General features: G+C 67.7%; 56 protein-coding genes (2 of these 56 cut by a window edge). 36 read left to right on the top strand and 20 right to left on the bottom strand.

Annotated elements, in window-relative coordinates; translation table 11 throughout:
- Positions 1 to 260, top strand: partial view of a hypothetical protein gene (locus tag CFB50_RS16460; RefSeq protein WP_089446550.1) — the 3' portion only. 28 nt of this gene lie to the left of the window's left edge; the window shows 260 of its 288 coding nt (coding positions 29-288); its start codon lies beyond the left edge, outside the window; the stop codon is at positions 258 to 260.
- Positions 261 to 515: 255 nt separating this feature from the next.
- Here CFB50_RS16460 and CFB50_RS16465 read toward each other — a convergent pair whose 3' ends face one another.
- Positions 516 to 1,139, bottom strand: coding sequence for an RBBP9/YdeN family alpha/beta hydrolase (locus CFB50_RS16465; RefSeq protein WP_089446551.1), 624 nt, complete (start codon positions 1,137 to 1,139; stop codon positions 516 to 518).
- Positions 1,140 to 1,488: 349 nt separating this feature from the next.
- Here CFB50_RS16465 and CFB50_RS16470 point away from each other — a divergent pair, with 349 nt between their 5' ends.
- From CFB50_RS16470 to CFB50_RS16485, 4 genes are read left to right on the top strand one after another with little or no spacing between them, the layout of a single operon-like run.
- The gene (locus tag CFB50_RS16470) at positions 1,489 to 2,430 is read left to right on the top strand and encodes a 2-hydroxyacid dehydrogenase (RefSeq protein WP_089446552.1); all 942 of its coding nucleotides are present in this window, start codon (positions 1,489 to 1,491) and stop codon (positions 2,428 to 2,430) included.
- Positions 2,431 to 2,456: 26 nt separating this feature from the next.
- Positions 2,457 to 3,389 carry a hydroxymethylglutaryl-CoA lyase gene (locus CFB50_RS16475; protein ID WP_046544281.1) on the top strand — a complete coding sequence of 311 codons (933 nt, stop codon included), beginning with the start codon at positions 2,457 to 2,459 and terminating at the stop codon, positions 3,387 to 3,389.
- Positions 3,390 to 3,415: 26 nt separating this feature from the next.
- Positions 3,416 to 3,922 carry a YbaK/EbsC family protein gene (locus tag CFB50_RS16480; protein WP_089446553.1) on the top strand — a complete coding sequence of 169 codons (507 nt, stop codon included), beginning with the start codon at positions 3,416 to 3,418 and terminating at the stop codon, positions 3,920 to 3,922.
- Positions 3,919 to 4,131: a DUF1289 domain-containing protein gene (locus CFB50_RS16485; protein ID WP_089446554.1), complete on the top strand. Its 213-nt coding sequence runs from the start codon at positions 3,919 to 3,921 to the stop codon at positions 4,129 to 4,131. The genes CFB50_RS16480 and CFB50_RS16485 overlap by 4 nt, the downstream gene beginning before the upstream one ends.
- A 266-nt stretch (positions 4,132 to 4,397) precedes the next feature.
- Here CFB50_RS16485 and CFB50_RS16490 read toward each other — a convergent pair whose 3' ends face one another.
- Complete coding sequence (locus tag CFB50_RS16490; RefSeq protein WP_089426477.1) at positions 4,398 to 5,300, bottom strand: DMT family transporter; 903 nt, start codon at positions 5,298 to 5,300, stop codon at positions 4,398 to 4,400.
- Between the two features lie 112 nt (positions 5,301 to 5,412).
- On the opposite strand from CFB50_RS16490, the gene CFB50_RS16495 reads away from it, so the two are divergent.
- Positions 5,413 to 5,904, top strand: coding sequence for an Lrp/AsnC family transcriptional regulator (locus CFB50_RS16495; RefSeq protein WP_011353413.1), 492 nt, complete (start codon positions 5,413 to 5,415; stop codon positions 5,902 to 5,904).
- Between the two features lie 55 nt (positions 5,905 to 5,959).
- Here the strand turns inward: CFB50_RS16495 and CFB50_RS16500 are convergent, their stop codons facing one another.
- Positions 5,960 to 6,856, bottom strand: a complete 897-nt coding sequence (locus CFB50_RS16500) for an alpha/beta fold hydrolase (RefSeq protein WP_089446555.1) — start codon at positions 6,854 to 6,856, stop codon at positions 5,960 to 5,962.
- Between the two features lie 266 nt (positions 6,857 to 7,122).
- Between CFB50_RS16500 and CFB50_RS16505 the strand changes: the two genes are divergently transcribed.
- Positions 7,123 to 8,082, top strand: coding sequence for an NAD(P)H-dependent flavin oxidoreductase (locus tag CFB50_RS16505; protein WP_047852303.1), 960 nt, complete (start codon positions 7,123 to 7,125; stop codon positions 8,080 to 8,082).
- A gap of 115 nt (positions 8,083 to 8,197) precedes the next feature.
- Here the strand turns inward: CFB50_RS16505 and CFB50_RS16510 are convergent, their stop codons facing one another.
- From CFB50_RS16510 to CFB50_RS16520, 3 genes are all read right to left on the bottom strand, one after another.
- Positions 8,198 to 9,160 (bottom strand): LysR family transcriptional regulator, encoded by a 963-nt coding sequence (locus tag CFB50_RS16510; RefSeq protein WP_039346485.1) that lies wholly within the window; start codon positions 9,158 to 9,160, stop codon positions 8,198 to 8,200.
- A 179-nt stretch (positions 9,161 to 9,339) separates the two neighbouring features.
- Complete coding sequence (locus tag CFB50_RS16515; RefSeq protein WP_089446556.1) at positions 9,340 to 10,416, bottom strand: porin; 1,077 nt, start codon at positions 10,414 to 10,416, stop codon at positions 9,340 to 9,342.
- Positions 10,417 to 10,761: 345 nt separating this feature from the next.
- On the bottom strand, positions 10,762 to 11,244 hold the full coding sequence (locus CFB50_RS16520; RefSeq protein WP_089446557.1) for a peptide-binding protein: 483 nt from the start codon (positions 11,242 to 11,244) through the stop codon (positions 10,762 to 10,764).
- A gap of 346 nt (positions 11,245 to 11,590) precedes the next feature.
- Between CFB50_RS16520 and CFB50_RS16525 the strand changes: the two genes are divergently transcribed.
- The 7 genes from CFB50_RS16525 (at position 11,591) to CFB50_RS16555 (ending at position 19,870) form a co-directional block, all read left to right on the top strand.
- On the top strand, positions 11,591 to 12,622 hold the full coding sequence (locus CFB50_RS16525) for a bile acid:sodium symporter family protein (RefSeq protein WP_089446558.1): 1,032 nt from the start codon (positions 11,591 to 11,593) through the stop codon (positions 12,620 to 12,622).
- 268 nt (positions 12,623 to 12,890) lie between these two features.
- Positions 12,891 to 14,729: an EAL domain-containing protein gene (locus tag CFB50_RS16530; protein WP_089446711.1), complete on the top strand. Its 1,839-nt coding sequence runs from the start codon at positions 12,891 to 12,893 to the stop codon at positions 14,727 to 14,729.
- A gap of 363 nt (positions 14,730 to 15,092) precedes the next feature.
- Positions 15,093 to 16,115: a LacI family DNA-binding transcriptional regulator gene (locus CFB50_RS16535; RefSeq protein ID WP_046544274.1), complete on the top strand. Its 1,023-nt coding sequence runs from the start codon at positions 15,093 to 15,095 to the stop codon at positions 16,113 to 16,115.
- Positions 16,112 to 17,392, top strand: coding sequence for an AGE family epimerase/isomerase (locus CFB50_RS16540; protein WP_089446559.1), 1,281 nt, complete (start codon positions 16,112 to 16,114; stop codon positions 17,390 to 17,392). The genes CFB50_RS16535 and CFB50_RS16540 overlap by 4 nt, the downstream gene beginning before the upstream one ends.
- On the top strand, positions 17,389 to 18,297 hold the full coding sequence (locus CFB50_RS16545) for a carbohydrate kinase family protein (protein ID WP_089446560.1): 909 nt from the start codon (positions 17,389 to 17,391) through the stop codon (positions 18,295 to 18,297). The genes CFB50_RS16540 and CFB50_RS16545 overlap by 4 nt, the downstream gene beginning before the upstream one ends.
- 101 nt (positions 18,298 to 18,398) lie before the next feature.
- Entirely contained in the window at positions 18,399 to 18,620 is a 222-nt protein-coding gene (locus CFB50_RS16550; protein ID WP_069249042.1) for a hypothetical protein, read from the top strand.
- A 155-nt stretch (positions 18,621 to 18,775) separates the two neighbouring features.
- Positions 18,776 to 19,870, top strand: coding sequence for an IS5 family transposase (locus CFB50_RS16555; RefSeq protein WP_089446561.1), 1,095 nt, complete (start codon positions 18,776 to 18,778; stop codon positions 19,868 to 19,870).
- A gap of 157 nt (positions 19,871 to 20,027) precedes the next feature.
- On the opposite strand, the gene CFB50_RS16560 is transcribed toward CFB50_RS16555, so the two are convergent.
- Entirely contained in the window at positions 20,028 to 20,222 is a 195-nt protein-coding gene (locus CFB50_RS16560; protein ID WP_039355363.1) for a DUF2905 domain-containing protein, read from the bottom strand.
- An 11-nt stretch (positions 20,223 to 20,233) separates the two neighbouring features.
- Positions 20,234 to 21,427: a class I SAM-dependent methyltransferase gene (locus CFB50_RS16565; protein ID WP_089446712.1), complete on the bottom strand. Its 1,194-nt coding sequence runs from the start codon at positions 21,425 to 21,427 to the stop codon at positions 20,234 to 20,236.
- Positions 21,428 to 21,440: 13 nt separating this feature from the next.
- On the opposite strand from CFB50_RS16565, the gene CFB50_RS16570 reads away from it, so the two are divergent.
- The 9 genes from CFB50_RS16570 to CFB50_RS16610 all read left to right on the top strand — a co-directional run bounded on the left by CFB50_RS16570 (position 21,441) and on the right by CFB50_RS16610 (position 28,579).
- The gene (locus tag CFB50_RS16570; protein ID WP_089446562.1) at positions 21,441 to 22,184 is read left to right on the top strand and encodes an SDR family oxidoreductase; all 744 of its coding nucleotides are present in this window, start codon (positions 21,441 to 21,443) and stop codon (positions 22,182 to 22,184) included.
- Between the two features lie 79 nt (positions 22,185 to 22,263).
- On the top strand, positions 22,264 to 22,668 hold the full coding sequence (locus CFB50_RS16575) for a dihydroneopterin aldolase (RefSeq protein WP_043186999.1): 405 nt from the start codon (positions 22,264 to 22,266) through the stop codon (positions 22,666 to 22,668).
- On the top strand, positions 22,665 to 23,660 hold the full coding sequence (gene ttcA / locus CFB50_RS16580) for a tRNA 2-thiocytidine(32) synthetase TtcA (protein ID WP_069249044.1): 996 nt from the start codon (positions 22,665 to 22,667) through the stop codon (positions 23,658 to 23,660). Before CFB50_RS16575 ends, ttcA begins: the two co-directional genes overlap by 4 nt.
- Before the next feature lie 134 nt (positions 23,661 to 23,794).
- Positions 23,795 to 25,156 carry a bifunctional UDP-N-acetylglucosamine diphosphorylase/glucosamine-1-phosphate N-acetyltransferase GlmU gene (gene glmU, locus CFB50_RS16585; protein ID WP_089446563.1) on the top strand — a complete coding sequence of 454 codons (1,362 nt, stop codon included), beginning with the start codon at positions 23,795 to 23,797 and terminating at the stop codon, positions 25,154 to 25,156.
- A gap of 50 nt (positions 25,157 to 25,206) precedes the next feature.
- Positions 25,207 to 27,024, top strand: coding sequence for a glutamine--fructose-6-phosphate transaminase (isomerizing) (gene glmS, locus CFB50_RS16590; protein ID WP_089446564.1), 1,818 nt, complete (start codon positions 25,207 to 25,209; stop codon positions 27,022 to 27,024).
- A gap of 129 nt (positions 27,025 to 27,153) precedes the next feature.
- The gene (locus CFB50_RS16595) at positions 27,154 to 27,519 is read left to right on the top strand and encodes a type II toxin-antitoxin system RelE/ParE family toxin (protein WP_089446565.1); all 366 of its coding nucleotides are present in this window, start codon (positions 27,154 to 27,156) and stop codon (positions 27,517 to 27,519) included.
- Entirely contained in the window at positions 27,512 to 27,832 is a 321-nt protein-coding gene (locus tag CFB50_RS16600; protein WP_089446566.1) for a helix-turn-helix domain-containing protein, read from the top strand. The genes CFB50_RS16595 and CFB50_RS16600 overlap by 8 nt, the downstream gene beginning before the upstream one ends.
- Positions 27,833 to 27,899: 67 nt before the next feature.
- Positions 27,900 to 28,361, top strand: a complete 462-nt coding sequence (locus CFB50_RS16605; protein ID WP_089446567.1) for a hypothetical protein — start codon at positions 27,900 to 27,902, stop codon at positions 28,359 to 28,361.
- Positions 28,361 to 28,579 carry a hypothetical protein gene (locus CFB50_RS16610; RefSeq protein WP_011353435.1) on the top strand — a complete coding sequence of 73 codons (219 nt, stop codon included), beginning with the start codon at positions 28,361 to 28,363 and terminating at the stop codon, positions 28,577 to 28,579. The genes CFB50_RS16605 and CFB50_RS16610 overlap by 1 nt, the downstream gene beginning before the upstream one ends.
- Positions 28,580 to 28,697: 118 nt before the next feature.
- On the opposite strand, the gene CFB50_RS16615 is transcribed toward CFB50_RS16610, so the two are convergent.
- A complete protein-coding gene (locus tag CFB50_RS16615; RefSeq protein ID WP_089446568.1) occupies positions 28,698 to 29,534 on the bottom strand; it encodes an FTR1 family iron permease in 837 nt (278 codons plus the stop codon).
- A 12-nt stretch (positions 29,535 to 29,546) separates the two neighbouring features.
- Positions 29,547 to 29,879 carry a cupredoxin domain-containing protein gene (locus tag CFB50_RS16620; protein WP_069249049.1) on the bottom strand — a complete coding sequence of 111 codons (333 nt, stop codon included), beginning with the start codon at positions 29,877 to 29,879 and terminating at the stop codon, positions 29,547 to 29,549.
- Positions 29,880 to 30,228: 349 nt separating this feature from the next.
- Between CFB50_RS16620 and CFB50_RS16625 the strand changes: the two genes are divergently transcribed.
- Positions 30,229 to 30,429 carry a heavy-metal-associated domain-containing protein gene (locus tag CFB50_RS16625; protein ID WP_089446569.1) on the top strand — a complete coding sequence of 67 codons (201 nt, stop codon included), beginning with the start codon at positions 30,229 to 30,231 and terminating at the stop codon, positions 30,427 to 30,429.
- 64 nt (positions 30,430 to 30,493) lie between these two features.
- On the opposite strand, the gene CFB50_RS16630 is transcribed toward CFB50_RS16625, so the two are convergent.
- Complete coding sequence (locus CFB50_RS16630) at positions 30,494 to 31,984, bottom strand: aldehyde dehydrogenase (RefSeq protein ID WP_089446570.1); 1,491 nt, start codon at positions 31,982 to 31,984, stop codon at positions 30,494 to 30,496.
- A gap of 96 nt (positions 31,985 to 32,080) precedes the next feature.
- The gene (locus CFB50_RS16635) at positions 32,081 to 32,632 is read right to left on the bottom strand and encodes a cupin domain-containing protein (RefSeq protein ID WP_069249383.1); all 552 of its coding nucleotides are present in this window, start codon (positions 32,630 to 32,632) and stop codon (positions 32,081 to 32,083) included.
- A gap of 455 nt (positions 32,633 to 33,087) precedes the next feature.
- Between CFB50_RS16635 and CFB50_RS40010 the strand changes: the two genes are divergently transcribed.
- The 11 genes from CFB50_RS40010 to CFB50_RS16690 all read left to right on the top strand — a co-directional run bounded on the left by CFB50_RS40010 (position 33,088) and on the right by CFB50_RS16690 (position 45,985).
- Entirely contained in the window at positions 33,088 to 33,273 is a 186-nt protein-coding gene (locus tag CFB50_RS40010) for a hypothetical protein (protein WP_039355339.1), read from the top strand.
- 283 nt (positions 33,274 to 33,556) lie between these two features.
- Entirely contained in the window at positions 33,557 to 34,345 is a 789-nt protein-coding gene (locus CFB50_RS16645; protein WP_089446571.1) for a gamma-glutamyl-gamma-aminobutyrate hydrolase family protein, read from the top strand.
- Positions 34,346 to 34,374: 29 nt separating this feature from the next.
- Positions 34,375 to 35,712: a glutamine synthetase family protein gene (locus CFB50_RS16650; protein ID WP_069249052.1), complete on the top strand. Its 1,338-nt coding sequence runs from the start codon at positions 34,375 to 34,377 to the stop codon at positions 35,710 to 35,712.
- 37 nt (positions 35,713 to 35,749) lie between these two features.
- On the top strand, positions 35,750 to 37,192 hold the full coding sequence (locus CFB50_RS16655) for an aspartate aminotransferase family protein (protein ID WP_089446572.1): 1,443 nt from the start codon (positions 35,750 to 35,752) through the stop codon (positions 37,190 to 37,192).
- A 61-nt stretch (positions 37,193 to 37,253) separates the two neighbouring features.
- The gene (locus tag CFB50_RS16660) at positions 37,254 to 38,372 is read left to right on the top strand and encodes a polyamine ABC transporter substrate-binding protein (RefSeq protein ID WP_089446573.1); all 1,119 of its coding nucleotides are present in this window, start codon (positions 37,254 to 37,256) and stop codon (positions 38,370 to 38,372) included.
- A 188-nt stretch (positions 38,373 to 38,560) separates the two neighbouring features.
- Entirely contained in the window at positions 38,561 to 39,715 is a 1,155-nt protein-coding gene (locus CFB50_RS16665; protein ID WP_089446574.1) for an ABC transporter ATP-binding protein, read from the top strand.
- A gap of 10 nt (positions 39,716 to 39,725) precedes the next feature.
- Positions 39,726 to 40,712 (top strand): ABC transporter permease subunit, encoded by a 987-nt coding sequence (locus CFB50_RS16670; protein WP_089446575.1) that lies wholly within the window; start codon positions 39,726 to 39,728, stop codon positions 40,710 to 40,712.
- Positions 40,709 to 41,548 (top strand): ABC transporter permease subunit, encoded by an 840-nt coding sequence (locus CFB50_RS16675; RefSeq protein ID WP_089446576.1) that lies wholly within the window; start codon positions 40,709 to 40,711, stop codon positions 41,546 to 41,548. Before CFB50_RS16670 ends, CFB50_RS16675 begins: the two co-directional genes overlap by 4 nt.
- A 116-nt stretch (positions 41,549 to 41,664) precedes the next feature.
- On the top strand, positions 41,665 to 43,242 hold the full coding sequence (locus CFB50_RS16680; protein ID WP_089446577.1) for a DUF3138 family protein: 1,578 nt from the start codon (positions 41,665 to 41,667) through the stop codon (positions 43,240 to 43,242).
- Positions 43,243 to 43,353: 111 nt separating this feature from the next.
- Positions 43,354 to 44,658 (top strand): NAD(P)/FAD-dependent oxidoreductase, encoded by a 1,305-nt coding sequence (locus tag CFB50_RS16685; RefSeq protein ID WP_089446578.1) that lies wholly within the window; start codon positions 43,354 to 43,356, stop codon positions 44,656 to 44,658.
- A gap of 25 nt (positions 44,659 to 44,683) precedes the next feature.
- Positions 44,684 to 45,985, top strand: coding sequence for an NAD(P)/FAD-dependent oxidoreductase (locus CFB50_RS16690; RefSeq protein WP_069249058.1), 1,302 nt, complete (start codon positions 44,684 to 44,686; stop codon positions 45,983 to 45,985).
- Positions 45,986 to 46,061: 76 nt separating this feature from the next.
- Here CFB50_RS16690 and gor read toward each other — a convergent pair whose 3' ends face one another.
- From gor to CFB50_RS16725, 6 genes are all read right to left on the bottom strand, one after another.
- The gene (gor, locus tag CFB50_RS16695) at positions 46,062 to 47,420 is read right to left on the bottom strand and encodes a glutathione-disulfide reductase (protein WP_089446579.1); all 1,359 of its coding nucleotides are present in this window, start codon (positions 47,418 to 47,420) and stop codon (positions 46,062 to 46,064) included.
- A 244-nt stretch (positions 47,421 to 47,664) separates the two neighbouring features.
- On the bottom strand, positions 47,665 to 47,895 hold the full coding sequence (locus CFB50_RS16700; protein ID WP_069249385.1) for a hypothetical protein: 231 nt from the start codon (positions 47,893 to 47,895) through the stop codon (positions 47,665 to 47,667).
- 375 nt (positions 47,896 to 48,270) lie between these two features.
- Positions 48,271 to 49,392 carry a porin gene (locus CFB50_RS16705; protein ID WP_039369128.1) on the bottom strand — a complete coding sequence of 374 codons (1,122 nt, stop codon included), beginning with the start codon at positions 49,390 to 49,392 and terminating at the stop codon, positions 48,271 to 48,273.
- 419 nt (positions 49,393 to 49,811) lie between these two features.
- Positions 49,812 to 50,558, bottom strand: a complete 747-nt coding sequence (locus CFB50_RS16715) for a YoaK family protein (protein ID WP_089446581.1) — start codon at positions 50,556 to 50,558, stop codon at positions 49,812 to 49,814.
- A gap of 57 nt (positions 50,559 to 50,615) precedes the next feature.
- Positions 50,616 to 51,143, bottom strand: a complete 528-nt coding sequence (locus tag CFB50_RS16720) for a chromate transporter (RefSeq protein ID WP_043184629.1) — start codon at positions 51,141 to 51,143, stop codon at positions 50,616 to 50,618.
- Entirely contained in the window at positions 51,140 to 51,778 is a 639-nt protein-coding gene (locus CFB50_RS16725) for a chromate transporter (protein WP_089446582.1), read from the bottom strand. The genes CFB50_RS16720 and CFB50_RS16725 overlap by 4 nt, the downstream gene beginning before the upstream one ends.
- Before the next feature lie 96 nt (positions 51,779 to 51,874).
- On the opposite strand from CFB50_RS16725, the gene CFB50_RS16730 reads away from it, so the two are divergent.
- Positions 51,875 to 52,759, top strand: a complete 885-nt coding sequence (locus tag CFB50_RS16730) for a transcriptional regulator GcvA (protein WP_089446583.1) — start codon at positions 51,875 to 51,877, stop codon at positions 52,757 to 52,759.
- 75 nt (positions 52,760 to 52,834) lie between these two features.
- Here CFB50_RS16730 and CFB50_RS16735 read toward each other — a convergent pair whose 3' ends face one another.
- Both CFB50_RS16735 and flgL read right to left on the bottom strand, forming a co-directional pair.
- Positions 52,835 to 54,142 carry a solute carrier family 23 protein gene (locus CFB50_RS16735; RefSeq protein WP_046544247.1) on the bottom strand — a complete coding sequence of 436 codons (1,308 nt, stop codon included), beginning with the start codon at positions 54,140 to 54,142 and terminating at the stop codon, positions 52,835 to 52,837.
- 289 nt (positions 54,143 to 54,431) lie between these two features.
- On the bottom strand, positions 54,432 to 55,101 hold the 3' portion of the coding sequence (flgL, locus tag CFB50_RS16740; protein ID WP_089446584.1) for a flagellar hook-associated protein FlgL. Its footprint extends 572 nt past the window's final position; only the last 670 of its 1,242 coding nucleotides appear in the window; its start codon lies beyond the right edge, outside the window; it ends in the stop codon at positions 54,432 to 54,434.

A 55,101-nucleotide genomic window follows, 5' to 3' on the forward strand; every position in this document is an offset into this window, starting at 1 on the left:
TGTGTGCCGCCGTTTTCGTCGCCGCCTGCAGCGACGACGCGCCGCACGACGCCAACGCGACCGACGCCGCGCAGCAGGCCGGCGGCGCATCGAGCGGCGCCGCCAGCGCGTTCAACAGCGACGCGAGCGCGAATACCGCCGCGTCCGATGCCGCGCCGCTCGCGCCGCCCGTCGTGCACTACCCGCCCGATGACGACGACGATGCGAAGCCCGCCGCGAATGCAGCCGCCTCCAGCGCGGCCGCGTCGTCGCCGGGCTGATCCCGTCACCACGTGATATGAGTCGGACCCGCTCGGGGAGAGCGGTGGGCATTCGTTGGGAGGCGTCGCTGACATGACGTCACGGTCGGCGGTGGCGCAAACGGCATGGCGTCGCGCCACCTCGCGGGCCACGCCGAGCCCGGCCGGCCGAGCGATTCGGACCCGGCCGGCGTCAGGCCCGTGCGTGCGTCGCAAGCGCAACGGCGCGCGATGCCGCGACAGCCGCCGCGCGGCATGCGCCGCGCCGCCCGCCCGTCAGACCGCGTGCGCGAGCGCGCGATCGACGAGCGCGGCCTCGAAGCCGTCGTCCGCATCGCGAAAGCGCAGCGGTGCCGCGCAGTGGACGAGCGTGTCGATGAAGTATTTCGCGCGCGGCCACGGCCCGAAGCCGGCCGCGGTGTTGATGTGCCCCGCGTCGCCGAGGTTCACGAACGCGCTGCCCAGATGCTGCGCGAGCGTGCGCGCGTCGCCGAGCGGCATCCACGGATCGGTTTCGCTGCCGATCACGATCGACGGCACGGGGAGCCGGCGCGCGTCGAACGGCCCGGCAAACGTGAATTTCTTCGGACTGGCGGGCGCGACGAGCAGCACGCCCGCGACGTCGCCCGTATGCGGCCACTGCGCGAGCGCATGGGCGGCCGCGAGGCAGCCGAAGCTGTGCGCGGCCAGCACGAACGGGCCGCGTTCGCGGTCGAGCAATGCGCGCACCGATTGCGCCCAGCGCGCGAGATCGGGCGCGTCCCAGTCGTCCTGTTCGACGCGCAGCGAGCGCGGGAACTGCCGTTCGAGCCAGGTCTGCCAGTGAGCGCCTTCGCTGCCGTGCAAGCCCGGAACGGTGACGAGCCGCGGCGGCCACGCCGATTTGCTGCATGCGCGCATGATTGCCCTCGCTTGCTTGAAGACGGGATTCGATTGTGGCGCGGCGTGTGCGGCGGCCGAACCAATATTTTGTGCTTTGCTTTTGCGGGGGCGGGCCATCCGGGGGCCGGCCATCCGGGGGCCGGCCATCCGGGCGTCCGCCCGCCCCGCGCACCGGCGCGCGATGCGCCACGAGACCGTAGAATGTGGGCTTCCCGTCAGCTTCACACGGAACCGGGGCCAGGCGCCGACGCGCCGGGCGCCCGGTCGTCAGGAGACGCCCGATGTCCGCTACGCCCGCCGGCGCGCTGCGCCCGGCCCCGCTCGCCGTTCCCGTGACGCGCCTCGCCGGCGCGCACGCCGTCATCCAATGAAGATCCTGTTCCATTCCCCACACCACGAAGCAGACGCGTGGCGCGACGAGATCGCGCATGCGCTGCCGGAAGCCGAACTGCGCGCGTGGCAGCCGGGCGACACGGCCGCCGCCGACTACGCGCTCGTCTGGCGCGCGCCGCGTGAATTCTTCGCCCCGCGAGACGGCCTGCGCGCGATCTTCAACCTCGGCGCCGGCGTCGACGCGCTGCTCGCGCTCGAGCACGCGCATCCGGGCACGCTGCCGCCGCACGTGCCGCTCGTGCGGCTCGAAGATTCGGGCATGGCGCAACAGATGGTCGAATACGTGACGCACGCGGTGCTGCGCTACCTGCGCCGCTTCGACGAATACGAAGTGCTGCAGCGCGAGCGCCGCTGGCAACCGCTCGAACCGCATGCGCGCGCCAGCTTCACCGTCGCCGTGCTCGGCCTCGGCGTGCTCGGCGCGCAGGTCGCGCGCGCGCTCGCTGCGCTCGGCCTGCCCGTGCGCGGCTACAGCCGCAGCGCGAAGCAGCTCGACGGTGTGACGACCTTCGCCGGCGACGGTGCATTCGATGCGTGCATCGACGGCGCGAAGGTGCTCGTCAACCTGCTGCCGAGCACGCCCGACACCGACGGCATCCTGTCGTCGCGCACGTTCGCACGGCTCGCGCCCGGCGCGTATGTCGTCAACGTCGCACGCGGCGCGCATCTCGTCGAAGCCGACCTGCTCGACGCGCTCGCGAGCGGCCAGATCGCCGCCGCGACGCTCGACGTATTCCACCGCGAGCCGCTGCCGGAAGACCATCCGTTCTGGCACGCGCCGCGCATCACGATCACGCCGCACAGCTCGGCCGAGACGCTGCGCGACGAAGCCATCGCCCAGATCGCCGGCAAGATCCGCGCACTGGAGCGCGGCGAGCGCGTCGGCGGCATCGTCGACTACGCACGCGGCTACTGAACCTACAAGCACACCAGGAGACAACCATGACGTTCCCCACCGCCGTCAAGATCGTCGAAGTCGGCCCGCGCGACGGGCTGCAGAACGAGAAGACCTTCGTGCCGACCGACGTGAAGATCGCGCTCGTCGACCGGCTGTCGCACGCCGGCTTCCGCAACGTCGAGGCCGCGTCGTTCGTGTCGCCGAAATGGGTACCGCAGATGGCCGACGGCGCCGACGTGATGGCCGGTATCGAGCGCCGCGCGGGCACCGTGTACTCGGTGCTCACGCCGAACCTGAAGGGCTTCGAGAATGCGGTCGCGGCGCGCGCGGACGAAGTCGTGATCTTCGGCGCGGCGAGCGAGGCGTTTTCGCAGCGGAACATCAACTGCAGCATCGCCGAAAGCATCGCGCGCTTCGAGCCCGTCGCGAAGGCCGCGAAAGATGCGGGCCTGCGGCTGCGCGGCAGCGTGTCGTGCACGCTCGGCTGCCCGTACCAGGGCGAGGTGCCGGTCGCGTCGGTTGTCGACGTCGTCGAACGCTTCGCGGCGCTCGGCTGCGACGAGATCGACATCGCCGACACGATCGGCGTCGGCACGCCGAAGCGCACGCGCGAAGTGCTCGCGGCCGTCACGCGCGTGTTCCCGCGCGAACGCCTGTCCGGCCACTTCCACGACACCTACGGCCAGGCGCTCGCGAACATCTACGCGGCGCTGTTCGAAGGGATCGAGATCTTCCACGCGTCGGTCGCGGGCCTCGGCGGCTGCCCGTACGCGAAGGGCGCAACCGGCAACGTCGCGACCGAGGACGTGCTGTACCTGATGCAGGGCCTCGGCATCGACACCGGCATCGATCTCGCGCAGGTCGTCGCCGCCGGCGACTTCATCTCGAACGCGATCGGCCGCGCGAACGTGTCGCGCGCCGGTCGCGCACTGCTCGCCAAGGCGCAGAGCGCGGCCGACGCCGCGAACTGCGTATGACCCCGGTATTCGATGGATTCCTCAACATGACGACACCTGCTTCGTTCGATTCCCTCCCCGATTCCGCGCGACGCGTCGCGCTGCTGCTGCGCGAGCGCGGCCATGCGAAAGGCATCGTGATGCTCGCCGAAACCGGCAAGACGTCGGCCGAAGCCGCGGCCGGGCTCGGCTGCTCGGTCGCGCAGATCGCGAAGTCGATCCTGTTTCGCCGCCAGTCGGACGGCGCGCCCGTGCTCGTGGTCGCGAGCGGCGTGAATCGCGTCGACGAGAAGAAGGTCGCCGCGCAAGTCGGCGCGGTCGGCCGCGCGGACGCGAAGTTCGTGCGCGACAACACCGGCTATGCGATCGGCGGCGTCTGCCCGATCGGCCATCTCGTCGAACCCGTCACGCTGATCGACGCCGACCTGCTCGAGCTCGACAGCCTGTGGGCGGCCGCCGGCCATCCGCACGCGGTGTTCAACCTGTCGCCGAACGAACTCGTGTCGCTGACGGGCGCGCCGGTCACGGACGTCGCGTTGCGGGAGCCCGCATGAGCGACGTGCCGGTGACGATGCCGGTCGGCACGGTCGCGTCGCCGTGCACCGACGTATGCCGGATCGATCCGCGCACCGACTGGTGCGCGGGCTGCCTGCGCACGCGCGACGAGATCAAGGGATGGCGCGCATCGGACGACGACGCGAGGCGCGCGTTGCTCGCGCGGCTCGATGCGCGGCGGCGTCTGCTGGCGAGAAGCGGCGCATAAAAAAAAGCCGTTCAGCCTGACAGGCGAACGGCATGAGATCGGAATCCTGTGAACGTGATCAACGTCACAGCCCGCATCATACGAGCGACGCGGCCGCATCGCATCGGGTGTTTCCCTACAACTTCTTACAGCGTCTTGCACGCGTATGCACGCACGACTTTTGCTCGCCCTATACGCACCCGCTGCCCGCAATACGCGTTCCTGAAATCAGCATTCGATGAGCCGCTGCGCTGCCCCGCAGCGGCTCGCCGAATCGCACGACCGTTTCAGTGGCCGACGGCCGCGCGACGGGCCGGCACGATGCGCCAGCCGAGATTCACGCCGGCCGCCGCGAGCAGGATCAGCAGCGCGCCGACCACCTGCGTCCACGCGAGCGTCTGCCCGAACGCGACGTGATCGACGACGATCGCGACGACCGGATAGACGAACGACAGCGCGCCGGTCATCGCGGTCGGCAGCTTCTGGATCGCGCCGTACAGCAGCACATACATCAGACCTGTGTTCACGACGCCGAGTACGACGAGGTCGAGCCACTGCCCGGCCGTCGCTGGCAACGTGCCGAAGTGCGCAAACGGCGCGAGCAGCAGGACCCCGAGGCCGGCCTGCAGCAGCGCAAGCAGGTGCGGGGGCGTGCCCTTCAGGTGCTTCGTGACGATCGACGAGATCGCGTACAGAAAGGCCGCACCGAGCGACAGCGCGACGCCTTCCAGGTATTCGCCCGGCACCGCGAGCACGGCCGGCTCGACGCGCACCACGGCGACGAGCCCGACGAATGCGAGCGCGAGCCACGCGACGGTCGACGCGGTGATCCGCTCGCGGAACACGATCGCGCCGAGCGCGACGAGCATGAACGGCTGTGTGTTGTAGACGGCGGTCGCCATCGAGATCGACGCGCGCGAATAGGCGGCGAACAGCAGCAGCCAGTTCGCGACGATCGCGACGCTGCCGAGCGTCGCCAGCGCGAGCATCCGCGGCGAGAACAGCGCGCGGCGCAGGAAGCCGAACGCCGCGCAGACGATCGCGAGCGTCGCGGCGCCGAACAGGCAGCGGAAGAACACGACGTTCGTCAGCGGCTGCTGCGACGACATCACGAGCCAGCCGATCGTGCCGGACATCATCATCGCGACGACCATCTCGGCGGCGCCGCGGCGAATTTCATTCGAAGCCATCGTGAACTCCGTTCAGAAGAGTGGATGACTTCGATTCTAGAAACTTGCTTTCGCGGCAACCACGGCTAAACTGAAGTGAATCGACCGATTCACCTTCGAAAGCAAAGCGATCATGCCGAAACGCCTTTCCCCGCCTGCCGTCGCGTCGCTCGACGCGACCGACCGCGCGATCCTCGCGGCGCTGGCCGACGACGCGCGCATCGCCACCAGCGAACTCGCCCGGCAGATCGGGCTGTCGGCGCCCGCGACCGCCGACCGCGTGCGGCGGCTCGAGGCGCAGGGCGTGATCGCCGCGTTCACCGTCGAGCTCGACCCGCGCGCGCTCGGCTACACGCTGCAGGCGATCGTCCGCGTGAAGCCGCTGCCCGGCCAGCTGCATCTCGTCGAAGAGATGCTGCGGCGGATTCCCGAATTCGTGGAGTGCGACAAGGTGACCGGCGACGACTGCTTCATCTGCCGGCTCTACCTGCGCACGATCGCGCACCTCGACGACATCCTGTCGAAAGTGACGGAGCGCGCCGAGACGAGCACCGCGATCGTGAAGTCGACGCCGGTGCCGCGCCGGCTGCCGCCGCTCGTCGAGGACGACGGCGCGCACCGCTGAACGAGCCGGTACGCGGCCGCGCCGCTGACGTGCTCGCGCGTGCCCACGCGTACCGTCACGCAGCCGCGTCGCGCGCCTCGAAGAACGCCAGCAGTTCGTCGATCAGCGCGACGGGCGCCTCTTCCGGAATGTAGTGCCCGCACTCGAGCGCACGGCCGCTGACGTCGCGCGCAACGCGGCGCCATTCGTCGAGCGGATCGAAGCAGCGGCCGACGATCCCGTTCTCGCCCCACAGCACGCGCAGCGGACACGCGACCTTGTTGCCGCGCTCGAGATCCGCACGGTCGTGCTCGAGATCGATCGTCGCGGACGCGCGGTAGTCCTCGCACATCGCATGCACGGCGCCCGGCTGCGCGAGCGCGGCCCGGTACGCGGCGAGCGCCTCGGGCGCGAACGGCGCCAGCCCGGCGGACCGGTTGCCCATCACGCGCTCGATGTACGCATCGGTATGCGCGTCGACCAGCGTCTCGGGCAGCGGCTCCGGCTGGATCAGGAAGAACCAGTGGAAATACGCGGTCGCGAACGCGCGATCGGTTTTCTCGTACATCGCGAGCGTCGGTGCGATGTCGAGCAGCATCATCCGTTCGACGGCGTCCGGATGATCGAGCGCGAGCCGGTGCGCGACCCGCGCGCCGCGATCGTGCGCGCACACGTGGAAGTGCTCGAAGCCGAAATGCCGCATCACGGCGACCTGGTCGGCCGCCATCGCCCGTTTCGAATACGGCACGTGCTGCGCGTCGCTCGGCGGCTTGCCCGACGCGCCGTACCCGCGCAGGTCGGTGGCGATCACCGTGAAATGATTCGCGAGCGTCGCGGCCACGCGATGCCAGATCATGTGGGTTTGCGGATGTCCGTGCAGCAACAGGAGCGGCGGACCCGCGCCTCCTTTGACACCGAAGATGTCGGTGTCCTGCACCGTCACGCGAAACGGTGCAAACGCCTCAAACGACATGGTTTGTTTCTCGTTGGTTTGTTATGGCGGCTATTTTAGGAGCGCTTGCGCATCTACACAGCGGGGCAACAGCCAGATTCCGTAGAAAGAGAACACTCACTCGATTGCCGGCACACCGCGCATTTTGTTAAGCTCGCGTAGAATCGCACGATCGTTCGTATTAATAAGGACGACATCGTTTCGCAGCTACACTCGAATCACCGTTCGACCGCAAAGCATGGCGTCGGCGCGACCGCGCGGCCGCCCCTGGAGACTGGAGACATCACATGGCATTGCCCACCGTCCTGCAGAACCTGACGCTGCCCGTCATCGCGTCGCCGATGTTCATCGTCAGCTACCCCGAACTCGTGCTCGCGCAATGCAAGGCGGGCATCGTCGGTTCGTTCCCCGCGCTCAACGCCCGTCCGGCCGAACTGCTCGACGAGTGGCTCACGCAGATCCAGTCCGAGCTCGCCGACCATCAGGCGAAAAATCCCGACGCGGTGATCGGCCCGATCGCGGTCAACCAGATCGTCCACCAGTCGAATGCGCGGCTCGAGCACGACGTGCGCGTGTGCGTCGAGCACAAGGTGCCGATCTTCATCACGAGCCTGCGCGCACCGGCGCGCGAGATCGTCGATGCGGTGCACAGCTACGGCGGCATCGTGCTGCACGACGTGATCAACCTGCGTCACGCGCAGAAGGCGCTCGAAGCCGGTGTCGACGGGCTGATCCTCGTCGCGGCCGGCGCAGGCGGCCATGCGGGCACGACGTCGCCGTTCGCGCTCGTCGGCGAAGTCCGCAAGATCTTCGACGGCCCGATCGTGCTGTCCGGCGCGATCGCGAACGGCGGCTCGATCCTCGCGGCGCAGGCGATGGGCGCCGACTTCGCGTACATGGGCACGCGCTTCATCGCGACGCAGGAAGCGCACGCGATCGACGACTACAAGCACGCGATCGTGAACGCGAAATCGTCGGACATCATCTACACGAACCTCTTCACGGGCGTGCACGGCAACTACATTCGGGAGAGCATCGAGAAGGCCGGCCTCGATCCGGAGGCGCTGCCGGAATCCGACAAGACCAAGATGAATTTCGGCAGCGACAAGACGAAGGCGTGGAAGGACATCTGGGGCGCCGGCCAGGGCGTCGGCCTGATGGACGACCTGCCGAGCGTGGGCGCGCTCGTCGAACGCCTGAAGCGCGAGTACGACGACGCGAAGGCACGGCTCGGCATTCCGCGCTGACGGATGCGGCGGCCATCACGGCCGCCGCTGGCGCGAATGCCGTCGGATAAAACAAAAAGCGCGAACCGCAGCGGTTCGCGCTTTTTCATTGCCCCGCTGCCGCGGGAAAGACGGCTCAGACCGCGCGCTTCATCCGCGTGATCGGCAGCACGCGCAGGCGCGATTCGATCGACGGGCACAGCGACTGCCCTTCGAAACGCGCCGCCAGGAAGTCGACGAACGAACGCACCTTCGCGGACACGTGACGACGGCTCGCGTAGACCGCGTAGATCGGCGCCTCGTGCGGCGGCACCGCATCGAGCAGCACCGGCACGAGCCGACCGGACTCGATGTCGTCGCCGACCACCTCGGTGCCGAGCAGCGCGATGCCCGCGCCCGCGAGCACGGCCGCACGCAGCCCTTCGAGATGGTTCACGATCAGGTTGCCGTTGAGGTTCACGCGCGACGCGGCGGCCGCGTCGATCACCAGCGAGTCGAGCATCGTCGAATTCGAGTCGCGCCGCAGGTAGTTGTGGTGCGCGAGATCGCCGATCGTCGCGGGCGTGCCGTGCTTCTCGAGATACTCGGGCGACGCGACCAGCAGGATGTGCGCGGTCGCGATCTGTCGCGCGACCAGCGACGACGACTTCAATCCGTTCGGCGCCGCGCGCACCGCGACGTCGTAGCCTTCCTCGATCAGGTCGACCACGCGATCGGACAGCGTCATGTCGACGGTCACGTCCGGGAACCGGCCCGCATAATCGGTGACGGCCTGCATCACGTGCCGCAGCCCGAACGCCGACAGCGACGTCACGCGCAGCCTGCCTTGCGGCACCACGCTCGCGGCGCCGACGGCCTGCCCGGCTTCGTCGAGTTCGGACAGCGCCTGCACGAGGCGCTCATAGTATTCGCGTCCCGCCTCGGTAGGGGCGACGCGTCGTGTCGTGCGATGCAGCAGCCGCGCACCGAGCTGCTGCTCGAGATGCATCACGTGCTTGCTCGCCATCGCAGCCGACATCTGCATGCGCTCGGCCGCGCCGACGAAGCTGCCCACTTCGACGACGTAGCGAAACACATTCATGCTGACGAGGGTATCCATCGAACTCGCTCGTAATGACGGGGAATGTTCCAATTACGAGATAGGGTAACAAAGGCGGGGAAACAGAAAGGTCAACAAAGGCAAAACGGCGCCGCGGGTGGCGGCGCCGTTCTGGCGTGAAAAACATGCAGTCTGGACGCACTTTTCGCGCCGTCCGGCGCGCCGGTCGCGCGTGTGCGTCAGAACTTCGCGCGGATGCCGGCGCCGAACGTGTTGCCGGTCGACAGGCCGCTGATGTGGTCGTTCATGTACGCAGCGTAGACGTCGGTGCGCTTGGACAGCGGATAGTCGTAGCCGACGGCCCAGGTCTGGCGCGTCTGGTCGAGGCCGCCCGAATCGCGCGAGTACGCGTACGACGCCATCGCGTTGCCGACGCCGAGCGGCACCGACACGCCGCCCTGCGCGGTGTTCACGTGCCAGCTGCCCGCGACCTGGTCATTCTTCGTATACATGTACTGGCCGAACAGCTTCACCAGCTTCAGGTCGTAGGTCGCGCCGACCAGCGCGATGCCCTGGCTCTTCATGCCGGTCACCAGCGCGCTCAGGTCGCGCGGGCCGTTGTTGAAGTTCACGTACTGATAGACCGCGGTCGCCGCGAACGGGCCGTTCGCATAGTTGAACTGCGCGCTCCACTTCTTCGAGCCGTTGTCGCCGGCCTGGTTGCCGAGTGCGTACATCGCGCCGAAATTCAGGCCACCGAACGAAGGCGACGTGTACGACAGCGCGTTGTTCCAGCCCGAATCGCCAACGGCACCCTGGTCGCTCGGGTAGGTCGGGAACGTGCCGAGGCCGAGGAACACGTGGTACACCATCGGCGAGAAGGTGTACGAGTCGTAGAACGGGTTGAACAGGATCGTCGACAGGAACAGGTGCGTCGTCAGGCGGCCGGCCGTCACCGTGCCGTACGGCGAATCGATGCCGACGTAGGCGTTGCGTGCGAAGAACGTGTCGCCCTGGAAGCGGCCGAACTGGCCGTTCTGCGCGCGGAAGAAGCTTTCCAGCGTGAAGATCGCCTTGTAGCCGTTGCCGAGATCCTCGGCGCCGTGCAAGCCCCAGTACGACGTCGACATCCCGCCGCCGCTCACGTTCCACGCGCGGTTGCCGCCCGGGAACTTGGTTGCGCCGACCCATTCGTCGACCTGACCGTAGAGCGACACGCTCGACTGTGCATGGACGGGAGCGGTAGCCGCCACGCAGGCAGCCGCGGCGATCAGCTTGACGGACGTGCGCGACGCACGGCGTGCGAATGCTTTCATTGGATCTCCAGATTTTGTCGAATTGTCGATAAGTGGCGCGAGCGTTGTTTTTTGGAGCCGAGTGCTTGCGTCGTATGGGGCGCAGCCATCTTTACGGATCATTCGTCCGGTCAAAATTGCGCACACTTATTGCGGGTATAGCGGCGGCATTAACTTCGCGGAATTGATACATGGCCGGGCGCCTGCCGGCGGCCCCGCACGAACGCGGTCGCGCGGCGGGACGGCAGCGGGGCACACGCGAGCCGGGCGCGAAAGATAGCGCAATGCGACGGGAAAATCAGCGGAAATCTGTGCGCGACTGTGGCGAATTCGCATCAGCCGCCGGAGGGACGAGCGCGCGGGCGCTCAGTTTCGGTAGAACGGGGAGAAATACGGCGAGTGCGCAGGCTCTTCCTGCGAGCGGGGCGGCGGCATCGGGCGTCCGCCGCGCTCCTCGTTGTAGCGCGCGACGTCGGCGCGGATCGACCCGGCACGCAGCGGCACGTTGCCGCCGCCCGGCGGGCGCGGCACCTGGCGCGCGTCGGCGCTGATCGGACGATACGGGCTTTGCGCGGCGTAATGGCCATACGACGGCGTCGGGCGCAGGCCCCAGCGGGAGCCGTAGCCGTTCACGCCGCCGGCGCGTGCACCGGCCGGGGGCGCCACGCGGCGCCAGACGGGCCCACCACCTGCCGGCTGACCGTACGCGTGCATGTCGCCGCCACCGAAGCCGTGGCCGCCGAACGCATAACCGCCGTGAGGCGGTTGCGCGAGCGCGAGCGGCAACAGCAGCGCGCCGAGCACGCCTGCCACCCATCGTCCGATCTTCCGTTTCACGCGTTCCGTCATCGTTCAGTGCCTGTCCACGCCCGCCGCCGGCTCCTTTCGGCCGACCCAAGGCTTTCATCAGTAATTTATGGGCGGGCCGAAAGCGTGTCGAGCCAAAAAGTGTTATGTCGCCGGCATCGGTGTAACACCATGTTACTGCTAGGTTTTTTCACTTCCGGGCGCGACCGCGACAGAACATTCTTCCGCCGTTTTGCGCCCGGCGGGGCCGGTGCCGCGAACGCTGTTGCATGAGATTGGCTCATCAATCGATTCCCACAATGCATTTGTGTAGTGAATCGTCGACCGGGACAATGGCGCCATCCGCGCGCGCGACGCGCGCCTCCGTCGTTTCCGAATCGAGTTCCCGATGGCCCGTCCCCGTTTTCTTCCCGACAACTTCACGCTCGCGCTCGTCGGCACCGTCGTGCTCGCGAGCCTCCTGCCGTGCCGCGGCCCGGCCGCCCACGCGTTCAACTGGGCGACCAACATCGCCGTCGGCCTGCTGTTCTTCCTGCACGGCGCGAAGCTGTCGCGCGAAGCCGTCATCGCGGGTGCGACCCACTGGCGGCTGCATGCGGTCGTGCTGCTCAGCACGTTCGCGCTGTTCCCGCTGCTCGGCCTCGCGCTGAAGCCCGTGCTGCAGCCGCTCGTCACGCCGACGCTGTACGCGGGCGTGCTGTTCCTGTGCACGCTGCCGTCGACGGTCCAGTCGTCGATCGCGTTCACGTCGATCGCGAAGGGCAACGTGCCGGCCGCCGTGTGCGCGGCATCCGCGTCGAGCCTGCTCGGGATCTTCGTCACGCCGGCGCTCGTCGGGCTGATGATCACGTCGCAGTCGGCCGCCGCCGCGTCGCCGTGGAGCACCGTCGGCAGCATCGTGATGCAGCTGCTCGTGCCGTTCATCGCCGGCCAGTTGCTGCGCCCCGTGATCGGCGGCTGGATCGACCGCAACCGCGGCGTGCTGCGCTTCGTCGACCAGGGCTCGATCCTGCTCGTCGTCTACGTCGCCTTCAGCGAGGCCGTCAACGAAGGCCTGTGGCACCAGATCCCGCCGCGCGCACTCGGCGGCCTGCTCGTCGTCAACCTCGTGCTGCTCGCGATCGCGCTGCTGCTGACCGCGTTCGTCAGCAAGCGGCTCGGCTTCAACCGCGCCGACCAGATCACGATCATCTTCTGCGGGTCGAAGAAGAGCCTCGCGGCCGGCGTGCCGATGGCGAAGGTGATCTTCTCGGCGAACGCGGTCGGCGCGATCGTGCTGCCGTTGATGCTGTTCCACCAGATCCAGCTGATGGCGTGCGCGGCGCTCGCGCAGCGCTGGGGGGCGCGCGACATGAGCGGCGAGCACGACGAGGGCGACGCGGCATCGGCGTCCGGCGCGTTGAGCGCGGGCAAGCGCTGACGAGCAGGGCGGCGGGACGGTCATCGCGGGGGGCCGTCCCGGCGCTCTTGCCCTCCGCCTTCCCGCCTTCCCGCCTTCCCGCCTTCCCGCCTTCCCGCCTTCCCGCCGCACCGCCGCACCGCCGCACCGCCGCCCCCTTCCCAATGCGCACCAATGCGCCCCGAGCGCGATGCACCAGCAGCGCCCATCGTGTCACGAAATCTTCATTCAATTCTCCGCGGGCGATGCCGTTATGTCGGGCGTCCCGTCGATTCGGCTGCCCTCGCCCATGCCCGCGCCCCACTCCGATTCCGCTGCCGCCAGCATCACGCGCCTGATCGCGGATCGCGCGCTCGCCGCCGTCTTCCAGCCGATCGTCGATCTCGGGTCGGGGACGGTCGTCGGCTACGAGGGCCTGATACGCGGCCCGCGCGGCACCGACCTCGAGCCGCCCGCCGCGCTGTTCGCGCAGGCCGCGCGCGAAGGCGAAACGATCGCGCTCGAACAGGCGGCTGCGCGCACCTGCCTCGACGCGTTCGCGGCACTCGGCTGCGACGGCAAGCTGTTCCTCAACTTCAGCGCCGGGACGATCCTGAAGCTCGCCAGCGAACGCGAGCGTGCACGCCAGCTCCTCGTCCGCGCGCGGATCGGCGCCGAGCGCATCGTGATCGAGCTGACCGAGCAGAATGCGATTCCCGACGTCGCCCAGATCGGGCCGGCGGTCGCGTCGCTGCGCGACGCCGGCATCCAGTTCGCGCTCGACGACTACGGCACCGCGAACGCGAGCATGAACCTGTGGCTGCGCCTGCATCCCGATGTCGTGAAGATCGATCGCTTCTTCATCCACGACATCGCCCGCGATCCGCTCAAGTTCGAAGCCGTGAAGGCGATGCAGCACTTCGCGCAGGCGAGCGGCGCGAAACTGATCGCGGAAGGCATCGAGAACGAACGCGACCTGATCGTCGTGCGCGACATGGGCATCTGCTGCGTGCAGGGCTTCCTGCTCGGCCGGCCGAACGCGCAGCCGTCGCGGGTCGTCGCGCCGGCCGCGCGCGATGCGATCCGCACGCCGCACATCGCGGTGTTTCCCGGCGCGACGCGCTCGGTGCGGCCGGCCGGCACGATCGCCGGGAAGATGCTGGTGCCCGCGCCGGCGCTGCCGCGCGACGCGACCAGCAACGACGTGCTCGACCTGTTCAACCGGATGCCCGACCTGCATGCGGTCGCACTCGTCGAACGCGGGCGGCCCGTCGCGCTCGTGAATCGCCGCGGCTTCATCGACCGCTTCGCGCTGCCGTATCACCGCGAGGTGTTCGGGAAGAAGCCGTGCCTGCAGTTCGCGAACGACGCGCCGCTGATGATCGACAACGCGACGACCTTCGAGCAGCTCGCGATGCTGCTCGCGAGCCACGACCAGCGCTATCTCGCGGACGGCTTCGTGATCACCGAACACGGTCGCTACGTCGGGCTCGGCACCGGCGAGAGCCTGGTGCGCGCGGTGACCGAGATGCGCATCGAGGCCGCGCGCTACGCGAATCCGCTGACGTTCCTGCCCGGCAACATCCCGATCAGCGCGCACATCGACCGCCTGCTCCAGCGCGACGCCGGCTTTCATGCGTGCTACGTCGACCTGAACCAGTTCAAGCCGTTCAACGACCAGTACGGCTACTGGCAGGGCGACGAGGTGCTGAAGTTCGCGGCGACGGTGCTGGCCGGCGTGTGCGACCCGCAGCGCGACTTTCTCGGGCACGTCGGCGGCGACGATTTCCTCGTGCTGTTCCAGCGCGCCGACTGGCGCGAACGCGCCGCCGACGCGATCGCCCGCTTCAACGACGGCGCGCGGCTCTTCTACACGCAGGCCGACCGGCAGGCGGGCGGCCTGCACGGCGAGGACCGCCACGGCAACCCGGCGTTCTTCGGCTTCGTGACGATGGCGATCGGCGCGGTCGGCGTGGCGGCCGGCGCGCACGGCGCGAAGCGTTACGGCAGCGACGAGATCGCGTCGGTCGCCGCGCTCGCGAAGCGGCGCGCGAAACAGCAGCCGGATGGGCTCGCGGTCGTCGACCTCGATGCGGGCCGCGCCGCGCTGCGCCATCGCGGCGAACCGCCGGCCGTGGCGATACGCTGAACGGCGGCCGACCGCCGCCTGGAGACACGGCGGCGCCCGGTGCGGCGGGGGCGCGCATTCGCCCGCCGGGCAGCCGGACCGTTAGTTGCATAGCGCCTTTCCGGCAGCCCGCGAAGGCAGCTGGGCACGACTCGCGCGAATGCGTGAAGCCGGGCCATTTTCCATCCGCTTCCCCCTCGCCAAGCATCCGCACGTCCACCTTGCCTTTTTCGTGTTTTGTTTAGTATTTTTAGTAACGGTGTTTTCGCAGATTAGCGCTTAAAACCCGGGAAATTGCGGGTATTCCCCGGCTATCCGGCCCGAATTCCGCAATTCGTTTTACTATACAATCGCTTCCACCCTAAACAAACCGGACCCCGAACGATGGGTACGACCATTCGCGATGTGGCGCGGGCGGCAGAGGTCTCGATCGGCACCGTCTCCCGCGCGCTGAAAAACCAGCCGGGCCTGTCCGAAGCCACGCGTGCGCGCATCGTCGAGATCGCGCAGCGGCTCGGCTACGATCCCGCGCAACTGCGGCCGCGCATCCGCCGGCTCACCTTCCTGCTGCATCGCCAGCACAACCGCTTTCCGGCCAGCCCGTTCTTCTCGCACGTGCTGCACGGCGTCGAGGACGCGTGCCGCGAGCGCGGCATCGTGCCGACGCTGCTCACGGTCGGGCCGAACGACGACGTGCTGCGCCAGATGCGCCCGCACGCGCCCGACGCGATCGCGGTGGCCGGCTTCATCGAGCCCGAGACGATCGAGGCGCTCGCCGCGACCGGCCGCCCGCTCGTGCTGATCGACCTGTGGGCGCCCGGGCTGCGCTCGGTGAACATCGACAACGCGACGGGCGCGGCGCTCGCGATGCGCCACCTGCTCGCCACCGGCCGCACGCGGATCGCGTTCATCGGTGGCTCGCCCGCGCACTACAGCATCGCGCAGCGCGCGATCGGCTACCGGCGTGCGTTCTTCGAGGCCGGGCGGCTGTTCGATCCCGCGTACGAAGTGACGATCGATGCGGGGCTCGATCCCGATACCGGCGCCGCGCGGGCGATGGAGCAGCTGCTCGACGCGCCGGGCCCGCGCCCGGAAGCCGTCTTCGCGTACAACGACGCGGCCGCGCTCGCCGCGCAGCGCGTCTGCACCGCGCGCGGGCTGCGCATTCCCGACGACATCGCGATCGTCGGCTTCGACAACATCCCGGCCGCCGCGCACGCGAGCCCGCCGCTCACGACGCTCGCGGTCGACAAGGAGGCGCTCGGCCGCCGCGGCGTCGAGCTGCTGCTCGCGGAAGCGCCCGAGCGCACCGAGATTTCCCTGCCCGTCGAGCTGATCGTGCGGGCCAGCAGCCAGCCCGCCGGCTCCCCGGCACTCGATACCGCAACGGTCACCGAATCATCATGAACATGCCCCCGGTCCAACCCTGCACGGCCGCGCCGGCCACCCACACGCAAGCCGCGCCGTTCGTCGCGAGTTTCCGCGATCCGTCGTTCCTGCTGTCGCACATCGAAGACACGCTGCGCTTCTACGCCACGAACGCGTTCGACCCGACAGGCGGCTTCTACCACTACTTTCGCGACGACGGCAGCATCTACAACCGCACGTCGCGCCACCTCGTCAGCAGTTGCCGGTTCGTCTTCAACTACGCGATGGCGTACCGGCATTTCGGCGATCCGCGCCACCTGGAATATGCGCGCCACGGGCTGCGCTTCCTGCGCGACGCGCACTGGGACGACGCGCTGCAGGGCTACGACTGGGAGCTCGACTGGCGCGACGGCGCGAAGCGCGCAACGCTCGACGGCACGCGCCACTGCTACGGGCTCGCGTTCGTGCTGCTCGCGGCCGCGCACGCGACGATGGCCGGCCTCGACGAGGCCCGCCCGCTGATCGCGGCCACCTTCGAGCTCGCCGAGCACCGTTTCTGGGATGCGGCCGCGGGCCTCTATGCGGACGACGCGACGCCGAACTGGATCGTGTCGTCGTACCGCGGCCAGAACGCGAACATGCACATGACGGAGGCGCTGCTCGCCGCGTACGAGGCGACCGGCCACCTCACGTACCTCGATCGCGCGGAAAAGCTTGCGTCCCACATCACGCAGCGCCAGGCCGCGCTGTCGGGCGGGCTCGTGTGGGAGCACTACCATGCGGACTGGTCGGTCGACTGGGATTACAACAAGGAAGACAGCTCGAACATCTTCCGTCCGTGGGGCTTCCAGCCCGGGCACCAGACCGAATGGGCGAAGCTGCTGCTGATCCTCGAGCGGCACCGCCCGCTCGACTGGCTCGTGCCGCGCGCGGCCGAGCTGTTCGACGCCGCGCTCACGCACGCGTGGGACGCCGATCACGGCGGCCTGTACTACGGCTTCGGCCCCGACTTCACGATCTGCGACCACAACAAGTATTTCTGGGTGCAGGCGGAAACCTTCGCGGCCGCCGCGATGCTCGGCGCGCGCACCGGCAGCGAGCGCTTCTGGGACTGGTACGACGAGATCTGGCGCTACAGCTGGGCGCACTTCGTCGATCACCGCTACGGCGCGTGGTACCGCATCCTCACCTGCGACAACCGCAAGTACAGCGACGAGAAGAGCCCGGCCGGCAAGACCGACTATCACACGATGGGCGCATGCTACGACGTGCTCGCGACCCTCGCGCGCGCGCAGCGCAGCGAGCCGACGCAATGAGCGGCGGCACGTTTCCGGCTTTCGTGTCGGCGGGCGACATCCTGACCGACATGGTGCGCGCGGGCGACGCGCAATGGACCTCGGTGCCGGGCGGCGCCGGCTGGAACGTCGCGCGCGCGGTTGCGCGGCTCGGCGTGCCGAGCGCGCTCGCGGGCTCGATCGGCGAAGACTGCTTCTCCGACGTGCTGTGGCACACGAGCGAAGCGGCGGGGCTCGACCTGCGCTTCCTGCAGCGCGTCGCACGGCCGCCGCTGCTCGCGATCGTCCACGAGACGCGCCCGCCCGCGTACTTCTTCATCGGCGAAGCGAGCGCCGACCTCGCGTTCGATCCGGCGCGACTGCCTGCCGGCTGGACCGACCACGTGAAATGGGCGCACTTCGGCTGCATCAGCCTCGTGCGCGAACCGCTCGCCGGCACGCTGGCCGCGCTCGCGGCCGACCTGCACGCGCGCGGCGTGAAGATCAGCTTCGACCCGAACGTCCGGAACCTGATGACGGCCGCGTTCCGGCCGACGCTCGAGAAGATGGCCGCGCTCGCCGACCTGATCAAGGTGTCCGACGAGGACCTGCGGCACCTGTTCGGCGGCGACGGCCCCGACGCGGTTGGCGCGGTGCGCGCGCTGAACCCACGCGCGGCCGTGCTCGTCACGCGCGGCGCGCAGGCGGCGACGCTTTACGCGGACGGCGACGTGCATGAAGCGAGCCCGCCGCGCGTCGAGGTGGCCGACACCGTCGGCGCGGGCGACGCGTCGATCGGCGGCATGCTGTTCAGCCTGATGGCCGCGCCGCAGCGAACGTGGCGCGAGCACCTCGTGTTCGCGCTGGCGGCAGGCGCCGCGGCCTGCCGCCATACGGGCGCGCACGCGCCGACGCTCGACGAGGTCGTCGCACTGATCGAACGATGACGGGAAGGATGGCGGCCGGACCCCGTTCGGTCACCGATAAGCCGCGCTGTACATGCTGCGCCGCAGTGCTACGATGAAGTGTCCTTTTGCGGGAGAGCACCATGGACACCAACACGTTCACGAAGGGCATCTACACGGCCAAGGCGCATACCCAGCATGCGGGCAACGGGCAGTTCCAGGGTTACGTGATCCTCGCGCGGGACGACGGGGACGACACCGAGAACACGCGCTACGACGTCCACTCGACGAGCCCCAGCGAGGAGGAAGCGTTCGAGGAGGCAAAGGCGCTCGCGCACCGGATCCTCGGCGAAATCGAGCTGTGACGCCTGCCGCTCTTTTCTGCGCGGCTTAGGGTCCGTTATCAGCGTGAACAGGCCCTAGCAGGCTGTTGAAATTGGGAACGGTGTAAACGGGCTCGAAGGGCGGTGCGTTAGAGATATCGTGTTCATGATCTTGAGCAGATGAGCCGATGCGTGGAATGGACGAGATGCAAGAACCGTTGTTCATGACGGTGAAGCTGGAAGACTTCGTGCCGGCCGATCACCCGTTGCGGCCGCTTCGGCTGCTGGTCAATCAGGCGTTGAAGCGGCTCAACGGGCTGTTCGGCACGATCTATGCGGACAGCGGTCGCGCCTCGATTGCGCCGGAGAAGCTGCTGCGTGCGTTGCTGCTGCAGGTGTTTTACTCGGTGCGCAGCGAGCGCATGCTGATGGAGCAGATGCGCTACAACCTGCTGTTCCGCTGGTTCGTCGGCCTGGCTATCGAAGACGCTGTCTGGGACCACTCGGTGTTCTCGAAGAACCGGGATCGCTTGCTCGAACACGAAGTGGTCGAAGCGTTCTTTACCGAAGTCATGCGCTTGGCCGACAAGCAAGGGCTGCTGTCCAGAGAGCACTTCTCGGTCGATGGCACGCTGATTCAGGCGTGGGCCAGCCACAAGAGCTTCCGTCCCAAGGACGGCTCGGACGATCCGCCGGCCGGCGGTGGACGCAACGCCGACACGGACTGGAAAGGCAAACGGCGCAGCAACGACACGCATGAATCGAGCACAGACCCGGATGCCCGGCTGTTTCGAAAGGGCAGGCAAAGCGGAGCCGTCCTTTGTTATCAGGGGCACATCCTGATGGAGAATCGTTCGGGCTTGGTGGTCGGCGCCGTGGTGAGTCACGCCGACGGATTCGCCGAACGGGCCAGTGCGTTGCGCCTGCTCGATTGCGTGCCGGGTCGTCATGCCAAGACGCTCGGCGCCGACAAGGGCTACGACATGCGCGACTTTGTGCGCGATTGCCGGGCGCGCAAAGTCACGCCGCATGTCGCGCGCAACGATTCTCATCAAGGCGGCAGCGCGATCGACGGCCGCACCTCGCGGCACGCCGGCTATGGCATCAGCCAAGTGATTCGCAAACGCATCGAAGAGCACTTCGGCTGGGGCAAGACTGTCGGCAGGATTCGACAGACCGTGTATCGCGGCGTCAAGCGGGTCGATCAGCACTTCAAGTTGACGATGCTGGCGAGCAACCTGACTCGAATGGCGCGAATGCTGACGGTGGTGCAGCAAGGAGCCGTGCAATGAGCCGCCCAAGCGCGGCCGTTGCGCGGCAACGCGTTGACTGGACCGCTCGCGAGCGGTCCAGCTTCGACGATCCGTCGCCAACTCAGCAGCCAATCGCATACGAAATCCTTTTACGCAGCGACCTCGTGATCAAGACGAGGCGTTTTTCAACAGCCTGCTAGAGCAGCCGCGCCACCATCGACAGCAGCATCGTCAGCACCAGCGTCGACATGAACGGGAACGGGTAGCGCCGCCCGCCGAGCGTCAGCGTGACGTCGCCCGGCATCCGCCCGATGCCGAGCTTGCCGAGCCACGGCCAGCAGCGCGTCAGGATCATCACCGCGACGAACGACGTCATCAGCCAGCGCAGCATGTCGGCTCCCGTCAGAGTGCGTGCGAGCGGTCGCCGCGCGCGAACGCGTCGAGCGTGCCGTCGATGCCGCGCGAGAACGCGATCACCTTGAACAGCTCGCCCATCTCGGCTTCGGAAATCAGCTTCTGCACCGCGTTCGCGGCCGGCAGGAACGCATGGATATCCGACGGATCGATCGCGGACAACGCGTCGGTGATGCCCGCGTTCAGCAGGAAGCGCGCCTGCGACGTGTAACCGAGCAAATCGGCGCCCGTCGCGACGGCCGCGTCGTAGATGCCGGTGAATTCGACGTGCGCGGTGATGTCCTGCAGCCCCGGGTACAGGAACGGATCGTCGTGCGCATGATGACGGTAGTGGCACATCAGCGTGCCGCGGTCGCGCTGCGGGTGGTAGTACTCGTGCGCGGGAAAGCCGTAGTCGACCAGCAGCACCGCGCCGCGCCCGAGCATCGTGCAGACGGTGCGCGTGAACGCCAGCGCGGCCTCGTGCGTCTCGGTCACGTAGCCGTCGTCCGCATCGTCAAGACCCGCGAGCACCGGCGGCAGGCCGGCCGGTGCGGCCGGACGGTCCTCGAACACGAACGCCTGCCGCGCGTCGAGCGCAACACCGCGCTCCTGCCATGCGCCGCCCGCCTTCGCGAACAGGCGCACCGGCATCGCATCGAGCACCTCGTTGCCGACCACGACGCCGTCGAACCGCTCGGGCAGCGCGTCGAGCCAGCGCACCTTCGCGGCGAGCGTCGGTGCGGCGGCCGTGATCGTGTCGCGCTGCCGCTCGCGCAGCTCGCCCGAGAGATCGACGATCAGGTAGGCGTCGAGTTCGACGCCCAGCGCGTCGAGCGCCGCGAGCAGCCCGGCCGCGAGCTTGCCCGTGCCGGCGCCGAATTCCATCACGCTGCGCGTGCCGCTCGCCGCGAGCGCTTCCGCGACCGGTTGCGCGAGCGTCTGCGCGAACAGCGGCGACAGCTCCGGCGCGGTGACGAAGTCGCTGCCGTCGTCGGCGCGGCGCCCGAACTTGCGCGCGCCGCCGCTGTAATAACCGAGGCCGGGCGCATACAGCGCGCGCTCCATGAAGCGGTCGAACGGCAGCCAGCCGCCGGCCGCCGCGATCTCGTCGCGCAGTTGCGCGGCAAGGGTTTCGGACTGCGCAAGCGCGTCAGGGCCGGGAGCAGGTAAACTAGCGGGTTCGTGAGCTTTCGGGTTCATCCCGGCATTGTAAATGACCGTTTCAGCCGATACGTCGACCCAGCGCGTGGCGCTCATCACGGGTGCCCTGGGCAGCGCGGCCGACGCCGCGTCGATCGGTCGTGCGCTCGCGACGGGATTCGCCCGGCGCGGCTGGGACGTCGCGCTGCAGCGCAGCCACGGCGCGCCGCATGCGGCGGCCGACGCGCTCGTCGCCGAAGTCGCGGCACTCGGCCGCCGCGCCGTCGTGCTCGACGCCGATCTGGCCCTGGAAGCCGAGGCCGCCGGACTCGTCGCCGCGTGCGGCGCGGCGCTCGGCCGGCCCGCGTGCGCGGTGTTCGTGAGTGCCAGCGCAGGCGCCGACGACGCGCACACGGTGGACGGCGCGGCGCTCGCCGGCGCCCTCGCGCGCAACGTGACGGCGCCGCTCGCGCTGGCCCGCGCGCTCGCCGATGCGACGCCCGACGCCGCGCGCGAGCACGAAGCGCTGCGCGCCTGCGCGATCCACGTGCTGGATCAGGCCCTGTTTCACCCTGCGCCGGCGCAGATGTCGCACGCGCTGATGCAGGCCGCGCTGAACCGCGCGACGTCGGCGCTGGCGCTGGCGCTCGCGCCGAAGGTGCGGGTCGCGGCGCTCGTGCGCGGCCACGCGCCGCACGCGGACGACATCGCGGCGGCCGCCTGCTACCTCGCGAGCGCGCCGGGCGTCACCGGCGCGACGCTGACCGTCGACGGCGGCGAGCACCTCGTGCCGCCCGCCGCCGGCCTGAATGAATGAACTGCGCGGAAACGCGCGGCCTGACTGCCGCCGCCCGCGCCGCTTTGCGTGTGCGCACGCCAATTTGACTGGGACGACCATGTTTTCCGCTCTCCTGCACCCCCGCCTCGCGGACTGCCGCAGGCTCTACCTGCGCGACTACGAAGTGCACATCAACATCGGTGCCTTCGAACACGAGAAGCGCGGCGAGCAGCGCGTCGTCATCAATGTCGACCTGTTCGTGCCGCTCGCGCTGTCCACCCCCGTCGACGACCGGCTGCATGAAATCGTCGACTACGATCTGATGAAGCAGAGCGTCACGCAATGCCTGGCGCGCGGCCACATCCACCTGCAGGAAACGCTGTGCGACGCGATCGCCGCGCGCCTGCTGGCGCACGATGCCGTGCGCGCGGTACGCGTCTGTACCGAGAAACCGGACGCTTATCCGGACTGCGACGCCGTCGGCGTCGAAGTCTTTCGCATCAAGGACGAGGAGCGCGCATGAACGCCCCCCACATGAATGACACGGCGGCCGATGCCGCCACACTCGACACGCCCGCCGCCCCGGCCGGCCGCCCGGCGCTGACGCGCCGCGAACAGAAGGACGCGTACGAGAACAACAAGCTGTTCAAGCGGATCGTGCGCCAGGTCGGCCAGGCGATCGGCGACTTCAACATGATCGAGCAAGGCGACAAGGTGATGGTGTGCCTGTCGGGCGGCAAGGACAGCTATGCGATGCTCGACGTGCTGCTGCGCCTGCGCGAGCGCGCACCGATCGACTTCGACATCGTCGCGGTGAACCTCGACCAGAAGCAGCCGGGCTTCCCCGAGCACGTGCTGCCGGAATACCTGAAACAGGTCGGCGTGCCGTTCCACATCGAGAACCAGGACACCTACAGCATCGTCAAGCGGCTCGTGCCCGAGGGCAAGACGACCTGCTCGCTGTGCTCGCGGCTGCGCCGCGGGATCCTGTACCGCGTGGCCGGCGAGCTCGGCGCGACCAAGATCGCGCTCGGCCACCACCGCGACGACATCGTGCAGACGCTGCTGCTCAACATGTTCTACGGCGGCAAGCTGAAGGGGATGCCGCCGAAGCTGCAGTCGGACGACGGCAAGAACATCGTGATCCGCCCGCTCGCGTACGTGAAGGAAACCGATCTGGAGAAATACGCGGAACTGCGCGAATTCCCGATCATCCCGTGCAACCTGTGCGGCAGCCAGCCGAACCTGAAGCGCGCGGAAATGAAGGCGCTGATCCGCGAATGGGACAAGCGCTTCCCGGGCCGCGTCGAGAACATGTTCAACGCGCTCGCGAAGGTCGTGCCGTCGCACCTGATGGACACGACGCTGTACCCGTTCCAGTCGCTGCGCGCGACGGGCGAGGCCGATCCGCAGGGCGACATCGCGTTCGACGAGGAACCGTGCGCGTCGGGCGACGACAGCGCGGCGCCGGGTGGCGCCAAACCGATCTCGATCGTCCAGTTCGACGATCTGTAAGCAGGGACCGAACACCCGCCGAAACCGGGGCCGGCGGCCTCGTTTCGGCGTTGTCGCCCCGCCGCGACAGGCCCGGAGCGACAAAGGCCGCATGCTAAAATGGACGGCTTCGAACTCTGACCCAAGCGCGCGCCATGAATATCGTGATTTTGGCGGCAGGCACCGGCAAGCGCATGCGTTCCGCGCTGCCCAAAGTGCTTCACCCCTTGGCCGGCAGGCCGCTCCTCTCCCACGTCATCGACACCGCGCGCACGCTGCAGCCGTCCCGGCTCGTCGTCGTCGTCGGTCATGGCGCGGAGCAGGTCCAGGCGGCCGTCGCCGCACCCGACGTCCAGTTCGCCGTGCAAGCAGAACAGCTCGGCACCGGCCACGCGGTGCGCCAGGCGCTGCCGCTCCTCGATCCCGCGCAACCGACGCTCGTGCTGTACGGCGACGTGCCGCTCACGCGCGCGTCGACCCTGCAGCGCCTCATCGATGCCGCGCGCGAGGGCCGCTACGGGATCCTGACCGTCACGCTCGACGATCCGACCGGCTACGGCCGCATCGTGCGCGACGCGGCCGGCTTCGTCACGCGCATCGTCGAGCAGAAGGATGCGTCGCCGGACGAGCTGCGGATCGCCGAGATCAACACCGGCATCATCGTCACGCCCACGGCCCAGTTGTCGATGTGGCTCGGCGCGCTGAAGAACGAGAACGCGCAGGGCGAGTACTACCTGACCGACGTCGTCGAACTCGCGATCGAGGCCGGTTTCGACGTCGTCACCGCGCAGCCCGACGAGGAATGGGAAACGCTCGGCGTGAACAGCAAGGCGCAGCTCGCGGAACTCGAGCGCATCCATCAGCGCAACGTCGCCGACGCGCTGCTCGTCGACGGCGTCACGCTCGCCGATCCGGCGCGCCTCGACGTGCGCGGCACGCTGCGCTGCGGCCGCGACGTGTCGATCGACGTGAACTGCGTGTTCGAAGGCAACGTGACGCTCGCCGACAACGTGACGATCGGCGCGAACTGCGTGATCCGCAACGCGTCGGTCGGCGCGGGCACGCGCATCGACGCGTTCACGCACATCGACGGCGCCGAGCTCGGCGCGCACACCGTGATCGGCCCGTACGCACGGCTGCGCCCCGGCGCGCAACTCGCGGACGAGGCGCACGTCGGCAACTTCGTCGAGGTGAAGAACGCGGTGATCGGCCACGGCTCGAAGGCGAACCACCTCACGTACATCGGCGACGCCGACATCGGCGCGCGCGTGAACATCGGCGCGGGCACGATCACCTGCAACTACGACGGCGCGAACAAGTTCCGCACCGTGATCGAGGACGACGTGTTCGTCGGCTCCGATACGCAGCTCGTCGCGCCCGTGCGCGTCGGCCGCGGCGTGACGATCGCCGCCGGTACGACGATCTGGAAGGACGTGGCCGACGGCCTGCTCGCGTTGAACGAGAAGACCCAGACCGCGAAGAGCGGCTACGTCCGCCCGGTCAAGAAGAAAAGTTAACATCACGCGGGTGCCGTACGGCGCCCGCTTCCCTATGGAAGGTAGATTTCATGTGCGGCATTGTCGGCGCAGTTGCGCAGCGTAATATCGTTCCGGTGCTGATCGAAGGGTTGCGGCGCCTCGAATACCGTGGCTACGACTCGTGCGGCGTCGCCGTGCTCGAGCCGGACGCACCGAAGCGCGCGCGCAGCGTCGCGCGCGTCGCCGATCTCGACGCGCAGGTGCGCGAATCGCACCTCGAAGGCACCACCGGCGTCGCGCACACCCGCTGGGCGACGCACGGCGCGCCCGTCACACACAACGCGCACCCGATCTTCTCGTCGAACGCGCTCGCGCTCGTCCACAACGGCATCATCGAGAACTTCGAATCGCTGCGTGAAGCGCTGCGCGCGAAGGGCTACGAATTCGTGTCGCAGACCGACACCGAAGTGATCGCCCACCTCGTGCACAGCCTGTATCGCGGCAACCTGTTCGACGCGGTGCGCGAAGCGGTGGGCCAGCTGCACGGCGCGTATGCGATCGCCGTGATCCACAAGGACCAGCCGCACACCGTCGTCGGCGCGCGCCAGGGTTCGCCGCTCGTGGTCGGGCACGGCGACGGCGAGAACTTCCTCGCGTCCGACGCACTCGCGCTCGCGGGCAGCACCGACCACTTCACGTTCCTCGAGGAAGGCGACGTGTGCGAGCTGTCGCTCGACGGCGTGAAGATCGTCGACCGCCACGGCGCCACCGTGCAGCGCGAGATCCGCGTGGTCAGCGCCTACGGCGGCGCGGTCGAACTCGGGCCGTATCGCCACTTCATGCAGAAGGAAATCTTCGAGCAGCCGCGCGCGATCAGCGATACCGTGCCGCAAACGGACGCGTTCGACGCGACGCTGTTCGGCGACGCCGCACCCGCCGCGTTCGCGGACATCGACAGCCTGCTGATCCTCGCGTGCGGCACGAGCTACTACTCGGGCCTCACCGCGAAATACTGGCTCGAATCGATCGCGAAGATCCCGACCCAGGTCGAGATCGCGAGCGAATACCGCTACCGCGAGTCGGTGCCGAACCCGCGCCAGCTCGTGCTGGTGATCTCGCAGTCGGGCGAGACGGCCGATACGCTCGCGGCGCTCAAGCACGCGCAGTCGCTCGGCCATACGCATACGCTGGCCGTCTGCAACGTCGCGACGAGCGCGATGGTGCGCCTCACCGAAATGCAGTTCCTCACGCACGCGGGCACCGAGATCGGCGTCGCGTCGACGAAGGCGTTCACCACGCAGCTCGTCGCACTGTTCGTGCTGGCGGCCACGCTCGGCAAGCTGCGCGGGCACGTCGATGCCGCGCAGGAAGCGCAATTCCTGAAGGAGCTGCGCCACCTGCCGGCCGCGCTGAACAGCGTGCTCGCGCTGGAGCCGCAGATCATCGCGTGGTCGGAGGAATTCTCGCGCAAGGAAAACGCGCTGTTCCTCGGCCGCGGGCTGCACTACCCGATCGCGCTCGAAGGCGCGCTGAAGCTGAAGGAAATCTCGTACATCCACGCCGAGGCCTATCCGGCCGGCGAACTGAAGCACGGGCCGCTCGCGCTCGTCACGGAAGCGATGCCGGTCGTCACGGTCGCGCCGAACGACACGCTGCTCGAGAAGCTGAAGTCGAACATGCAGGAAGTGCGTGCGCGCGGCGGCGAGCTGTACGTGTTCGCCGATGCCGACACGCAGATCGTCAACGACGACGGCCTGCACGTGATCCGGATGCCGGAGCACTACGGGCAACTGTCGCCGATCCTGCACGTCGTGCCGCTGCAGATGCTCGCGTATCACACCGCGTGCGCGCGTGGCACCGACGTCGACAAGCCGCGGAACCTCGCGAAGTCGGTGACGGTGGAATAAAACCGGTCGCCGGGATGGCCTCCGCCGGGCCGTCCCGGGCGCGGTCCGGCGTGAAGCAGGCCATTCGGCCAGGTCAAAATATATACCACTTAGTGGTATATAATCCTGTGCAAACTCGACCGACCCGACATGCCTGCTTCCGTACGACGCGTCTTCAAGACGAAGTGGTTTCACAAGGCAGCGAGAAAATCAGGCATCGCCGATGCCGAACTCTGCCGCGCCGCGCGGGAACTGGCACGCGGCCAGGGCATCGAGCTCGGCGGCAACGTCTGGAAAAAGCGCCTGGACGGCAATCGGCAGCGCGGGATCGTGCTGAGCAAGGTCGGGCGAGTGTGGGTGTTCGTGTTCCTGTTCGCGAAACGCGATCGGGACGACATCGCCGAACGCGAACTGCGCGCCTTCAGAAAGCTCGCCGCGGATATCGGGCGCCGCAGCAACGCCGAGGTCGCGACGCTGATCGCACTGAAAGAGCTTGTGGAGATTTGCAATGGCTAAGAGTCGATTCAAGAGCGATGCGACGGAGGCGATCCACAGCGCCGCGTCGGGTCTCTATCGCGCCAAGCTGATCGACAAGAAGACGATGCGCGAATACGACGAGCTCTGCATCGAAGCCGCGCCGCAGTTCGACCCTGAGGCAATCGCCCGCATCCGCAAATCCGTCAACGTCAGCCAGAGCGTGTTCGCGCTCTACCTGAACACGACGGCTTCGACGATCCGCCAATGGGAACAGGGCGACAAGCGGCCGAGCGGCATCGCGGCCCGGATGCTGCAGATCGTCGAGAAGCACGGGCTCGAGGTGTTCTCCTGAGCCACTGCTCCGAATGCGCATGCACGGCCGGCCGAACGCGGGTCGCAAGGAATATGACGGAGAGACAATGGTAAGACTGATTGGATGCGGTGTGCTGGCGCTGACGTTCGCGTCGACGGGCTGGGCCGCCGAGCATTACGTCGAGGTCTGGAACCCGCCCGAGGCGCGGCAGCCGGCGGCCCATGCGCCGGAAGTCCGTACCCCGGCCACGCACACAGGCGCCGACGCGCGCGCCGGCAAGAGCGCGGAGAAGCACGCGAACGCCGCCCCCAAAGCGGCGGCGAAACCGCACAAGCGGCGCGTCGCGCAGGCCGTGAAAGCCGATTCGCATCGCCCGCCCGCGGCCGGGACGCCGGCCGCTCCGCGCCCCGTTGCACAGCCCGCACCGGGACGCCTGACGGTGATGCAGCCGGCTGCGCCCGATGCGCCGCACGCACTGAATTACTCCAATATCCCGCGTCAATACACGCCGGACGGCAACGTGCTGCAGGTCGGCACGCACGGCCGCTCCGCGGAGGTGACTCGATAATGGAAGCGCAAACCTACCACGGCTACCAGATCTGGGGCCACGCGATCCTGCAGCAGGACGAGATCCTGCAGCCCGAGCGCTTCGCGGCGAGCGGCACGATCACGCAGAACAACAAGCTGGTCGAGGCATCCGGCGTGCTCGGCGTGTTCGACACCGAGGACGACGCGCGCGACGCGGGGCTCGAATGGGCTCGCGCCTGGATCGACAGCCACCGCTGAGCCGGCGCGGCGTGCGCCACCGGCACGCTGTCGCCGACGCCGCGCATCGGCCGGCCGCACACCGCACATGAAAAAAGGGGCGTCATGGACGCCCCTTTCCCATTCGAACCCGGACAACTCAGGCCGCGGGCCGTGGCGGCCGCATTGCCGTCTGCGGCCGGCCGACGAGCCGTGCCAGTCCGACGATCGTGGCCAGTGTCGCGAGGTACGCGACGATCTGGATGCCCGCCGGTCGCGCGGTATAGCCGATCAGCGTATGCAGCGCCTTGCCGACGATGCTCGAATCCTTGAGCAGCCACGACGTATCCCAGATCGTATCGCCCCACGACGGCACGAGGCCCGCCGAGAGCAGGAAGCCGACGCACTGGCTGGCCATCCCCGCCGCGAGCAGCACGATCAGCCAGTTGGTGACGGAGAACAGGCGCTTCAGCGGAATCTGCAGCAGGCCCGCATACATCCCGTAGCCGAGCCCGGCGCCGCCAAGCACACCCAGCAGCCCGCCGACGATCATCTGCGGCGTCTGCCCGGGATCGCCCGCCGCGATGCCGTACAGGAACAGCACAGCCTCGGAGCCTTCGCGCAGCACCGCGACACCGACCACGATCGCCAGCCCCGTCAGCGGCTTGCTGCCGTCCGCGACGGCGCGCCCGACCTCGGTCATCTGCATCGCCATCTCGCGGCCGTGCCGGCTCATCCAGATGCTGTGCCACGCGAGCATCAGCGTCGCGACGAACATCACGCCCGCGTTGAAAACCTCCTGCCCCATGCCGGACGCCCACTGCGAAATCCCGTCGGCGAACGCGGCGATCAGGCCGGCGCCGATCACGCCGCCCGCGAGGCCGCCGCCGACCCACCAGCCGCGCCGCAGCACGCCCTTCGTGGCGGCCATCACGATCGACACCACCAGCGCGGCCTCGAGCACTTCACGAAAGACGATCAGGGCGGTAGACAACATGGCGATATGGGCTTACTTGACGGTGAGGTGCGTCTTCGACTGCGCTTCGTGATACTCGTCGTGGAATTCGTACGTGCCGGCCTTCAGCGGCCCGACCAGGATCTCCACCGATTTGCCGGCGGGCACGACCTTCTCCGCCTTGAAGTCGTCGCTCTCGAATTCGGCGGGCGTCGTGTCGAGGTTCTTCACGACGAACTTCACCTTCTTGCCGGCCGGGATCGTCACGCCGTCCGGCGAAAACTTGTGATCCTTCAGGGTCAGGTTGACGACATCGTCGGCCGCGAATGCGGACGTTGCCGATGCGCCCAGCAGGGCCAGCGCAAAGCCGAAAGCAAAACGGTTCATGAGGGTAACGAATTGAAATATCGAAGGGAACCGATACTAAGATCGATTCGCATTTTCAACTCGCGTACCCTTACTGGCGTCATGGTGATCACGCTTCATGGATCGCCGTCGCGCGTTGCCCGACAAGGCATCCGCCCCGCGGCGCCCGAAACGCTTCGCCGTCAATCGGGACAAGTTCCGAATGACGTCAAAGGCTCGCTCGCGATTCATCAGACTTCACGTTTACAAAATACTGTCGCCGCAGCGAAGCCGCGACACGGATTTCCGGCGACACGCGTACGCTTGACCTTCCCACCGTGGCAAGCTTCATGCTGTCGATGCTTGTCAATCGTCAACTCAGGAGAACACGATGGAATTCGAAGTCCAGGACATGACCTGCGGCGGCTGCGCCAACGCCATCACGCGCGCGGTGACGGCCGCCGATCCCGCCGCGAAGCTCGACATCGACGTCGCGACGAAGATCGTCAAGGTCGAATCGGCGCAAGGCGCCGAGCGCGTGCAGTCGATCATCGAAGCCGCCGGTTTCCACCCCGCGCTGCGCGCCGCATAACGCCCGCGCGCCGCGACCCGCGGGCACACCGCCGACCGGCGCTGCGCCCGCGCCCGATTGCGCGTCAGCGCAGCCGGATCAGCGTCGACTTCAGCTCGGTGTATTTCTCGAGCGCATGCAGCGACTTGTCGCGACCGTTGCCCGACTGCTTGTAGCCGCCGAACGGGAAGTTCATGTCGCCGCCCTCGTCGTAGCAGTTCACCCAGACGGTGCCCGCACGCAGCCGGCGCGACACGTCGTGCGCGGTCGTCAGGTTCGACGTCCACACGGCCGCCGCCAGCCCGTATTCGGTGTCGTTCGCGATCCGCACGGCCTCGTCGACGTCGTCGAACACGATCACCGACAGCACCGGCCCGAAGATCTCCTCGCGCGCGATCTTCGCATCAGGCTTCACCTCGAACACCGTCGGCTCCACGTAGAAGCCGCCCGTTTCCGCCTTCACGCGCGCACCACCCGTGACGAGCCTGCCTTCGCTGCGCCCGGCCTCGATATAGCCGAGCACGCGCTCGAGCTGGATGCCGTCGACGATCGCGCCCATCGACACCGACGGATCGAGCGGATTGCCGGGCACGTACGCGCGCGCGGCCGCGACGAGCTTCTCGATGAACGCGTCCTTGATGTCGCGATGCACGAGGAGGCGCGAGCCTGCCGTGCACATCTCGCCCATGTTGTAGAAGATCGCGCCGGCAGCCGCCTGCGCCGCGCGGTCGAGATCGGGACAATCGGGCAGCACGATGTTCGGCGACTTGCCGCCGAGTTCGAGCCACGCGCGCTTCAGGTTCGACTGCGCGGCGTACTGCATGATCAGCTTGCCGACCGCCGTCGAACCCGTGAACGCGATGCAGTCGACGTCGCGATGCAGCGCGAGCAGCTTGCCCGGCTCGCCCGCACCCGGCACGACGTTGAACACGCCGGCGGGAATGCCGGCCTCGACCGCGAGCTGCGCGACACGGATCGCGGTCAGCGGTGATTTCTCCGACGGCTTCAGCACGACGCTATTGCCGGCCGCGAGCGCGGGACCGAATTTCCACGCAGCCATCAGGATCGGGAAGTTCCACGGCACGACGGCGGCCACCACACCCACCGGCTCGCGCGTGACGAGACCGACGAGATGATGGTCGGCCGGCGCGACTTCGCCGCCCACCTTGTCGATCGCTTCCGCAAACCATTCGACGCAGTACGCGGCGCCCGGCACGTCGACCGTCGTCGTGTCGCCGATCGGCTTGCCGGCGTCGAGGGTCTCGAGCAGCGACAGTTCGTCCAGATGCTCGCGCATCAGCGCGGCCCAGCGCAGCAGCACGGCCTTGCGCGCACGCGGGTTCAGGCCAGCCCACACGCCCGCGTCGAACGCGCGGCGCGCAGCCGCGACGGCCGCGTTCACGTCGGCTTCGCCGCAATCGGCGACCTGCGCGAGCACGCGGCCGTCGATCGGGCTCACGCAGTCGAACGTCTTGCCGCCGTGCGCGTCGCGCGATGCGCCGTCGATAAATGCACGCCCTTCGATCTCGAGCGACGCCGCCTTGTCCTGCCAGTCAGCCAAAGTCAACTTGTTCATCAGGATGCCTCAGTTTTTTGGCATTCGCGAAGCGGCACGCCGCTGCGCATGATGCGCAGGCGGCCGGCAGCGAATGCAGTGACGCGCGGGGGACGGTCAGAAGGTCGCCGGCGAATTGGCCGAGACGACCTCGCAGATCAGGTCCGCGCTGGGATTGCGAAAACGATGCGGCAAACGGCTTTCGAAGTAGTAGCCGTCTCCGGGGTCGAGCAGCCACGTCGCGCCGTCGACGGTCAGCTCGAGCCGGCCCGACACGACGACACCGCCCTCGTGCCCCGCGTGCACGAGCATCTCGGGCCCCGTATCGGCCTGCGGCTGGTAGATCTCGCGCAGGATGCACATGTTGCGGTCCTTCATGCTCGCGCCGACCAGATGAAACGCGAGCGTGTCGTTGCCGAGGTTCGGCATCTCGTCGCGACGCGACACGACCGAGCGCGATTCGACGAGCTCGAACGTGAAGAACTCCGCGAGACTCATCGGGATGCATTCGAGCAGCTTCTTCAGCGAGCCGACCGACGGGCTCACGCGGCCCTGTTCGATCAGCGAGATCGTGCCGTTGGTCACGCCGGCCCGCTTCGCGAGTTCGCGCTGCGACAGGCCCTGCTTGTTGCGCACGAAACGCAGGCGCTCGGCGACTTCGGTGGACATCGATTCGGTTTCGGACACGATAAGTGCGATGACAAAGTGAAACGACGCGGTGGACAGCCGTTGAATATTCTAATCACTTTATGCCGCGCATCAGCGGGGAAAACCCTGAAAGGCGTTCGAAATAATGAACACCGTGTCGATTATTCCTTTTGCGAATCTTTTGTTCGCACTGCTCGGGAAAGCCCTGATACAACACCGTTAAAAAACATTTGACGCCGTTTTTGGCTCGTATATGCTGGCTCTCAGGTTAGCGTCATCAAGCATTCATCGGCAGCAGAAAACGTTATTGCAACGCAAAAATTGATGCCCATCAATGTAAATAACGCGTAACCGGCACCTTGATTATTTTAAACGCCCAGCGCGTCGAAACGGTCAGGTGTTCAATACTTTCAACAACCCAGTCGAGTGTAATCGTGAGAGTCCGTGGCCCTCTGGTGAGGTGGGATCGAGGCGATGTGCGAAGTTTGCGCAGCGCGTCGTCCGCTTCCGACGACGGCAGTTGCGGCTGGCATAGTCCTCGCCTGCTTCATCTGTCGATCTACACCATCCTGTCCCGTCGTTCCGTTCGGCGTCACAACGCCGTTTCAGCACGCGCATTCGTCGCCGTCGATACCGACGAAGTGGCGTCGCTGCTGCCGTAGCGCCTCTCCTTTCTTTACGTCGTTCGTTTCGATTGCTGATTCGCCAACCGCATCGTCCGTGCGGTGACGGAACGCGTTCGCGCATGCGTTGCTGCGTCGCGACTCGCAATGAAACGAACGACGGCCTGATCGTCGCGCGCAGCGCGGATCGCCACGCCATCCCGTTGCGCCCATTCATCAGCGGCCTTGCCTCTTGCGCAAGGCTGCGGGGCCGTTGCACGCCGGCGTTTCGCCACATCCGGCAAGCAAGACGCAACGCTCCTCCGGATAACTGATTGACGTCATGGATAGAAGAAAACCCCTCGTCGGCATCACCGCCGACCACACGCAAATCGGTGCGCATGCGTCGCATACGGTCGGCGACAAATACGTCGCAGCGATCGTCGACGGCGCGCAAGCGTTCGCGATGGTGCTGCCCGCGCTCGGTGAGCGCCAGTCGGTCGACGACGTACTCGACACGGTCGACGGCCTGCTGTTTACCGGCAGCTACTCGAACGTCGAGCCGCACCGGTACGGCGGCGAACCGAGCGCACCGGGCACGAAGCACGACCCGGCCCGCGACGCGACCACGCTGCCGCTGCTGCGCGCGGCGATCGCCGCGGGCGTGCCGGTGCTGGCCGTCTGCCGCGGCTTCCAGGAGCTGAACGTCGTCTGCGGCGGCACGTTGCACCAGCGCGTGCATGAAGTGCCGGGCCTCGCCGATCACCGCGAGGACGACGACGCGCCGATGGACACGCAATACGGCCCCGCGCACGTCGTGCGCCTGACGCCCGGCGGCGCGCTGCACGCGCTCGCCGGCGGCCGCGACGAAGTGCACGTGAACTCGCTGCACAAGCAGGGCATCGCCCAGCTCGGCTCCGGCCTCGCCGTCGAGGCCGTCGCGCCGGACGGGCTGATCGAAGCCGTGAGCGTCGTCGACGCACCGGCTTTCGCCCTCGCCGTGCAGTGGCATCCGGAATGGCGCCATGCGCAGGACCCGCTGTCGAGCGCGATCTTCCGCGCCTTCGGCGATGCCTGCCGCGCCCGCCGCGCTGCCCGTACGCGCGCCATGGCCGCCGCCGCACTCGCCTGAGCGCGCCGACTCAACCAACGAGAACAAACATGCAAGACATCGAAGACTTTCTGAAGCAGCACCGGATCACCGAGATCGAAGCGATCATTCCCGACATGGCCGGTATCGCGCGCGGCAAGATCACGCCGCGCAACAAGTTCACGTCCGGCGAATCGATGCGCCTGCCGCAGGCCGTGATGGTGCAGACCGTCACCGGCGAATATCCGGAAGACGGGTCGCTGACCGGCGTGACCGACCCCGACATGGTGTGCGTGCCCGACACGTCGACGATCCGCCTGATTCCGTGGGCCGTCGACCCGACCGCGCAGGTGATCCACGACTGCGTGCACTTCGACGGCTCGCCGGTCGAGATCTCGCCGCGCTACGTGCTGCGCCGCGTGCTCGACCTGTACAAGGCGAAGGGCTGGAAGCCCGTCGTCGCGCCGGAACTCGAGTTCTACCTGGTCGACATGAACAAGGACCCGGACCTGCCGCTGCGCCCGCCGGTCGGCCGCACGGGCCGCCCCGAAACGGGCCGCCAGTCGTATTCGATCGAGGCCGTCAACGAGTTCGACCCGTTGTTCGAGGACATCTACGAGTACTGCGAAGCACAGAACCTCGACATCGACACGCTGATCCACGAGGTCGGCGCCGCGCAGATGGAGATCAACTTCATGCACGGCGACGCGCTGTCGCTGGCCGACCAGGTGTTCCTGTTCAAGCGCACGGTGCGCGAGGCCGCGCTGCGTCACAACATGTACGCGACGTTCATGGCCAAGCCGATGGAAAACGAACCGGGTTCGGCGATGCACGTGCACCAGAGCATCGTCGATGAGGAAACGGGCCAGAACCTGTTCACGTCACCGGAAACCGGCGGCGCGACGTCGATGTTCTACAACTTCCTCGCGGGGCTGCAGAAGTACACGCCGGCGCTGATGCCGATCTTCGCGCCGTACATCAACTCGTATCGCCGCCTGTCGCGCTTCATGGCCGCGCCGATCAACGTGCAGTGGGGCTACGACAACCGCACGGTCGGCTTCCGCATCCCGCACTCGGGCCCGTCGGCGCGCCGCATCGAGAACCGCATCCCGGGCGTCGACTGCAATCCGTACCTCGCGCTCGCCGCGACGCTCGCGGCCGGTTATCTCGGCATGACGCAGCGCCTGGAGCCGACCGAGCCGCTCGTCAGCGACGGCTACGACCTGCCGTACCAGCTGCCGCGCAACCTCGAGGAAGGGCTGACGCTGATGGCCGCCTGCGAGCCGCTCGGCGAGATCCTCGGCCACAAGTTCCTGAAGGCGTATTTCGCGCTGAAGGAAACCGAATACGAAGCGTTCTTCCGCGTGATCAGCTCGTGGGAACGCCGCCATCTGCTGCTGCACGTCTGAGCATGCACCCGACCGAATACGGAATCACGGAGGAAACATGACGTACCGCAACGAATCTGCCTGGATCCAGCCGGCCGCACCGAGCGCCACGGCCGCAGCGCCCCGTGCGACGCAGGCGCGCACGACCGCCGAATACCGCGCGCTCGACGCCGCGCACCACATTCACCCGTTCTCCGACATGGGCGCGCTGAATCGCGCGGGCAGCCGCGTGATCGTGAAGGCCGACGGCGTCTACCTGTGGGACTCGGACGGCAACAAGGTGATCGACGGGATGGCCGGCCTCTGGTGCGTGAACGTCGGCTACGGCCGCAAGGAGCTCGCCGACGCCGCGTATCGCCAGATCCAGGAGCTGCCGTTCTACAACACCTTCTTCAAGACCACCCACCCGCCGGTGATCGAACTCTCCGCGATGCTCGCGGAAGTCACGCCAAAGGGCTTCAACCACTTCTTCTATTGCAACAGCGGCTCGGAAGGCAACGACACCGTGCTGCGCCTCGTGCACCAGTACTGGCGCGTGCAGGGCCAGCCGCAGAAGAAGTACGTGATCTCGCGCAAGAACGGCTATCACGGCTCGACGATCGCCGGCGGCACGCTCGGCGGGATGGGCTACATGCACGAGCAGATGCCGTCGAAGGTCGAGAACATCGTGCACATCGACCAGCCGTATTTCTTCGGTGAAGCGGCAGCCGGCGAAACGCCGGAAGCGTTCGGTCTCGCCCGCGCACAGCAGCTCGAAGCGAAGATCCTCGAACTCGGCGCGGAGAACGTCGCGGCGTTCATCGGCGAGCCGTTCCAGGGTGCGGGCGGCGTGATCTTCCCGCCGTCGACGTACTGGCCGGAAATCCAGCGGATCTGCCGCAAGTACGACATCCTGCTGGTGGCCGACGAAGTGATCGGCGGCTTCGGCCGCACCGGCGAATGGTTCGCACACCAACACTTCGGTTTCGAACCCGATCTCATCACGATGGCGAAGGGCCTCACGTCGGGCTACGTGCCGATGGGGGCGGTCGGCATTCACGAACGCGTGGCGCGACCGATCATCGACAACGGCGAATTCAACCACGGCCTCACGTACTCGGGGCACCCGGTCGCGGCGGCCGTCGCGGTCGCGAACCTGAAGCTGCTGCGCGACGAAGGAATCGTCGAGCGCGTGAAGAACGACACGGGCCCGTACTTCCAGGCGCTGATGCGCGAAACCTTCGCGCGTCACCCGATCGTCGGCGAAGTGCATGGCCACGGCCTCGTCGCGAGCCTCCAGCTCGCCGAAGCGCCGGCCGAACGCCGCCGCTTCGCGAACGGCGGCGACGTCGGCACGATCTGCCGCGACTTCTGCTTCAACGGCAACCTGATCATGCGTGCGACCGGCGACCGGATGCTGCTGTCGCCGCCGCTCGTGATCTCGCGTCCGGAAATCGATGAACTCGTATCGAAGGCGAAAAAAGCAGTCGATGCAACCGCCCAGCAACTGGGTATTTCGTAACGGTTTTGCCTACAGGCGTGCGGCGGGCGCCGCACGCCGCCATAACCAGGGGAATTCCACCATGCGTGCCTGCTTTCTTCGCCAAGCCTGTTCTGTTGCCGCCCTTGCCGCCGCGGCCGCGTTCACGTCGGTCGCCAGCCCGACGGCACACGCGGCCGACGAGCTGAATGTCTACAACTGGTCCGACTACATCGCACCCGACACGATCCCGAACTTCCAGAAGCAGACGGGCATTCACGTCAAGTACGACAACTACGACAGCGACGACACGCTTCAGGCGAAGCTGCTGGCCGGCAGTTCGGGCTACGACATCGTCGTGCCGACGTCGAACTACATGGCCAAGCAGATCCAGGCCGGCGTGTACCAGAAGCTCGACAAGTCGAAGCTGCCGAACCTCGCGAACCTCGACCCGCTGTTGATGAAGATGATCTCGGATGCCGATCCGGGCAACCAGTACGGTGTGCCATGGGCCTACGGCACGGACGGCATCGGCTACAACGCGCAGGCGGTGAAGAAGGCGCTCGGCGACAAGGCGCCGGTCGACAGCTGGGCCCTGGTGTTCGACCCGGCCAACATGGAAAAGCTGAAGAGCTGCGGCGTGTCGTTCCTCGACCAGGCCGTCGACGTGTTCGCCGCCACGCTGCAATACATGGGCAAGGACCCGAACAGCAAGAATCCCGGCGACTACCAGGCAGCCTTCGAAGTTCTGAAGAAAGTCCGCCCGTACATCACCCAGTTCAACTCGTCCGGCTACATCAACGACCTCGCGAACAACGACGTGTGCGTCGCGCTCGGCTGGTCGGGTGACGTCGGCATCGCACATCGCCGCTCGGCCGAGGCGAAGCGTTCGTACGACATCAAGTTCTCGAATCCGAAGGAAGGCGGCCTGCTGTGGTTCGACGTGATGGTGATCCCGAAGGATGCGCCGCACCCCGAGAGCGCACTGAAGTGGATCAACTACGTATCCGATCCGAAGGTCAACGCGGCGATCACCAATACGGTGTTCTACCCGACCGCGAACAAGGCCGCGCACCAGTTCGTCACGCCGGCCGTCGCGCAGGACCCGACCGTCTACCCGCCTGAAGACGTGCTGAAGAAGATGGTGCTGATGAAGCCGATGCCGGCCGACATCCTGCGCCTCGAGAACCGCCTGTGGGCCCAACTGAAGACCGGCCACTGATCGCCCTGAATTCCGGCGGCGCAGGCGTCGCTTGACGCCTGCCCGCCTGAGATCCGCGGACCTCCGTCCGCCCGTGCGCGCCGCGCGCACTGTTCCATCCGGCACGAGCCGTCGCCCGTGAGTCGCGTCCTGCGCCTCGCGCGGGGACGCTCACGCCTGCAATCCGTGAAGAACGAATGGTGAATCCCATGCAATCGATACCCTCTTCCGCTGCTGCACGACAGACCCAACCGGCCCTCGCGGCCCGTACGCAAAACGACGCCTTCGTGCGCATCGAAAACGTCGTGAAGAAATTCGGCGACAGCACCGCCGTCGACAACGTGAACCTGACGATCGCGAAGAACGAGCTGTTCGCGCTGCTCGGCAGCTCGGGCTGCGGCAAGTCGACGCTGCTGCGCATGCTCGCCGGGCTCGAGACGGCCACCTCCGGCAAGATCTTCGTCGACGGCGAGGACCTCGCGTCGCTGCCGCCGTACCGCCGCCCGGTGAACATGATGTTCCAGTCGTACGCGCTGTTCCCGCACATGACGGTCGAATCGAACGTCGCGTTCGGCCTGAAGCAGGAAGGCACGCCAAAGAACGAGATCAAGGAGCGCGTGGCCGATGCGCTGGCGCTCGTGCAGATGAGCAAGTACGCGCAGCGCAAGCCGCATCAGCTCTCCGGCGGCCAGCAGCAGCGCGTCGCGCTCGCGCGCTCGCTGGTCAAGCGCCCGAAGCTCTTGCTGCTCGACGAGCCGATGTCCGCGCTCGACAAGAAGATCCGCCAGAAGACCCAGCTCGAACTCGTGAACATCATCGAGAAGGTCGACGTGACCTGCGTGATGGTCACGCACGACCAGGAAGAGGCGATGACGATGGCCAGCCGCCTCGCGGTGATGAGCGAAGGCAAGATCGTGCAGATCGGCGCGCCGGGCGAGGTGTACGAGTTTCCGAACAGCCGCTTCTCGGCCGAATTCATCGGCTCGACCAACCTGTTCGAAGGCCGCGTGGTCGAGGACGAGCCCGATCACATCTTCGTCGAGAGCGACGACCTCGAGGCGCGCATGTACGTGAGCCACGGCGTCACCGGCCCGCTCGGCATGCCGGTCGGCATCTCGGTGCGCCCGGAACGCATTCACGTGTCGCGCGAGAAGCCGGGCTCGAAACACAACTGGGCGCGCGGCGTCGTGACCGACATCGCGTACATGGGCAGCTACTCGCTGTACCACGTGCGCTTGCCGAGCGGCAAGACGGTCGTGTCGAACCTGTCGAGCTCGCACCTGATGAACGACAACGCGCCGGCGTGGAACGACGACGTGTTCGTGTCGTGGTCGCCGGCCAGCGGCGTCGTGCTGACGCAGTGAGGACGCCACGATGAGAACCTCCGCTTCCAATCCGTCCGCGCCGGTGCCGACCGGCGCCGCGAGCGCCGGCACCGGCCGCGCCCGCCCGGGCCGCTTCGACTTCCTGTCGCGCTTCCTGCCGTCGGGCCGCAGCGTCGCGATCGGCGTGCCGTTCGTGTGGCTTGCCGTGTTCTTCGCGCTGCCGTTCGTGCTGGTGCTGAAGATCAGCTTCGCCGACCAGGTGATGGGCATCCCGCCGTACACGTCGCTCGTCGAGATCAAGGACGGCGTCGTGCACTTCGCGCTGCAGCTGTCGCACTACGCGTTCCTGCTGCAGGACGACCTGTACATCGCGACCTACCTCAGCTCGCTGAAGATGGCCGCCGTGTCGACGGTGCTGTGTTTGCTGATCGGGTATCCGATGGCGTACTACATCGCGCGCTCGGAACCGAACCGCCGCAACGTGCTGATGATGGCCGTGATGCTGCCGTTCTGGACGTCGTTCCTGATCCGCGTGTACGCATGGATCGGCATCCTGAAGGACGACGGCCTGCTGAACCACACGCTGATCGCGCTGGGCATCATCCACACGCCGCTGCGCCTCTACCACAGCGATGCGGGCGTCTACATCGGGATGGTCTATTCGTACCTGCCGTTCATGGTGATGCCGCTGTACGCGCACCTCGTGAAGATGGACCTCACGCTGCTCGAAGCCGCGTACGACCTCGGCGCGAAACCGTGGGTCGCGTTCACGCGGATCACGCTGCCGCTGTCGAAGAACGGGATCATCGCCGGCAGCCTGCTGGTGTTCATCCCGGCGGTCGGCGAGTACGTGATTCCGGAGCTGCTCGGCGGCGCCGACACGCTGATGATCGGCCGCGTGATGTGGGATGAATTCTTCAACAACATGGACTGGCCGATGGCGTCCGCGGTGACGGTCGCGATGGTGATGCTGCTGCTGGTGCCGATGGCGCTGTTCCAGTACTACCAGGTCAAGGAACTGGAGGACGCGAAATGATCAAGCCGAGCAAACCGCTGTCGACGGGCGTCCTCGCCTTCGGCTTCCTGTTCCTGTACATCCCGATCATCAGCCTGGTCGTGTACTCGTTCAACGAGTCGAAGCTGGTGACGGTGTGGTCGGGCTTCTCGCTGAAGTGGTACGCGGCGCTGCTGGACGACGACGAGCTGCTGACCGCCGCGTGGCTGTCGCTGAAGATCGGCCTGTTGACGGCCACCGCGTCGGTCGTAATCGGCACGTGGGCGGGCTTCGTGCTCGCGCGCTTCGGCCGCTTCAAGGGCTTCACGCTGTACACGGGGATGATCAACGCGCCGCTGGTGATCCCGGAAGTGATCCAGGGTATCTCGCTGCTGTTGCTGTTCGTTGCGCTGGAGCAGATGTTCGGCTGGCCGAAGGGGCGCGGGATGGTGACGATCTGGATCGGTCACGTGATGCTGTGCGTGTCGTACGTGGCGATCATCGTGCAGTCGCGCGTGAAGGAGATGAACAAGTCGCTGGAAGAGGCGGCGCTGGATCTCGGTGCAACGCCGCTGAAGGTGTTCTTCGTGGTGACGCTGCCGCTGATCTCGCAGGCACTGCTGTCGGGGTGGCTGCTGTCGTTCACGCTGTCGATCGACGACCTGGTGCTGTCGGCATTCCTGTCCGGGCCGGGCTCGACGACGCTGCCGCTGGTGGTGTTCTCGCGCGTGCGGCTGGGGCTGAACCCGGAGATGAACGCCCTGGCGACGCTGTTCATCACGGCGGTGACGATCGGCGTGATCGTCGTGAACCGGATGATGATCGCGCGCGAGCGGCGCCGCATCGCCGACATGAAGGCGGCGTTCGCGGTGGCGTGACGCATCGCCTCCCGTTCCCAAGATAACAAGCACTGCAGACAAGCAAGACGCGCCGCCCCAGGGGGGGCGCGCGATTCGATTCCGATTTGACAGGCACACGACAAGGAGAATCCGCAATGAAGAAGAAACTGATCTGCCTGCTGGTGGCCGGCGCGTTACCGGGCATCGCGCTGGCCGACTCGACATCCGCCGAGATCAAGGCGCTGCAGGCGCAGGTCGCGGCGCTGCAGAAACAGATGAAGGCGATGCAGGCGCAACTGTCGGCGAAGGGCGGCACCGCGACCGCCCAGGCCGGCACGAAGGCAGGGGCCGGCGCCGCGCCGGCCGCCGTGGCCGTCGACCCGGGCTCGCCGGACTACGGCAAGGCGCAGGCCACGCTGACCAACGACGAGGTCGGCGAAATGAAGCAGCAGATCGCGAACCAGCAGCTGAAGGTCGACTCGCTGACGGACGCGGCCAACACGGGCCCGCTGGCCGGCCTGTCGGTGACGGGCTACATCGACCCGACCTACATATACAACCGCGCGGCCGGCACGTCGTCGTTCCTGTTCGCGAACCACGAGAACGCATACAACTACTTCAACAGCACGTTCGGCGATCTCTACCTCGACATCAAGAAGACGTTCGGCGTCGGCCCGATGGCGCCGTCGGCGGAAATCACGCTGATGCCGAACCGCGGCAACGGCATCACGCTGCTGCAGAACTCGCGCGGCTCGATCACCGACAACCTGCTGAACACCGCCGTCATCAACGTGCCGATCACCGCCGAAACGACGCTGGTCGCCGGCCTGATCCCGAGCTTCGGCGGCTACGAGGTGCAGCAGTCGAACCAGATGCTCACGCTCACGCACAACCTGCTGTACGATTTCTCGGATCCGGGCAGCTACGTCGGTATCGGCGCGAACTACACGAAGGGCAACTGGGCGTGGAAGTTCTTCCTCGGCAACGAGCAGTACCGCACGTACGGTTCGGTCACGACGACGGGCACCAACGCGCTCGGCGATCCGATCACCACCAGCAACAAGGTGCCGACCTTCACCGCACGCGCGGACTACACGTGGTCCAGTGCGCTCGATCTCGGCGGTTCGTTCAACATCGGCCGCCAGACGCTCGCGAGCGCGATCGATGCGAACGGCGTCGTCCACTACGGCCCGGGCGGAGCGGCACCGAGCGGCTACGGTTCGTTCTTCTTCGGTGAACTCGACGCGACCTACACGCTCGCCGACATTCAGTACAACGCGGAAGTCGACTACGGCCGTCAGCAGCATGCGGCGTTCAACGGCGGGCTCGCGCAGTGGTACGGCCTGTCGCTGCTCGCGCACCGCAAGTTCAACGCGCCGGTGGTCGGCCGCATGGGCGTGACGCTGCGCTACGACCTGCTCGCCAACTCGAAGAACGGCGGCGGCGGTGGCGGCATCGCGCTGAACGGCAACGGGATGGATCCGAGCAACGGCTTCGGCGTCGACGCGGACTGCCTCGCGATGTCGAAGGCCGGTGGCGGCCTGGGCTTCGAGTGCAAGGGGGCCGTGCGCCAGGATGTCGCGCTCGACCTGCTGTTCTATCCGACCCAGCAGATCACCGTGAAGGTCGAATACCGCCACGACTGGGCGAACAACAAGGTGTTCCTGCGCAACGACGGATCGTATGGCAAGTCCAACGACCTGCTCGCGACGCAGTTCATCTATTCGTTCTGATGCAGCCCGCGCGGGACGCCGTGCCGCGCGCACGGCGTCCCGCGCCGTTTTTACCGGCCGGATGACGGTGCGCGATGCACCGCCGCCGGCTGCAACGAGGGAGTCGGATTCATGACGCAGTCTTTCACCCGCCGCGCCGATGCGCTCGCGCGCGACTCGTACTACGAAGCGACGGCCGTGCGCCCCGCCGTGGACGACCCTGCGCTCGACGGGACGATCGACGTCGACGTCTGCGTGATCGGCGCCGGCTTCGCGGGCCTGTCGACGGCGCTCGACTGCCGCGCGCGCGGGCTGTCCGTCGCGGTGATCGACGCGCACCGGCCCGGCTGGGGCGCATCGGGCCGCAACGGCGGCCAGGCGATCACCGGCTTCGCGAAGGACGAGGAGATCGAGCGGCAGCTCGGCGCCGACGGCGCGCGCGCCGCGTGGTCGCTGTCGCTCGACGGCGTCGCGCTGATCGCCGAGCGGATCGCGCGCTACGGGATCGACTGCGACTTCACGCGCGGCTACCTGACGGTTGCGACGAAACCGCGCCGCATCGACGACCTGCACGCGTGGATGGACGCCGCGACCCAGCGCTGGGGCCATCCGTCGCTGTCGTGGCTCGACACCGGCGAGATCCGCGCGCGCATCGCATCGACGCGCTATCTCGCAGGCGTCTACGATCCGCTGTCGGGCCACCTGCATCCGCTCAAGTACTGCCTTGGCTTTGCCGATGCCGCGCGCCGCGAAGGCATCGCGCTGTACGCGCATACACCCGCGCTCGACATCGTGCGCGGCGAGCGGCCCATCGTGCGCACGCCGACGGGCGACGTGCGCTGCCGCTTCGTCGTGTCGTGCTGCAACGCGGGCCCCGGCGGCGTGCTGCCGGCCGCGACGGCCGCCCGCATCGCACCGATCGCGTCGTATATCATCGCGACCGAGCCGCTCGGCCAGGCGCGCGCCGACGCGCTGATCGCGCAGCGCGAAGCCGTGTGCGACAACAACTTCTTCCTCGACTATTTCCGGCTGTCGGCCGACCACCGGATGCTGTTCGGCGGCCGCGCGAATTCGGCCGGCGCATCGCCCGCCACGCTCGCGGAAACGATCCGGCGCCGCATGGTCGGCGTGTTCCCGCAGCTCGGCGACGTGCGCGTCGACCATGCGTGGGGCGGCTTCGTCGACGTCACGCGCAACCGCGCGCCGGATTTTGGCGCACTCGATCCGAACTTCTTCTACGTCCAGGGCTTCAGTGGCCACGGCGTCGCACTCACCGGCATCGCCGGACGCGCGGTCGCCGGCGCAATCGCGGGCGACACGCGCGCGTTCGACCTGTTCGCGCGCATGCGTCACCGCCGTTTCCCCGGCGGCGACGCGTGGCGGCAACCCGCGCTCGAACTCGGGATGCTGTACCACCGCGTGCGCGAGCTGTTCTGAGCCCACTTTCTCCGTTCTCCTGATCATGCAGACATTCGCCAACCAGCCGCACGTCGCGTCCTACTACGCGGCGACCGCCAACGATACGACCCGCCACGCGCCGCTCGCCGGCACGATCGATGCCGACGTGTGCGTGATCGGCGCGGGCCTCACGGGCTTGTCCACCGCGCTCAACCTCGCCGAGCGCGGCCATTCGGTGACCGTGCTCGAAGCGTCGCGGGTCGGATGGGCGGCGAGCGGCCGCAACGGCGGCCAGCTGATCGGCGGGTTCGCGTGCGACATCGACACGTTCGGGCAGTTCATGCCGGAAGGCGACGTGAAGCGCATCTGGGACATGGGGCTCGAAACGTTGTCGCTCGTGAAGTCGCGCATCGCACAGCACGACATCGACTGCGCGCTGGTGCCCGGCTATCTCACGGCCGCGAACACCGAGCGCGATGCCGACGGGCTGAAGCGCTGGCGCGACGAAGCCGCGAAGCGCTTCGGCTACGACCGCTTCCACTTCGTCGAAGCCGACGAACTCGGTGACTACGTGCAGTCCGAGCGCTATTGCGGCGGCCTGTACGACCCGGACAGCGGCCACCTCCATCCGCTCAACTACACGCTCGGCCTCGCGCGCGCGGCGACCGAGGCGGGCGTGCGCATCCACGAGGACAGTTGCGTGACGCGCGTGCGCGACGTCGCGGGCGGACATGTGGTCGAGACGAGCGGCGGCAACGTGCGCGCGCGTTTCGTCGTGCTCGCGTGCAACACCTTCGTCGGGACGCTCGCGCCCGCGCTGTCGAAGAAGATCATGCCGGTCGGCACCTACGTGATCGCGACCGAGCCGCTTGGCGACGCGCGCGCCGCCGCGCTGATGCCCGCACGCGCGGCGATCTGCGACAGCCGTTTCGTGCTCGACTATTTCCGGCCGGCGCCCGACACGCGGCTCGTGTGGGGCGGCAAGGTCAGCTATTCGACGCGGGAGCCGCGCGATCTCGCGGCGGCGATGCGCGCGGACATGCTGAAGACGTTCCCGCAGTTGGCGGACGTGAAGGTCGATTACGCGTGGGGCGGCTTCGTCGACATCACGATGAACCGTGCGCCGCACTTCGGCCGCATCGCGCCGACGATGTATTTCGCGCAGGGGTTCTCGGGGCACGGCGTGAACACGACCGCGCTCGCGGGCAAGCTGATCGCCGAGGCGATCAACGGACAGGCGAGCCGCTTCGACCTGTTCGACAAGATCCGCCATCGCGACTTCCCCGGCGGCGAGGCATTGCGCACGCCGGCGCTGGTGCTCGCGATGAGCTGGTACCGGCTGCTCGACGCGTTCGGCGTGCATTGAGCGGCGGCCACCTCAACGAGACACGGCCGCGCCGACACGCAGCCGTTCGTTTGCCGCCGTGCGCTGACGCGCCCCGCTAGTCAGCCACCTTCTGCCGCATCGTCACGAACTCCTCGGCCGCGGTCGGGTGAATGCCGATCGTGTCGTCGAACTGCGCCTTCGTCGCGCCCGCGCGAATCGCGATCGCGATGCCCTGGATGATCTCGCCCGCATCGCGGCCGACCATGTGCGCGCCGACCACGCGCTGGCTGTCGCGCGCGACGACCAGCTTCATCAGCGTGCGCTCGTCGCGGCCCGACAGCGTATGACGCAGCGCCTTGAACGACGTGCGGTAGATATCGACGTCGCCGTCGTACAGGTCGCGCGCGGTCGCCTCCGTGAGCCCGACCGTCGCGACCTCGGGCTGGCTGAACACCGCCGACGGCACCCATTCGTGATCGGCCGCGACGCGCGACCCGCCGAACAGCGTGCGGGCGAGCAGCCCGCCGTCGCGCGTCGCGACCGGCGTGAGCTGCGGCCGCGACGTGACGTCGCCGATCGCGTGGATCGACGGCACCGACGTCGCCGAATACGCATCGACGGCGATCGCGCCACGCGCGTCGAGCATCACGCCCGCCTGCTCGAGCCCGAGGCCGTCGACGTTCGGCACGCGGCCGGTCGCATAAAGCACCTGGTCGTACGGCCCGTGCCGCGCAGCGCCGACGCGCACGCTCAGCGTGCCGTCGTCCGCGCGCTCGATCGACTCGACGACCGCGCGTCCATGGATCGTGACGCCCTGTTTCGTCATCTCGTCGGTCAGGAACTGGCGCACGTCGTCGTCGAAGCCGCGCAGGATCTTCTCGCCGCGATAGAACAGGTCGACGTGGCTGCCGAAGCCGTTGAAGATGCCCGCGAACTCGACCGCGATATAGCCGCCGCCGACCACCGCGATGCGTTGGGGCAACGCGGCAAGCGACAGCGCCTCGCGCGACGTGATCGCATGCTCGATGCCGGGCCGCGCCGGCATCGACGGACGCGAGCCGGTCGCGATCGCGATGTGGCGCGCGCGGATCGTGCGTTCGCCGATCGCGACCGTATGCGCATCGACGAGCGTCGCGCGCCCCGCGTGCATCTCGACGCCCGATTGCCGCAGCAGGTTGATGTAGATGTCGCTGAGCCGGTTGATCTCGCGATCCTTCGCGGCGATCAGCGCGGGCCAGTCGAGCGTGCCGGCGCCGAAGGTCCAGCCGAAGCCCTTCGCGTCCTCGACTTCATGCGGGTAGTGCGATGCGTAGACGAGCAGCTTCTTCGGAATGCAGCCGCGCAGCACGCAGGTGCCGCCGATCTGCTCTTGTTCCGCTATGCCGACACGCGCGCCGTATGACGCGGACATGCGTGCGAGCCGCACGCCGCCCGAGCCGGCGCCGATGACGAACAGGTCGTAGTCGAAATCCATCGCATTCCCTCATCGCAGTTCGGATGAAGGCACGATAGCAAGATTCCGGCATTCTTGCGGCGCACGGTGCAGCCCGGCGCGCGCCCAATAAAAAACGGCGAGAGACGTTGCCTCTCGCCGGTCAAACCAGCCGCCGGGTGTGTCATGCGTCACCGATCGACCGCATGCCCGACCTGCCGGCTGCGCGGCACCGGTCCGCCCGGGCGCGCGAAGGGCGCGCCCACGGCCGGACCAGCCGCCATGCTCATGCCTGCGACGTGTCGCTGCCGTCCGTCGCCTGCGTGTCGTCTGCAGCCTGTTCGGGCTGGTCTTCCTTTTTCTTCTCGAGCATGCCTTCGATCGCTTCCGCACCCTTGAAGCCGGCGACAGCGGCGGCCGCCTTGGTCAGCAGGCCCGCATCCGGATCCAGCTTTTCCGCGCCTTCGACAGCGGCGACCGCGCCAGCGATTTCACCCACGGTGTTCAGGATACCCATCGTCATCCCCTTTCAAGAAAATCGTGAGCGCATCGTCCCACGAAAAAAAACCGGCGGACCACGATTGTCATCACCGGATACACAAGTTACGCACCAGGCCGGCCGCACTCGCCGAGCGCAACCGGAACGACGCACGCGCGCGCCAGGCGGCACGCAACGGGCGATGCACGCAGCGTAGCGGAAAGCCGTCGCGCGCACTGTAAAAGTATGTTCTGGATTGCCGACGAAACCCTTACGGCGCGGGGGTCTCGTGATGAAGCATTCGCCGAATAGTCGTGCGCGCGCATGAAGGTCGCGTGACGAAAAAAAAGAGGCGCCTCGCGGCGCCCCTTCGATGCAGGTCGGACGAAGCCGGCCCATGCGTTCCGACGTTCGTCAGAAGATATTGCGCAGGCCGATCGCGATGCCGGTCTGGTTGCTGCGACCCGGCAGCTCGACGTTCGCCGCGCCGTTCGTCTTGTTGAAGTCGACGGTGCCGTAGACTTCCGTGCGCTTGCTGAGCGCGTACTCGGCGATGCCGACGATCGCGTAGCGGTTGCCGCTCGCGAGCGTGCCGTTGGTGGTCATCGCATTGCGCATGTGGTCGTAGTAGAACGCGCCCGTCAGCGTCAGCGGCGCGCTGACCTGCCAGCTCACGCCCGCGAACGGACCGTCGTCGATCCGGCCGGTGCCCTTCGCGACCGGAATCGTCTGCTGGGCGAGCAGGCTGTCGACGAAGCCCGTGTCGTCCTTCGAGCGCAGGTAGCCCGCGTAGATCTTCGCCTTGCTGAACGCATACACGACGTTCGCGTGGTAGATCGTCTGCTTGCGCGCCGAGTTGTCGCTGTTCTGCTGCGCGCCGGCCGCGATGCTGAGCGGACCCATCACGTACGACAGCGACACGCCCCACGCATTGCCCTTGCCGAGCGAACCCGGGATCTGGCCCGAGAAGCCGCCCGCGCCGGTCGATTCGTAGTTGGTGCCGGTCGAGTACATCGCCTTCGCGGTCAGGCCTTCGAACTTGCCCGTGTACTTGATCTGGTTGTCCGCATACAGGCCGCCGCCGAGTGCGACCGGCAGCCACGCGTTTTCGAGGTAGTTACCGACCGTCAGCGGATCGTAGGTATCCGACAGCAGGTCGAACAGCGGGGTCTTCTGACGGCCGAGGGTCACCGTGCCGTACGGGCTCTGCAGGCCGACGTACGCTGCGCGGTTGAACAGGCGGCCGCTGTCGGCGAAGGCGCCGTTCTGCAGGTTCACGCCGCTCTCGAGGTTGAACACGGCCTTCAGGCCGCCGCCGAGGTCTTCCGTGCCGTAGATGCCGAAGCGGCTGTTCGTGATCGCGCCGTTGGTCATCGACAGCAGGCCGTCGTTCTTGGCGTTGGCGTTGGTCAGGTAACGGATGCTGGCGTCGGCGACGCCCCAGAGCGTGACCGAGCTTTGTGCGGCCGCGTACTGGCTGGCAAATGCGAGCGCGGCGCCCCCTGCGATGGCTGCGAGTCGGGTGGTCTGCTTCATGAGCTTTCCTTTTTGTAGGTGTCTCCATTCATGGCCGGCCGCGTGCGCAGCCGGGTGGCGATCGCTCACGTTCTTGGCGCGCGCGATGTGGGCTGAATCATATGACGACTGCAATCGCTGAAAGAAATTGAAATGCGCGGCAATCGCGCGATTGTCGTCCGGGAACAACGGTTCGCGCGGCGGGCCCGCCCGCGCGGCGCGGCAAGGTTCGGCGATGGTGCGACGCGGTCACGCCGATCGTGGCGAAATGGTCGGCGCGATCGGTGCAGCGGGTTACGGGTTACGGGTTACGGGTTGCGGGTTGCGGGTTGCGGGTTGCGGGTTGCGGGTTGCGGGTTGCGGGTTGCGGGTTGCGGGTTGCGGGTTGCGGGTTGCGGGTTGCGGGTTGCGGGTTGCGGGTTGCGGGTTGCGGGTTGCCGTCAGGCCGTTTGCGTCGCCCCGTCGCTGCCGTCGCCCGCATCGTCGTTACTGCCCTCGCCGCCCGCACCGCCGTTCCCCGCGCGGCGCCACGCACGCCGCACGATTTCCGCGAACGCGGCGACGAGCAGCAGCACGGCGCCCCACAGCGCGACCTCCGGCACGAGCCGCGTGACGAGGCCGCCGACCACCGCCCCGGCCAGGAAGCAGAAGCTGATCGTCGCGAGCAGCGCCGAGTCGTGCAGCGCACCCGCGTCGTAGCGCGGGATCAGCCCGACGAACAGCTTCTGCGCGGCGCGCCGCAGGTTGCCGGTGGTCATCACCGACGTGTACGACAGCGCCTCGAGATGGGTGAACGACAGCGTCTGCAGCGTCGCGACGAACGAGATGCCCGGAATCAGCCACGCACTCGACACGCCGACGAGGCCGCTCGCGGCGACGCCGAGAAAGGCGATCTCGACGAGCAGGCTCGCGAACGCCGTGTGCTTCATCCAGCCGCGCTGCGCGGCAAGCCCGAGCAGGTGCGCGACGAACACCGCGATCGTGAAGCCGACGAGCGGCGGCACGTGATGCAGCGCGGCGGCCCACTCGCCGGCCGACAGGTTGATGCCGAGCAGCGCGACGTTGCCGGTCATCGTGTTCGCGAACACGTGGCCGTGGCCGACATACGTGTACGCGTCGAGGTAGCCGCCGGACAGCGTCAGCAATGCGGCGACAGTGAGATTGCGGCTGGCGCCGTCGAGATCCATCGAGCCTCCCGTGAAGATTCGCGCCAGTATGGCGCACGGGCGGTCAAAGTGCGCCGCTCACTGCCCGATGCCCGTCAGGCCGATCAGCGCGCCGCCCGCGAGCAGCCACAGCGGATGGATGCGCGTGCGCCACGCGAGCACCGCGCACGCGGCCGTGATGCCCCACTGGATCGCGGTGCGGTTCGACGCCTCGGAGATCAGCACCGCGCTCGCCGCGACGAGCCCGGCGGTGACCGGCATCATCCCCTGCTGCACGTAGCGGCGCCACGGCCGGTCGCGAAAGCGCTCCCACGCATGCAACGCGAGCACGGTGACGATCGACGACGGCCCGAACTTCGCGAGCGACGCGACCAGCAGCCCGCTCCAGCCGGCCACGTGCCAGCCGACCAGCGACACGATCATCATGTTCGGCCCGGGCGCGGCCTGGGCCAGCGCGAACAGCGCGGTGAACTCGTGCGCGCTCATCCAGTGATGGACGTCGACGACCTGCCGCTGCATCTCCGGCAGGATCGTGTTGCCGCCGCCGAACGCGAGCAGCGACAACTGGCTGAAGATCGTCGCGATGGCGATCAGCGTGTCGTTCATGGCCGGTCTCCTCGCTGCGTGTCGCGCGCCGCGGCCGGCGCCGGCTGCGGCGTGCCCGCGTCGCGGCGCCGCGACGCGAGCCAGATGCTGACCGGCGTCAGCACGAGCATCGCGGTCAGCAGCGGAATGCGCAGCACCGCGATCGCGACGAACGCGAGCACCGCGATGCCGGCCGCCACACGCGCATGCCTCAGCGGCTTCAAGACCTTCACGGCCATCGCGACGAGCAGCCCGGCTGCCGCCGCGGCGAGCCCCGCGAACAGGTGCTGCACGCGCGGATCGTTCTGCGTCTTCGCGTACAGCACGCCGAGCGCGACGACGACGAGCGTCGGGCCCGCGATCAGCCCGAGAATGCCGGCGAACGCGCCGGCGACGCCGCGAAAGCGCATGCCGACGGCCACCGACAGGTTGATCACGTTGCCGCCCGGCAGGAACTGGCACAGCCCGAGCAGATCGGTGAATTCGTCGGCGGAGAGCCACTTGCGCTCTTCGACGATGGTGCGCCGCGCGAACGGCAGCGCGCCGCCGAACGACATGAGGCCAAGCGACAGGAAACCGGTGAACAGCTCGGCGAGGCCGACGCTGCGGGGTGACGCGGCCGGCGGCGGGGCGGCCGGCGGAGAAGCGGATTGCATGGGGTTCCTTATCAAACGGTGACCCGAGGTTACCGCCGTTCGGAATACCGGCAAAACGATTTTATCGGCGCGCCCTTGTGATCTAGAATCACAAGCATGGCACGCGATCTCCCGCCCTTTTCCGCGCTTCGGGCCTTTGAAGCCGCGGCACGACATGAAAGCTTCAGCGCCGCCGGCGACGAGCTGCATGTGACTCACGGTGCCATCAGCCGGCAGATCGCCGGGTTCGAGGCCTGGCTCGGCAAGCCGGTGTTCCACCGCTACGGCAAGCGCGTGAAGCTCACCGACGAAGGCCGCCGCTACCTGGACACCGTGCGCGCGGCGTTCGACAGCATCGCGCTCGCGACCGAGCAGCTGCGCAACACGGGCGCGGCACGCGTGCTGCGCATCAATGCGCTGCCGACCTTCGCGATGAAATGGCTGCTGCCGCGCCTGTCGCGGTTCCAGCGCGACGTGCCGAACGTCGAGCTGAAGCTGTCGACGTCGAACGCGCCGCTCGACACGCTCGACGGTTTCGACGTCGCGATCCGCCGCGGCCCCGGCCACTGGCCGAACTGCACGAGCGGCCACTTCCTCGACGAAAGCGTGATTCCCGCCTGCAGCCCCGCGCTGCTCAAGCGCGTGCCGATCGCGCGCGCGGACGATCTCGCGCGCCATGTGCTGCTGCATTCGGATACGCGGCCGGAAGGCTGGCGCGACTGGTTCGCGGCGGCCGGCGTGGCGATGAAGGGGCGCAAGCGACAGTCGTTCGACCACTTCTACCTGGCACTGCAGGCGGCCGTCGACGGCCTGGGCGTCGCGCTCGGCCCGTTGCCGCTGATCGACGACGAACTCGCGAGCGGCCGGCTGGTGATGCCGCTGGAGGGGCCGCGCATCGCGACGCGCAGCTACTGGTGGATCGCGCCGCGCGCGCCGGCGGACGATCCGCTCGTCGCGCAGTTCTGCGCTTGGCTGCAGACGCAGTCGAACGTCGGCGCGTAGCGCCTCGACGTTCGACGCAAAAGACGACGCGGGCGGCAGGACGACGCGGGCGGCAGGACGCCGCCCGCCGGAAGCTCAGACCACCGGGCCCGGTTCCTTTTCCTTGCGCAGGATCGCGTACAGGATGATCGCGCCGAACGTCGCGGTGCCGATCCCGCCGAGCCCGAAGCCGCCGATCTTCAGCGAGAAGTCGCCGGCGCCGAGCACCAGCGTGACGGCCGCGACGATCAGGTTGCGGTTGTCGGAGAAGTCGACCTTGTTGACGACCCAGATCCGCGCGCCCGTCACCGCGATCAGCCCGAACACGACGATCGACACGCCGCCGAGCACCGGGCCCGGAATCGTCTGGATCACCGCGCCGAACTTCGGCGAGAAGCCGAGCACGATCGCGATCACCGCGGCGACCGCGAACACGAGCGTCGAGTAGATCCGCGTGACGGCCATCACGCCGATGTTCTCCGCGTAGGTCGTCACGCCCGTGCCGCCGACGCTGCCCGACACGATCGTCGCGAGCCCGTCGCCGATGAACGCGCGGCCCACGTAGCGATCGAGGCTGGTACCGGTCATCGCGCTGACGGCCTTGATGTGGCCGAGGTTTTCCGCGACCAGGATCACCGCGATCGGTGCGAGCATCAGCATCGCGTGCGGATCGAACACCGGCGCGCGGAAGCTCGGCACCCCGAACCAGGCCGCCTGCCCGACGATCGAGAAATCGATCGGCTTGCCGAGCCCCATTCCGTTGGTCGCGACCGCGTAGATCGCGTAGGCAATCACCAGCCCGACCAGGATCAGCAGGCGCTGCACCATGCCGCGCGAGAACACCGCGACGCCGCCGACGCACAGCACCGTGACCAGCGCCATCACCGATTCGAAGGTCGACCCGGACACGCCCTTGACCGCGATCGGCGCGAGGTTCAGCCCGATCACCGCGACCACCGCGCCGGTCACGACGGGCGGCATCAGCGTCTCGATCCAGCGCGTGCCGATCGCCTGCACCAGCAGGCCGAGCGCGACGTACACCACGCCGCACGCGACGATCCCGCCGAGCGCGACCGGGATGTTCGGGTTCGGGCCGCTGCCGCCGTAGCCGGTCACCGCGATCACCAGGCCGATGAACGCGAAGCTCGAGCCGAGGTAGCTCGGCACGCGGCCGCCGACCAGCACGAAGAACAGCAGCGTGCCGATGCCCGACATGAAGATGCACAGGTTCGGGTCGAAGCCCATCAGCAGCGGCGCGAGCACGGTCGAGCCGAACATCGCGACGACGTGCTGCACGCCCATCGCGACCATCTGCGGCCACGCGAGGCGCTCGTCGGGGCCGACCACGCGCGAGGCCGCGCCGGTCGATTGCACCCGCCAGCGCGGGAAGTAGGAATCGGACATGGGGGAAAAGGGCTCCTGTCAGTCGCCGGCTGCGGAGGATGCGCCGGTCTGGAATCTGGCGCGAGTTTACGGAGCGGAAATGGGGCTGGCAAGCAGGCTGAGAAGGGGGCTGAAAAGCGGGCCGCCGAGCGGGGCCAGCGTGCACGATGCGCGGCTTGCCGCATGTGCGAAACGGGGCACGATGGTGCGCCCCGGTGAAGCGCCCGCCCGCGCGGGGACAGGCGCGGGCGGCGTCCGACGCCGGCCGCGACGCAAGCGGGCGCTCACATCGCGGCCGGCGCGGCTGACATCAGGGGTTGATGTACTGGAACAGCGACAGGTTCTGCAACTGCGCGTACGCCTTCTGCGAGCCCGTCAGCGCGTTCTGCATCTGCAGGAACTGGCTGATCGTCGTCACCATGTTGGTGCTCGTCAGGTCGGACAGGTTGCTGGTGACCTGCAGCGACGCGGTCTGGTTGACGGCCTGCATCGCCTTGACTTCCTGCTCGCGGCCACCGACCGATGCCTGAATCGTCGTGACGTTGCGCATCGTGTTGCCAAGCTTGGTCGAGCCGGTCATCAGCGCGTTCTTCAGCGCCGCGCCCGCCACAGCGTTGCCCGTCACGGGCGTCTTCAGCGCCGCGATCATCGCGTCGAGCGTCGAGAACACGTCCGAGCCGCCGCTCGCCTGCGGCGCCGGCTCAACAGCAAACTTGTCGCCGGCGGCCGGCGTGCCCGACACCGCCACCGTCATTCCGCTGCCGAGCGAGATCGCCGCGCCCGACGAATAGGCCTGCGCCGGCGTGGTGGTTGACGGGCTGACCGAGTTGTCGGTCACGGTGTAGGTCGGCGCGGCGGCCGTGCCGCCAAAGGTGATCAAGAACTGATGGCCGTTCGTCGCGATCGACGGGTTCGTCACCGTGACCGCGCCGATCGTGCCGGTGCCCGTGTTGCCCGCGCCGGCCGACGGCACCGGCGAG

Origin of the sequence: Burkholderia sp. AU33423, from assembly GCF_002223135.1 — a bacterium.
GTDB classification, from domain to species: Bacteria; Pseudomonadota; Gammaproteobacteria; order Burkholderiales; family Burkholderiaceae; genus Burkholderia; species Burkholderia lata_D.

Excerpts from the sequence above, each read along its gene's own strand:
- CFB50_RS16465 (WP_089446551.1), bottom strand. The coding sequence starts at position 1,139 with ATGCGCGCATGCAGCAAATCGGCGTGGCCGCCGCGGCTCGTCACCGTT.
- CFB50_RS16470 (WP_089446552.1), top strand. The coding sequence starts at position 1,489 with ATGAAGATCCTGTTCCATTCCCCACACCACGAAGCAGACGCGTGGCGC.
- CFB50_RS16475 (WP_046544281.1), top strand. The coding sequence starts at position 2,457 with ATGACGTTCCCCACCGCCGTCAAGATCGTCGAAGTCGGCCCGCGCGAC.
- CFB50_RS16480 (WP_089446553.1), top strand. The coding sequence starts at position 3,416 with ATGACGACACCTGCTTCGTTCGATTCCCTCCCCGATTCCGCGCGACGC.
- CFB50_RS16485 (WP_089446554.1), top strand. The coding sequence starts at position 3,919 with ATGAGCGACGTGCCGGTGACGATGCCGGTCGGCACGGTCGCGTCGCCG.
- CFB50_RS16490 (WP_089426477.1), bottom strand. The coding sequence starts at position 5,300 with ATGGCTTCGAATGAAATTCGCCGCGGCGCCGCCGAGATGGTCGTCGCG.
- CFB50_RS16495 (WP_011353413.1), top strand. The coding sequence starts at position 5,413 with ATGCCGAAACGCCTTTCCCCGCCTGCCGTCGCGTCGCTCGACGCGACC.
- CFB50_RS16500 (WP_089446555.1), bottom strand. The coding sequence starts at position 6,856 with ATGTCGTTTGAGGCGTTTGCACCGTTTCGCGTGACGGTGCAGGACACC.
- CFB50_RS16505 (WP_047852303.1), top strand. The coding sequence starts at position 7,123 with ATGGCATTGCCCACCGTCCTGCAGAACCTGACGCTGCCCGTCATCGCG.
- CFB50_RS16510 (WP_039346485.1), bottom strand. The coding sequence starts at position 9,160 with ATGGATACCCTCGTCAGCATGAATGTGTTTCGCTACGTCGTCGAAGTG.
- CFB50_RS16515 (WP_089446556.1), bottom strand. The coding sequence starts at position 10,416 with ATGAAAGCATTCGCACGCCGTGCGTCGCGCACGTCCGTCAAGCTGATC.
- CFB50_RS16520 (WP_089446557.1), bottom strand. The coding sequence starts at position 11,244 with ATGACGGAACGCGTGAAACGGAAGATCGGACGATGGGTGGCAGGCGTG.
- CFB50_RS16525 (WP_089446558.1), top strand. The coding sequence starts at position 11,591 with ATGGCCCGTCCCCGTTTTCTTCCCGACAACTTCACGCTCGCGCTCGTC.
- CFB50_RS16530 (WP_089446711.1), top strand. The coding sequence starts at position 12,891 with ATGCCCGCGCCCCACTCCGATTCCGCTGCCGCCAGCATCACGCGCCTG.
- CFB50_RS16535 (WP_046544274.1), top strand. The coding sequence starts at position 15,093 with ATGGGTACGACCATTCGCGATGTGGCGCGGGCGGCAGAGGTCTCGATC.
- CFB50_RS16540 (WP_089446559.1), top strand. The coding sequence starts at position 16,112 with ATGAACATGCCCCCGGTCCAACCCTGCACGGCCGCGCCGGCCACCCAC.
- CFB50_RS16545 (WP_089446560.1), top strand. The coding sequence starts at position 17,389 with ATGAGCGGCGGCACGTTTCCGGCTTTCGTGTCGGCGGGCGACATCCTG.
- CFB50_RS16550 (WP_069249042.1), top strand. The coding sequence starts at position 18,399 with ATGGACACCAACACGTTCACGAAGGGCATCTACACGGCCAAGGCGCAT.
- CFB50_RS16555 (WP_089446561.1), top strand. The coding sequence starts at position 18,776 with ATGGACGAGATGCAAGAACCGTTGTTCATGACGGTGAAGCTGGAAGAC.
- CFB50_RS16560 (WP_039355363.1), bottom strand. The coding sequence starts at position 20,222 with ATGCTGCGCTGGCTGATGACGTCGTTCGTCGCGGTGATGATCCTGACG.
- CFB50_RS16565 (WP_089446712.1), bottom strand. The coding sequence starts at position 21,427 with ATGAACCCGAAAGCTCACGAACCCGCTAGTTTACCTGCTCCCGGCCCT.
- CFB50_RS16570 (WP_089446562.1), top strand. The coding sequence starts at position 21,441 with ATGACCGTTTCAGCCGATACGTCGACCCAGCGCGTGGCGCTCATCACG.
- CFB50_RS16575 (WP_043186999.1), top strand. The coding sequence starts at position 22,264 with ATGTTTTCCGCTCTCCTGCACCCCCGCCTCGCGGACTGCCGCAGGCTC.
- ttcA (WP_069249044.1), top strand. The coding sequence starts at position 22,665 with ATGAACGCCCCCCACATGAATGACACGGCGGCCGATGCCGCCACACTC.
- glmU (WP_089446563.1), top strand. The coding sequence starts at position 23,795 with ATGAATATCGTGATTTTGGCGGCAGGCACCGGCAAGCGCATGCGTTCC.
- glmS (WP_089446564.1), top strand. The coding sequence starts at position 25,207 with ATGTGCGGCATTGTCGGCGCAGTTGCGCAGCGTAATATCGTTCCGGTG.
- CFB50_RS16595 (WP_089446565.1), top strand. The coding sequence starts at position 27,154 with ATGCCTGCTTCCGTACGACGCGTCTTCAAGACGAAGTGGTTTCACAAG.
- CFB50_RS16600 (WP_089446566.1), top strand. The coding sequence starts at position 27,512 with ATGGCTAAGAGTCGATTCAAGAGCGATGCGACGGAGGCGATCCACAGC.
- CFB50_RS16605 (WP_089446567.1), top strand. The coding sequence starts at position 27,900 with ATGGTAAGACTGATTGGATGCGGTGTGCTGGCGCTGACGTTCGCGTCG.
- CFB50_RS16610 (WP_011353435.1), top strand. The coding sequence starts at position 28,361 with ATGGAAGCGCAAACCTACCACGGCTACCAGATCTGGGGCCACGCGATC.
- CFB50_RS16615 (WP_089446568.1), bottom strand. The coding sequence starts at position 29,534 with ATGTTGTCTACCGCCCTGATCGTCTTTCGTGAAGTGCTCGAGGCCGCG.
- CFB50_RS16620 (WP_069249049.1), bottom strand. The coding sequence starts at position 29,879 with ATGAACCGTTTTGCTTTCGGCTTTGCGCTGGCCCTGCTGGGCGCATCG.
- CFB50_RS16625 (WP_089446569.1), top strand. The coding sequence starts at position 30,229 with ATGGAATTCGAAGTCCAGGACATGACCTGCGGCGGCTGCGCCAACGCC.
- CFB50_RS16630 (WP_089446570.1), bottom strand. The coding sequence starts at position 31,984 with ATGAACAAGTTGACTTTGGCTGACTGGCAGGACAAGGCGGCGTCGCTC.
- CFB50_RS16635 (WP_069249383.1), bottom strand. The coding sequence starts at position 32,632 with ATGTCCACCGAAGTCGCCGAGCGCCTGCGTTTCGTGCGCAACAAGCAG.
- CFB50_RS16645 (WP_089446571.1), top strand. The coding sequence starts at position 33,557 with ATGGATAGAAGAAAACCCCTCGTCGGCATCACCGCCGACCACACGCAA.
- CFB50_RS16650 (WP_069249052.1), top strand. The coding sequence starts at position 34,375 with ATGCAAGACATCGAAGACTTTCTGAAGCAGCACCGGATCACCGAGATC.
- CFB50_RS16655 (WP_089446572.1), top strand. The coding sequence starts at position 35,750 with ATGACGTACCGCAACGAATCTGCCTGGATCCAGCCGGCCGCACCGAGC.
- CFB50_RS16660 (WP_089446573.1), top strand. The coding sequence starts at position 37,254 with ATGCGTGCCTGCTTTCTTCGCCAAGCCTGTTCTGTTGCCGCCCTTGCC.
- CFB50_RS16665 (WP_089446574.1), top strand. The coding sequence starts at position 38,561 with ATGCAATCGATACCCTCTTCCGCTGCTGCACGACAGACCCAACCGGCC.
- CFB50_RS16670 (WP_089446575.1), top strand. The coding sequence starts at position 39,726 with ATGAGAACCTCCGCTTCCAATCCGTCCGCGCCGGTGCCGACCGGCGCC.
- CFB50_RS16675 (WP_089446576.1), top strand. The coding sequence starts at position 40,709 with ATGATCAAGCCGAGCAAACCGCTGTCGACGGGCGTCCTCGCCTTCGGC.
- CFB50_RS16680 (WP_089446577.1), top strand. The coding sequence starts at position 41,665 with ATGAAGAAGAAACTGATCTGCCTGCTGGTGGCCGGCGCGTTACCGGGC.
- CFB50_RS16685 (WP_089446578.1), top strand. The coding sequence starts at position 43,354 with ATGACGCAGTCTTTCACCCGCCGCGCCGATGCGCTCGCGCGCGACTCG.
- CFB50_RS16690 (WP_069249058.1), top strand. The coding sequence starts at position 44,684 with ATGCAGACATTCGCCAACCAGCCGCACGTCGCGTCCTACTACGCGGCG.
- gor (WP_089446579.1), bottom strand. The coding sequence starts at position 47,420 with ATGGATTTCGACTACGACCTGTTCGTCATCGGCGCCGGCTCGGGCGGC.
- CFB50_RS16700 (WP_069249385.1), bottom strand. The coding sequence starts at position 47,895 with ATGGGTATCCTGAACACCGTGGGTGAAATCGCTGGCGCGGTCGCCGCT.
- CFB50_RS16705 (WP_039369128.1), bottom strand. The coding sequence starts at position 49,392 with ATGAAGCAGACCACCCGACTCGCAGCCATCGCAGGGGGCGCCGCGCTC.
- CFB50_RS16715 (WP_089446581.1), bottom strand. The coding sequence starts at position 50,558 with ATGGATCTCGACGGCGCCAGCCGCAATCTCACTGTCGCCGCATTGCTG.
- CFB50_RS16720 (WP_043184629.1), bottom strand. The coding sequence starts at position 51,143 with ATGAACGACACGCTGATCGCCATCGCGACGATCTTCAGCCAGTTGTCG.
- CFB50_RS16725 (WP_089446582.1), bottom strand. The coding sequence starts at position 51,778 with ATGCAATCCGCTTCTCCGCCGGCCGCCCCGCCGCCGGCCGCGTCACCC.
- CFB50_RS16730 (WP_089446583.1), top strand. The coding sequence starts at position 51,875 with ATGGCACGCGATCTCCCGCCCTTTTCCGCGCTTCGGGCCTTTGAAGCC.
- CFB50_RS16735 (WP_046544247.1), bottom strand. The coding sequence starts at position 54,142 with ATGTCCGATTCCTACTTCCCGCGCTGGCGGGTGCAATCGACCGGCGCG.